We start from the raw sequence: 57,671 nt of genomic DNA, 5'->3' as shown, positions 1-57,671 counted from the left end.
TCGCCGTGTGCACGGCACCGCGGTGGTCTTTCAGCTTGCGGGTCATCAGGCCGGTGCCGACATCCCACAGGCGCACCGAGCCGTCCCAGCTGGCGCTGAGCAGCGTTTTGCGGTCAGCGCTGATCTGAATCGAGCCTACAATATCCGTGTGGCCAACAAAATTGCGTACTTCTTTCTTCGTATCGATCTCCCACATCTGTATGGCGTTGTCCAGACGGGCCGTGATGACGTAGAGGTCGTCGGGATAAAGCAGGTTATAGACCGAGTAGCTCTGAAAATCGAAGTAGGTTTGCATTGTGCCGGTGGCCAGGTCGTGGATCTTCATGGTAGCGTCCCAGCTGCAGGAGATCACACCGGTCTCGGCGGCGTTGAAGTGTATATCGAAGATCGGCTCGCGGTACGATTGAATGACCCTGAGCGAGTCACCGGAGTTCAGGTCCCACAATACAATCTTGCCGTCGCCACCGCCCGTCAGCAGTTTGCTGCCATCCCTGGAGAGGTCGTAGCTCAGCACCCCTTTCTTGTGGCTGACATACTCCATCACGGTCTTACCGCTGGCAATGTCCCAGCGTTTTACCTTGGTGCCAAACTTACCTTTGATCAATGTCTTGCCATCGGGCGTGATGCGCAGGCTGTTTTTGAGTCGTACATATTTAGCAATTGACGACTGCCAGTAAAAGTTAGGATCGTAGTCCAGGCCGCCTTTGTCGCGTTGGCTGAGGAAGCCGGTAAAGACGCCGGTCTTTTTTTGCGACGTCGGATTCCAGGCAAAAGCTGTGTTGTTGTCGGAGGTGACGAGCAGCTCGTTGCCGCTGTTGGTAAACGTCACCCCGTGGAATTGACCTTTTTCTTCGGCCACCAGCTTGGCAAGTACTTTGCCCGAGGCTTCGTCCCATACGGTAACATCTTCTTCCGTCGCCAGCGCCAGCTTTTTACCGTCAGCGCTAATCGCGGAGCCAGTTACGTCCTCTTCGTTCTTGTCGTAGGTACGCACCAGGGCCAGGGTGGCGAGGTTAAATTTCTTAGCGATGCCGTTGTGGGGCAGGGTGTACAGGAACTTGCTGTCGGGGCTGAATTCCACGCGGGTGCCACAGCCACCGCAGCTGCCCTCGTCTTCGGCGGTAAAGTCTTTGACAAGTTTCCACTGCTGTACGTCGTACAGGCTGGTGCGGCGGTCATCCTGGCCGAGGGCCATCCAGCGGCCATCGGGGCTGATGGCGATGTCAGTGCCCGTGCCCAGCCCCTTGTCGGGATCGACGGGCAGGCGCGCCAGCACGCGGCGGGTTTTAAAGTCGTAGATCACGGCAGAATCGTAGCCCGTATTGTTTGTGCCCGTGTGTACAAAAAAACGCATCTGCGGATCGATGGCGACGTCGCCGATGAAGTCAATGGTGGTGATAGCGGCTATTTCCCGGCCGGTCTTCACTTCCCACAAGCGGATAGTCTTGTCGTAGCTACCGCTGAGGAGGTACTGGCCGTTAGGCGTAAAGGCCAGGCTGGTAACAGTGGCTTCGTGGCCCAGGAAGCTGCGCACTTCGCGGCCGGTGCTGACCTCCCACAGCTTGGCAGCCTTGTCTTTGCTGCCGGTAGCAATGTAGTTGCTGTCAGGGCTGACAGCGACGGTCATGACCGCCAGCTCGTGGCCCTTTTGAATAATCGTTTCAATGGATTGCGCGAAAGAGCTGCTGGTGAGCAGCACAAAGAGGAAGGTCAGTCTCATGCCGGCGGCAAATTAGATGCCGGACAAAAATAGTAAGTTTTTACGCTTTTACGGATGGCGTTTCGGCGGATGCCTCGGCTTCGTGCTCGTGTACCTCTTCCCAGTTGCCAGATTCGCTGTTATGCAGGTAATCCAGAATCTTTTGCTCGATCTGTTTCAGTTTCAGGGCGCGTAGATATTTACCGTTCCGGGCTAGCACCAGGCGGCCTGTTTCTTCCGATACCGCCAGCACGAGCGTGTCCGTGCTTTCGGACATGCCCACGGCCGCACGGTGGCGCAGCCCAAAGTTGGGGGGAAGGTGGTCGTTCTCACTGACCGGCAATACGCAGCGTGCCGCCCGAATACGGCCTTTATAAATAATGACAGCCCCATCGTGCAGGGGAGAATTTTTGTTGAAGATTGATAGAAGCAGGCGCTTGTTTACTTCAGCATCCAGGGCGTCGCCGGTCTGCGCATAGAACTTCAGCTCGGTGTCGCGCGAGAAAACCATGAGCGCACCGGTCTTTGAAGCCTTGAGGGTCTTAACCGCTTCGATCACCTGGCCTATATCAAAGTCATCATGGTATTCGTGGCGCCAGTTGGAAATGGTCTTGAAGATATTTTCGCGGAACTCCGTACCGCGGCCGATCACGAGCAGGAACTTCCGGATTTCGGGTTGGAAGAGAATGATCATGGCCAGTACACCGACGCCCATAAACTGTCCCAGGATCATCGTCAGCAGCTCCATCTGGGCGGCACGCACGATGAGGTATACCAGGTACAGGGCGAGAATACCCAGGAAGATATTCACGGCAATACTGCCGCGAATAAGCTTATACACCTGGTATAATAAGACACTGACCAGGCCAATATCAATGACATCGACCCAGCTAACTTCCAGGAATCCGATTTTGAACAGGAAGATCATGTCTTACAAATGTAACCGATCAGGCATAGAAGCCCAATTTAAACAACAGACTTCTGTGCAGAAGAACGTGTCGTAAGCATGACCAGCTTGACAGCCTCCACGGCCTCGCGCACATCGTGCACCCGCAGAATGCCGGCGCCTTTCATCAGGGCAATGGTATTCAACACGGTGGTGCCATTCAGCGCATCTTCCGGTCGTTGCTCCAGCGTGCGCCAGATCATCGACTTGCGCGACAGGCCCGCCAGCACGGGACAGCCTAACACGCGAAAGTGCTCGAAGTGTTGCAGCAGCTCGAAATTCTGTGTGGGTGTTTTAGCAAAGCCAAAGCCCGGATCGATGATGATATCTTTCACCCCACGTTGCCGCAGGGCGTGTAGCGCCGCGTGTAGAAAGTCGAGAACTTCCTTCAACAGGTCGGTATAGTTCGTTTGCGTCGCCATGGTTTGGGGAGTGCCGCGCATGTGCATCAGAACATAGGGTACTTGCAGACGAGCAACCGTATCAAACATGGCCGGGTCCAGCGTGCCGCCCGATACGTCGTTTATGAGGTGGGCACCGGCCGCTACGGCTTCGGACGCCACCTCGCTGCGAAAGGTATCGACGGAAATCAAAGCACCGGGGAAGGCCGTGAGGATGGCTTGTATCGCGGGCACGACGCGTTGTATCTCCTCCGCTATGGTAATGTCAGCCGCACCCGGCCGTGTGGAATAACCACCGATGTCGAGAAATGTTGCGCCGGCTTCCAACATATGGCCTGCCTGTGCCTGTACCTGGTCCAGCGACGAGTAGCGGCTGCCTTCGAAGAAGCTGTCCGGCGTAACGTTCAGGATGCCCATGACGCGGGGCGTCTGCAGGTCGATAAGCCGCCCACCGCAATGCAGGGTACGGTTTGTAGAAAAAAAATCATTTTCAAACACGGATTTCATGGCCAGGCGCTGGAATTCTCATTCAAATTAAGAAGTTTGCGGGCTAAAGTTTATTCCCTTGGTTGAAAAAACATCTCAGGAGTACAAGGCGGTAATCGCCCAGTGCCGCGCGCTGTTTGAGAAAAAAACACGCGATTATGGCACCGCCTGGCGCATTTTGCGACTGCCTTCCATCACCGACCAGATCTTTATCAAGGCCCAACGCATTCGCAGCATTCAAGATAAGGGCATACAGCTGGTGGACGACCCCATCCGCGACGAGTTCATCGGCATCATCAACTACAGCATCATTGCGCTGATCCAGCTGCAGCTCGACGAGCACGCCAGCCTCGACCTGCCGTTTGAAGAACTAGCGCCGCTGTACGACAACGCGGCCCACGAGACCTTCACGCTGCTTCAGCAAAAGAACCACGACTATGGCGAAGCCTGGCGTGCCATGCGTGTCTCCTCCATCACCGACATCATTCTCATGAAGTTGCTGCGGGTAAAACAAATCGAAGACAATCAAGGCAAGACCCTGGTGAGCGAGGGTGTAAAAGCCAACTACCAGGATATGATTAACTACGCTGTATTTGCCATGATCATGAGTGGCGAAGCCAGATAAAGACTGCCTGCGCAGAAAAGTTGTTATTTAATAGTTAAAATAAGGTGTGCAATGGCTTTTGAAAGGCGGAAGTGGGAAGTTTGGTGATAGTAGCCGCCCCGTGCATAGCAGCAGGGATGTGAACCGAGCATAATTATCAAGAACGATGATCAAGATAGTCGACAAATTCTCACGCTTCTTTGTAGGAGCCTTATTCATTTTCTCCGGACTGATCAAGTTGAACGACCCGATCGGCACCGAGATAAAAATGGAAGAATACTTCGAGGTCTTTGCCAATGACTTTGGCTCTTTCTTCCTGGTGTTTAAAGATTGGGCGCTGGAGATTGGTTTGATTCTGATCGTGCTGGAAGTCGTGCTCGGCATCGCCGTGCTGCTGTTCTACCGCATGAACCTCACCGCCAAGGTGCTGCTGGGATTGATCATCTTCTTTACATTCCTCACATTCTACTCGGCTTATTTCAACAAGGTAACCGATTGTGGCTGCTTTGGCGACGCCATCAAGCTCACCCCCTGGGAGTCGTTTACAAAAGATGTTATCCTGGTCGTGTTTATTCTGCACCTGTTCTGGTATCGCAAGCGTTACACGCCGGCGCTGCCCGACCAGGTGGGTCATATCATTATAGCTTCTTCAACGATCATCAGCTTTGCACTGGGCATCTACGCCTTGTTGCACCTGCCCTTTATCGACTTCCGCGCGTATAAGATCGGCAACAATATACCGCAGCAAATGCAGCCCGAAGAGCAACCGCGCTTCGAGTATGTATTTAAAAAGAAAGACAGCGGCGAAGAGATTGCTTCAGAAAAATACCTGGGCGACACCACGGTGTATCAGTATATCAGTGTACGCCAGACAAACGAAGATAAAACCAAAGCGAAGATTACGGACTACTCTGTCTTTACCGATCAGGGTGAAGACATTACCCAAAACACCTTCGAAGGCAACAAGCTCTTGCTGATCTTCTACGACGTCTCGAAAGCCTCGGCCAAAAACATCGACAAAGTTCGCGCGCTGGTAAAAGCGCTGGAGGGCAGCAAGGTGGAGGTTATGGCGCTGACGGCTTCCAGCGCCGGCGAATTTGAAGCCTTCCGTCACAAACACCAACTGCCAGTGGCGTATTACTTTGTTGATGCAACCGTACTAAAGACCATCATTCGCTCGAATCCCGGCATTACGCTGTGGAAAGATGGCACGGTAAAAGGCATGTGGCATCACAACGACACACCGGACGCTGCAACGGTGTTGAACACCCTGGGCGAGTGAGCGACTACCTCAAGATATTCCTGGTCGGCATGCCGGGCTCCGGTAAAAGCACGCTGGGGCGACCCCTGGCAGAGACGTTATTATTGCCATTTGTAGACCAGGACAAAGAAATTGAACGTCGCGCCGGAAAGACGGTGCAAGCTATTTTTGCCGAAGACGGCGAAGCATACTTTCGCCTGCTGGAATCAGAAGTGTTAAAGCACTGGGCCGCAACCGACATGAACTTCGTGATGGCCACCGGCGGGGGGGCGCCCTGCTTCCACGACGGCATGACCGTCATCAACGTAGCCGGTATAAGCGTGTTCCTCGATGTGCCGGTAGAAGAGCTGCTCAGCAGAACGGCTACCGACAAGGGACGGCCGCTGCTACAAGCCGAAGACCTGGCGGAAAAGAAAACAAAGTTGACAGCATTATACGATCGCCGACAGACCTGCTATGCACAGGCGCAAATCGCGTTGAAAGAACCCACCTTGCCGGCGTTGCAGCATGCCATCGACGCCAGGCTTAGAAAGTAAAGCCCAGCGTGAGGAGGTAATTCATATTCTTTACGTCTTGTATGGCACGCGGCTCGGGGATTCCGTCCACGGAATACGGCACGCGTACATTCTCCGTTTTGCTGGAAACAACAGCCAGATCGGTATAGAACTTTTTCACCCGCACACCAACGCCTCCCGAGATAGATTGGATCTTGCGGTCTACGCCAGCGCTGACGCGATAGGGATCGGCCATTAAGTTGTAGCCAAGACGGGCGCGGAAGATTTGATATCGATATTCTGCCCCCACGCGATAATTCACCACCGAAGTATACGTAGACTTGATGCTCCTGTTGTCGGAGTCGTACCAGTCGGAATTACTGGTATTGTCCTTGTACTTGGAGTTGCCATAGTTCACGAACTCTACATCGGCGCTGATAAAGCCAAACTTGGCAATGAATGTCGCACCGGCACTTACCTTCATAGGTGTACGTAGCGAGTATTCAGACAGTGTAGGTGAATCGAATTGCGAAACAATGTTCCTCAGGTCGTCACTGGTATTCGTGGGCGTATCATAGTAGTCAAAGTTATTCCAATCGGCTTCCTGACTGGCCGTATAGTTGTCGGTCAGGCTGTACCAGGTAGGGGTCGCCAACGAAACGCCTAACTGTACAAAGCTTACCGGCTTGTAAATAGCGCCAATGGTAAAGTTCGCGCCGCTTCCCTCGATGTCGATGTTCTCGGTCGTGGAGTGGTAGTTAAGCGGATTATAATCGACGGCATCCTCGCCGCGGTTATACCGGAAGTTTGATTCCCGGAAATTCAACTCCAGGGAGTAGCGCAGTGTCGTCAGACCCAGGCTGGCGCCGAGATAAAACTTATCAGAGAAATTGGCGCCATACGCAAAGGACCATTGATATTGGCGTCCGCTACGACGGAAGGACTCCACCTGATCAATCGTACGGACTTCGTCTGGCTGACCCTCGATGGGTATGTCCGTATCGAGCACCGAGCCGTATCTATTCAGAAAATTACCCTCGTCGTCGTAGATCGCATCGACCAGGAAGTTATTATACGCCAGGCCTGATAACGTGTAGTACCCATTGTTGCCCGCCTCGAGGTAGGAAGGATCGTCGGGAGCCTGGAAGTAAGCATCATCCACAAAAAAGTCGATGATCGATGACTCGCTGTTCGTACCGCTGTAGCGATACGAGTTGTTCAGGTCATTAATGCGGGTGAAGGTAATGCCAAAGCTACCGCCGAGAAATCCCGTCTCGCGACCGTTGCCGTAATGCAGCACCAGGCTGAGTGAAGGAATGTTAAATTTTGTATTCTGATCGCTGGAGGTCGTTCCATAATAGCGAGTACTGATATCTTCACCGGCTACGCCCAACCCCAGGGTAAATTCTGATTTAGTATAGAAACCCAATCCGGCAGGGTTTGACGCCGCCGAGCTGAAGTCACCCCCCAGGGATGTCTGGGTACCACCCAGTGCCTGGATGCGTGCGCTACCGGCCGGCTTCGTCCGGCTAAACAGCAGTGCGTTGCCGGTGAAGCTTTGCCCCAGCACCGGAAGGGTGGGGGAAATCATGAACAATAGAATCGCTGCCGTGAGGGTAATCCTCACCACCTTCATCACCTTCATAGTGTACTGTACGAGAAATTAAGAATTAGTTGCCTCTGCCACCGCGGGATCGACCACCGCCGGAGTTGCCTCCAGAGTAGCCACCACTGCTACGTCCACCGCCGCCGCTGTTACTATTACCGAACGAAGAGTTTGAACGGTCGTTGTTATTGTTGCTGCTTCTGGACGGTGTATACGAGCGGTCGCTGTTACTGTTGCCATTGTTCCAGTTTGAATTGCTGTTGGATGTACGGCCGTTGGAGCTGTTACCCGAATTTGAATTCGAATTGCTATTGTTGGCGTTCGAAGGCTCCTGGGTCACGCGACGCCATGTGCGGTTGTAGTACTCGCTGCCTTGTTGACGCGACCTGCCATTGGTGGTATTCGCCGGTGTAACAGCGTTGTTATTCAGGTTAGACGTACGTCCAGCCGTAGCTTGCCGTTGCGAGCGGTTGTTGCTGCCAAAAGCATCCGACACCTGTGTGCGGGTACTCGTATTGGGGCGCGTAGTGTTGACGACCTCATTGCCGCGGCTGCCACGTTTGGCGTAGCGCGGGCCGTAAGTGCCTTCGCCGTTGTTAATAATGATCACGCTGCCCGGGTAGCCATACCAGCCCGGATAACCGGAGTTGTAGCCATAACCAAATCCCCAGGAAGAAGCGTAACCGCAATACGGACGGTTCCAATAGTTGTAGTTACCGCCCCAGCCGTAGCCATAGTTACCATAGTTATTATAGGAGTTACCCCAATAGTAGCTGAAAGAGGCAGACCAGCCGTTGTTGTTCCAATACGGGTTGTACCAGGGGCTGTAGTAGGGGTCGGCATATCCATAGTACGGGCTGTTCCAGGAATTGATAGGTGCATTGTAATAGTTTGCACTATACCAGGGGTTGCCGTACCACGAATTAAAATTGTTATTCCAGTTGTTCATGTTGCTGGAAGTGGAATACTGATAGTTGTTCACGAAATAATCCTGGTCGTCCGACTGCGAAAGTTTTGCGGTGGAACGAGCTTCATACTCCGGATTGACGTTGCGGGCCGAGTAGCTGTCGGTTGGGTTGAGCGCCTCTACACTTTCGACACTTCCTTCCTCTTCCTCCGTCGCGGGCTCTTCACGCATTTTCTTAGCCTTCTTCACGCTGGCTTCATAGGCTATTTGGTCCTGCCGCTCTTTCGATTGAAGCTTAGCGCGATCCGTGGCGTTGAAATACATGTCATCGTCCTCCTGGGCGAAGGCGCCGATGTTTATGATGAAAGCTGCCAGTAACAGCAACAATGCCTTGGTTTTCATAGCGTGGTGTGTTTTATATCTTTCGTGGTGGCTCTACACAACCTAACGAGTGTAATGCCGTAAAAGTGTCGATAAAGCTACAAAATTTAGCCAGTATTTGACCCGCTTAATTTACATTTGCCTTTTCGACATCGATTACATATAACAATAATTATACCAGTATGGCCAAAGAGTTACCCACCCGCAAAGAAGATTATTCTTTGTGGTACAACGAATTAGTGAAGAAGGCAGATCTTGCCGAACATTCAGACGTGCGGGGGTGTATGGTCATCAAGCCCTATGGGTACTCCATTTGGGAAAAAATGCAGCAGGCACTGGACAAAATGTTTAAGGATACAGGCCACAGCAACGCCTATTTCCCGCTTTTTGTGCCGAAAAGCCTGTTTGAAGCAGAAGAAAAAAACGCCGAAGGGTTTGCGAAGGAGTGTGCCATTGTGACGCACTACCGCCTGAAAACCGACCCACAAAATAAAGGCAAGCTGATCGTCGACCCCGAAGCCAAGCTCGACGAAGAGCTGGTGGTACGGCCTACCAGCGAGGCCATCATCTGGAGCACCTACAAAAAATGGATTCAGTCGTACCGCGACCTGCCCATCCTCGTAAACCAATGGGCCAATGTGGTACGCTGGGAAATGCGTACGCGCCTTTTTTTACGGACGGCAGAATTCTTATGGCAAGAAGGCCACACGGCGCATGCCACTGCCGACGAAGCCGTACGGGAAACCGTACAAATGCTTGACGTCTACGCCGACTTTGCTGAAAACTTCATGGCACTGCCGGTTGTAAAAGGAAGAAAGTCGGAAGGCGAGCGTTTCCCGGGCGCGGTCGACACCTATTGTATCGAAGCGATGATGCAAGATGGCAAAGCACTGCAGGCAGGGACGTCGCACTTCCTCGGCCAAAACTTTGCGAAGGCGTTTGATGTGCAGTTCACAAACAAAGAAGGCAAGCTTGGCTACGTATGGGGCACCTCATGGGGCGTGAGCACGCGCCTGATGGGTGCGTTGATCATGGCCCACTCCGACGACGACGGCCTGGTGCTGCCGCCGAAGCTGGCGCCCATCCACGTGGTAATCGTGCCGATTTTCCGTACCGACGAGGAGCTGGCCAGGATCTCCGAGAAAGCACAGGAAATCGCCGCTGCCCTGCGCAAGCAAGGATTTGCGGTGAAATTCGATAACCGTGATACCCACAAGCCAGGCTTTAAGTTTGCCGAGTGGGAGCTGAAAGGTGTACCCGTGCGCCTGGCCATTGGCCCCCGCGACATGGAGGCTGGCACCGTAGAAGTGGCGCGCCGCGACACCAAAGAAAAGCAGGTCATGAAACTGGACGAAGTGGTAGAAAAGATCCCCGCCCTGCTCGACGACATCCAGACAACGATCTACGCCCGCGCCAGGACATTCCGCAGCGAGGTTACCACCGAGGTTAACGCGTATGAAGAGTTCAAGAAGGTGCTGAACGAAAAAGGTGGCTTCCTCGCCGCGCACTGGGACGGAACGCCCGAAACAGAAGCAGCTATTAAAGAGGAAACAAAGGCCACCATCCGTTGCATTCCGTTGGATGCGAAGGAAGAAGCCGGCGTGTGTATCTACTCCGGCAAGCCTTCGACCCGGCGGGTACTGTTTGCCCGGGCGTACTAATCGCACAAATAACTTCGATCGGCCATGATCATGTGGATAATCATCTTTTCTTTGCTTCTCATCGGCCTGGCGCTGATCGTGATTGAATTGGTATTCATTCCCGGCACTACAGTAGTGGGCTTGCTGGGATTCATCTTTGCCGGCGCCGGCGTGATGATTGGCTACCAGCATTTTGGCAGTGATACCGGTTTATACATATTAATAGGTACCTTGGTGGCTACGTTGGGCGCACTCTTCTACAGCTTCCGGTCGGGTGCGTGGTCGCGGTTCTCCAACAAGTCTTCTAACGACGGGAAAGTGAACGAAGGTATCACCGGTGGCCTAAGCATCGGCGACGAAGGTGTTACCCTGTCAACGCTCCGGCCCATTGGCAAAGCGGAGTTTAATAGCAAAACGTTTGAAGTAAAAACGCAGGGGCAGTACGTGGAAACTGGCCAGCATGTCCGCATAATCCAAATTCGTCTGAATGACATTGTCGTAGAACCTTTTTAACTAACCATAGAAAAATTATCATGGATCCTGTTTACTATCTTGTTATTGTGTTGGGGGGGATTATTCTGTTCCTGCTCTTTTTATACTTTGTACCCATCAACCTGTGGATCACCGCCATCTTCTCCAACGTGAAGGTGGGGCTGCTCGAGCTGGTGTTTATGCGCATCCGGAAGGTGCCACCACGCATTGTCGTAGATTCGTTGATCACGGCTACTAAAGCCGGCTTGCAAATCTCCTCTAACGAATTGGAGACACACTACCTGGCCGGTGGCAATGTGCCAAATGTTATTCGTGCACTGATCTCGGCTGACAAAGCTAATATCAGCCTGAGTTTCAAACAGGCCACCGCTATCGACCTCGCCGGTCGTGACGTGTTCCAGGCGGTTCAGATTTCGGTTAATCCCAAAGTGATCACTACCCCCAAGGTAGCGGCGGTAGCGGCAGATGGTATTCAGCTGATCGCAGTGGCCCGCGTGACGGTACGTGCCAGCATCGCCCAACTGGTGGGTGGCGCCGGTGAAGACACCATCCTGGCCCGTGTGGGCGAAGGTATTGTATCGTCTATCGGTTCAGCCAAATCACACAAAGAAGTACTGGAAAGCCCGGATAAAATTTCCAAGCTGGTACTCTCGCGCGGTCTGGATGCCGGTACAGCGTTTGAGATCTTGTCAATTGATATTGCCGATGTAGATGTAGGGGCCAACATTGGCGCCAAGCTGCAGATCGATCAGGCTACAGCCGATTTGAAAGTGGCCGAAGCAAAAGCAGAAGAACGCCGTGCCATGGCCGTAGCGTTGGACCAGGAAATGAAAGCCAAAGCAACAGAAGCTCGCGCGAAAGTAATTGAGGCAGAGGCTGAAATTCCGAGAGCCATTGCTGCGGCATTTACGAATGGCAACCTGGGTGTAATGGACTACTATAAAATGCAGAACGTACAAGCGGACACCGACATGCGGCAGGCAATCTCCGGATCGGGCGCCAAAGGACAAGGACAGTCGTCTACGCCGAAACAATAACAGCGAGACAGCATAGTATATACCGCGAGTGCTGCCCATCAGGCGGCACTCGTTTTCTTTACAGCATTAGAGTTAATTTGCGGAATGATGCTGTGCCAGCGGCAAATGAATGGTAAAAGTAGTGCCTATCCCATAATCACTCATCAACGTGATCGTCCCCTTCAATTTGTGAATAGCCTTATTCACAAGATAAAGCCCCAGGCCGTTGCCTTTAGAAGCTTGCGAGGCCCGAAAGTACAGATCGAATAGACGCGCCTGGTATTTCTCTTCCACCCCCATGCCGTTATCGGCGACGTGAATCTCGACATGATCGCCTATCCGCGTAATGTTTACATCGATAAAAGGAGTAACGCCGGGTTGTGTCTTGCGGAAGAGTACGGCGTTTTCAATCAGGTTGCGGAAGATGATGCGCAGCAAGCCCACGTTAGACAAGATGGTGATGTCGGCATGTACAGAGAGGTGACTGGTGATGCCAAACCGACGGAAGTCGTTTTGGAAATATTGCACGGCTTCTTCCACCAGCGGGTTGAGGTGTATAGGCTCCAGCGGCAGGTCGGGTTTGTTGAGCTCATACATCATCTGCATTTTAAACAGCATGCTGTCCATGTTCCGCGCCGTCTCCACCACTTTGTCAAAGAGCATATTCGCCTGCGGGTCGTTCACAATGTGGCGTGCGACCTGGTCCAGGCCTAATAGCGTAGTGATGGGGCGGCGTATATCGTGCGACGACCGGTATAGAAACGTGTCCAGCTCCTGGTTGGAGAGCGCCAGCTGGCGCGTGCGCTCGACTACCTTCATTTCCAGCTGTGTGTTCAGCGTCTGGATATACTGGTTATTTTCCTGTAACATGGCACTTTGCGCCTCCAGCTCGGAGTTTTTAATCTCGATCTCGTCGCGCTGCTGGCGTATAAGCCGGGAGATATTTCGCTGCCGGCGGAAGTTGTTAACGAGCAGCATCACCAACACCACCAGGAGGATCAGACCCATGAGCGTCACGATAAAAAGAATATTCTGACCGCGGATGCGCTCTTCCTGGATCTCGTTATTCTTGGTGAGCAGCGCAATTTCCGTTTGCTTGCGGTCGAGGTCAAACGCAACCTTCACCTTGGCCAGGTTTAATGCCTCTTGCTCGTGGGAAAGTGAGTCGCGGAGCTTTACATGTTTTAAGAGTCCATCATAGGCTGGCCCATAGGCGCCTTGCACAGACTTGAGGCGCGACCACGACAACCAGTACGACGCCATATTTTTTCGGGAGGTAATGACGTCATGCTCACGGCTAAACATGATATGGGCGGAGTCGAGGTAGGTGTTTGCCAGGGGGTAGTTGCCCTGCGTCAGATAAATGTCACTCATGGTGAGGCAAGCCATGCCGGCGCTGCTCCACATGCTGAACTTCTGGCTCACCTTGTAGTCGGCCAGTACGCCTGTCTTCGCTTCCTCCGTGCGGCCCATGTCGCGCAGCACCACTGCTTTGTTACCATTGATGAGGCCGATCCAAAACTCATCGTTGATCTTCCGCGCCAGGGCCTCTGCCTGGTCGAAATAGCGCAACGCCCCAGCGTACTGCTTCATCTGGCGGTGCGCCAGCGCAATGGTGTTACACGTGCTCATCTTCTGAAAGTCGGCCGCGCGGCTGCTTTCGGTTTTGCTCAGTCGGTCGTGATATTGAAGCAAGCGGTATCCTTCGTCAATGCATTGCTGGTAGTTGTGCGCCGAGTAGCTGATCATGCAGCTCTCGTAGTGGCACAAAATCACATAGTTATAGAGTTGTAACGACTCAAAGATCTTGGAAGCGTCAAGAATGTGTTGAAGCCCCTCCGCCAGCAGGCCTTGCTGGGACAAAAACTGGCCCAGGTGAAAATAGGCCAGGCCAAGACCCATTTCCTCGCCTTGATTCTCTTTAGCCGTGGCCAGTGCCCGTTGAAAGTGGCGCAAGGCTTCTTCCTTAAAGCCAAATTTCCCATAAATAAAGGCCATGTTTCGGTTGGCCAGCACGCGGCTGAGGGGAGAGCTCTTCTCGGTCTGCTTCAAACCCTGTCGCGCAAAGCGAATGGCCCGCTCCTGATCCAGTGCCAGGTAGCGCTCTTGTAAAGCATCAAAGACGTCCACCATCTCGCGGGGCGAGCTCATCTGTACACGTTTGTAAAGGCTATCAAGGTCGGTAGTATCCTGTGCGCGGGTACTACCTGGTAACAAGAGCAGGGTGGTTACCAGGAGGAAAAAAAAGCACGGATTTTTATGGCTCATGCAGTTAAGATGACACTAAAAATAGTAAAATTCGCAGCGATTTACAGCAGCCAATGAAGGTAGAAAAGCAGCAGCCCATCGGCGTATTCGACAGCGGCATCGGCGGATTGACCGTAGCCCACGCCATTAAAAAATTATTGCCGAACGAAAGCATGATCTATTTCGGCGACACCGCGCACCTGCCGTATGGCGAAAAGTCTGAAGCTGCCATTCAGGCGTACTCCATTCGCATTGCCGATGTGCTCGTGAAAAAAGGCTGCAAGGTGATCGTGATCGCTTGTAACTCTGCCTCTTCCGCCGCCTATGCGCTCCTGAAAGAATACGTGCGCAAGGACATTCACATCATCAACGTCATCGACCCCATGGTCTCGTTGGTGTTGGATAAATTCCCGGGGGCACAGGTGGGGTTGATCGGCACCAAACGTACAGTACAGTCGGGCGTCTATCATCGTAAGATTGAAGAGGCGAACAAAGGCACAACGGTGCACTCCCTGGCCGCACCGTTGTTAGTGCCCATGATCGAAGAGGGATTCTTTAACAACCAGATCAGCCACGAAATCATCGCGCAATACCTCGCCGACCCGTCCCTTCAAAACATTGCCGCCCTCATCCTGGGCTGTACACACTACCCCCTTATAAAAAGGGAGATCGGCGATTTTTACAAAGGACAGCTCGCCATTCTCGATTCCTCCGAGGTCGTGGCCCAAGCCCTGCAGCGCTACCTGCAGCAGGAGGGACTCCTCAATGACACGGGAGCCGATCCGTATTATCATTTCCTTGTATCGGACTACACCGAATCATTTGAGGCATCGGCCCGCCTGTTTTTCCATGAAACGGTCCACCTCGACCGTCACGCGTTGTGGGAATAGGGCGTCGGCCCCGCGGCTGGTGTACTGTTTTTTCAGAAATGATAGAAAACCACCGTAATAAATTCCGCATCTTTGACGCCATTTTAACCCAATTTTCTGAGCACACTCCTGTTCATATTACCCTTCCTGCTGCTGTATACCATCATGGCCATATACGCAGAACGGAAGATCTCGGCGTTTATCCAGGATAGGTTGGGCCCTATGGAAGCCGGTCCCTATGGCCTGCTGCAAAGCGTTGCCGACCTGGTGAAGCTCATTCAGAAAGAAGACATCATACCCGCGGGCGCCGACAAATTCCTGTTCCGGGTGGCGCCCATTGTCATTTTTACAGCTGTATTTGTTGGTTTTTCAGTATTGCCGTTAACCCCCGCGTGGACCGGCGCGCCCATTTCCTCTGCCGTCTTTTTCCTGCTGGCCATCACGTCGCTGGATGTGCTGGGCATCCTGGTGGCGGGCTGGAGCTCGAATAATAAATACAGTGTGTTGGGTACCATGCGCTCTGCCGCCCAGATCATATCGTACGAAGTGCCGCTGGGCCTGTCCGTATTAAGTGTCTGCATGGTGTGCGAAACGCTCGACCTGCAAGCCATCTCGTATCAGCAAAGCGCGCTCAACGACGAGCACCAATATCTTTTTGGCATTCGTGCCTGGGGTATAGATGTGACGGCGATCGGCGGCTTCCTGGCGTGGAACGTCGTGCGTATGCCCCTGCTCTTTTTGGCGTGGGTGATCTTTTTTATAGCCTCCCTGGCCGAAAGCAATCGCGCACCGTTCGACCTGCCAGAAGCGGAGTCCGAGCTGGTAGCAGGCTTTCAAACCGAATACTCCGGCTTCCGCTGGGCGGTAATCATGCTGGGTGAATATGGAATGATGCTTTTAGTGAGTATATTAGGGTCGGTGTTATTTTTTGGAAGCTGGAGTACGCCCCTGCCTAATATCGCATCGATGCGGTTAGCGGAATGGACAAGCGGTACACCGGGCACTGTGGCTTCGACCCTCTGGGGAATTTTTTGGTTGCTGAGCAAAGCGTTGTTGTTCGTAGCGATTCAAATGTGGGTCCGCTGGACCTACCCTCGCCTCAGGGTTGATCAATTAATGAATTTATCGTGGAAATATTTAACACCAATAGCACTAGCATTGGTTATTCTATGCGGATTTTGGAAAGTACTATGTATATGAGCAGGATGCTGTCTTTACGCCTTATTTTAACGATTATGGTGCTGACAACGTGCGGCCTGTCGCAAGCACAGACACCCGCGGGCGTTGACAGCCTCGAGAACGTAGTCAAATCGTCTAACCTGCCCGACAGTGCGCGCCTCGACGCCCTCACGCGGTTGTCGGGCCTGTACCAGTTCGTAGACTTCGCCCGCAGCGTGAAGTATAGCGAAGAGGCCATTGCCCTGGCCGCCAACACCGATTTGCCCCTGCACAAGATCAAAGCCTATCGCAACGCCGCCCTGCTGTATACCATCAGCGGCGACTATAGCTCCGCCCTGCGCTACGACAACCTGGCCCTCGAGCTTGACATGATCGTGAAAGACAGCGCCGGCATTGCACAGGAATATAACGCCATCGGCAACGACTACTACGACCTCGGCGAATACGACGACGCCTACTTCTACTTCACGCAATCACACCGCATGGCCAGCGCCGCCCGCGACACCCTGCGCATGCTCATTGCCCTGCACAATGTAGGCCGGGTATTCAAAGAGCTGGGTCAGTTCGATCAGGCCCTCGACCACCTGCAGCTTTCTAAAAAACTGAGCGAGACGCAGAACGATCGGGAAGGTATACCCTACGGTCTTTACGAAATTGGCGACGTATTGCTGCGCAAGCATGAATACGACTCCGCACTGGCCACCCTGCGCGAGGCACTGGCATTGGTGCGTACCCTGCACGTCGACATAATCGAGCCCAAGGTACTCTCCACCATGGCGACCGCCTACCTGCAGCAGAACGATTACAAAAATGCGCTGGCATTTTACGACTCGGCCTATGCCTTGCACCAGAAGACCACCAACCGCTACGGCATGGCAGAAGCCAACCTGGGTCGGGGCATCGTACTGACGAAAGAAGGAAACTTCGATCAGGCCCTGGAGAAATTCGAAGCCAGCCTTTCCGTAGCGCGCCCCCTCAATGCCCGCGTACTGGAGATAAAAGCCTTCAACGAGCTCTCGGCACTGTGGGAACAGAAAGGCGACTTTAAAAAAGCATTGTACTACTACAAACAATACAAGCAATTAGAGGATACCCTCTTCAGCCAGGAGACACAAGGCAAGCTACTGCGCGACCAGATCCGTTTCGAAACGGAATCGCGCGATACGCAGATCGCTGCGCTCAGCCAGCTGCAAGTCATGCAGCACGGTGAGCTGAAGAAACAGGAGTTTGTACGCAACATCCTGGTCGTGGTCATGGCCCTGAGCGCCATCTTGCTCGTGACAGTATACCGCAGCGGACAGCGCCGCCGGAAGATCAACACGCTGCTGCTACAGCACCAGGATGATATGGAAAAGCGCAGCGAAGAGCTGGAGCGCCTCAACCAGGTAAAAGACAAATTCTTCTCCATTATCTCGCACGACTTGCGGTCACCCATCAACGCCCTGGCGGGTCTGCTCGACCTTATCGACAAAGGAGCCATCGAGCCGGCGGAAATGCACAAACATACCCAGGAGCTCAAAGTGCGGTTTAACCATACCCGTACGCTGTTAAACAACCTGCTCGACTGGACACTGCTGCAAATGGACAAACTGAGCCTGCAGGCAGCCCGCATCAACCTGCGCAAGATCGTAGACGAAAACATTCAGCTGCTCATCTCGGTGCAGAACAAACAGATCAATATGATCAACAACGTGCCGACAGACGCTATTGGCTATGCCGACTCCAACACCATCAACCTGGTGATCCGGAACCTGATGATGAACGCCATTAAGTTCACCAACGATGGAGGCAAGGTGACTATCGACGCCAAGCCGCAGCCATCGGAATGGTTGTTCTCCGTGAAAGATAACGGCGTAGGCATGAAGCCCGAAGTGCTCAATATGCTTTTTGACAAGACTGCCCCGTATACTACTCGCGGTACCGCCAACGAAAAAGGTACAGGCCTGGGGCTGATCCTGTGCAAGGAATTTATTGAGAAGAACGGCGGCCGCATCTGGGTTGAAAGCGAAGAAGGACAAGGCAGTACGTTTTTCTTTACGTTGCCCAAGGCAGACTAACGAACGCTCTTCGACAGCAAAGGGGCTACCCGGTACCGGGTAGTACCCCTAAATTCATCTTTTAAATTCCTTTTTAACATCTTTTAACCTTCTATTTTTGTTCCACAGAAATGGAAGGAACCCCGCTTACATATTTCGGCGCGATTGGCAGCACGGTACGTTCTCTGTGGACTGGCCTCAGGATTACGTTCAACCATTTGCTGAAAGCGCGCCACAGCCGCCTGCCGGTAATCATCAGCGACAAAAACTACTTTAACGACACCGAGGGCATCAACACCATTGCGTACCCACACGCCATGCAGCCCGTGCCGGACAACGGTCGCTATCGCCTGCACAACGAGATTGACGACTGCATTGTATGCGACAAGTGCGCCAAGGTATGCCCCGTCGATTGCATCACCATCGAGCCGATCAAAGCCATCGAAGAGATCGGCAAGACCTCCGATGGTACCTCCAAACGCATTTACGCCGCCAAGTTCGACATCGACATGGGCAAGTGCTGCTTCTGCGGACTTTGCACCACCGTGTGCCCGACAGAATGCCTGACCATGACCAAAGTCTACGACTTTAGCGTGTTGGATATACGCGACCACAACTTTGTCTTTGGCGAAATGACCGAAGCAGAGATTGCCGAGAAAAAGCAAGTCTACGAAGTATACCAGCAAAACAAGGCGACGCAACCCAAAGCACCCGCTGCTACCCCCGCAGCGCCGGGTACACCGGCCGTGGCGACACCGCCTGCTGCCGGTGCGAAGCCTGTATTCAAACCGAAGATTAAACCGGCGGGGCCTCCGTCTGCAAGCTGATGGAACCGGCGACAATTATGTTCTACTTCTTTGAAGGAGCCGCAGCCCTGTCGGCCGCCTCCCTGATCTTTATCCGTCAGGTCTTTTACGGCGCCTTATTGCTTATCGTCTGCCTGTTGTCACTGGCTGCGATTTATATACTGGCCTTTGCGGAATTTGTAGCGGTCACACAGATCCTGGTGTATGCCGGTGGCATCGTCGTCGTGATTCTCTTTGGTGTCATGCTTACCGCGAAGATTGGTGAAAAGCCTTTGGTGGTACAACACGGCAATGTGTTCGGCGGCATCCTGGCAGCCGCGTCGCTGTTGGCCGTGCTGCTGTATGGATTGGCAGGGCATGACTTTACATCCGCCACAGCGGCGACAACCATGGCAACGCAAAATGCGGTACAGGAAACGGGCTTCGTGATGATGCGCGACTTCGTATTGCCCTTTGAGCTTGCCGGTATGCTATTGTTGATGGCGCTGGTAGGCGCGGCGGTAATTGCTGCCCGTACAAAAAATAACCGAGCCTCATGATGTTCCCGTTACAACACTTCCTGATCCTAAGCGCTATTCTCTTTTCGGTGGGGCTACTGCTCGTGGTGATCAAACGCCACGCTATCATGATGCTGATCGGCATTGAGCTTATGCTGAATGCCGCGAACCTCAACCTTGTTGCATTTAACCAATTATACCCCAACCACCGCGACGGCCAGATGTTTGCGCTGTTCGTGATCATCGTCGCCGTATGCGAAACCGCTGTGGGGCTGGCTATCATCTTGCGTACCTATCATTTCTACCAGACATCCGTGCCGGATGCGGTGGCTGAACTTAGCGACAAACCCTGATCCCGATGGTACTACTACGCCAGGTAGCAATTGAGCTTACATCATCCTTTCCAGTAGTCTTGTTGATTATAGGGATGCCGTTGCTATCGGCTTTAGTATGTAGATTGTTGCCCGCGCGCCGCCAGAAGACCATCACCGTGTTGTCATCACTGCTACTATTCATCGGCCTGCTGGGCGCAGCGAATATGCTGGAGATGTCAGGTATTCATCCTGCTATGAATTCCATATCCTGGTTTCATCTCGGCGACCTGTCTTTTTCTCTGGGATATTTCATTGACAAGACCTCCGCCCTCATGCTGGTACTGGTCCTGCTCATATCCTTTTTGGTGCATGTATATTCTGCCGCCTACATGGCCGGCGATGCTGCCCTGCCGCGTTACTACGCCATGTTGGGATTCTTTACCTTCTCGATGTTGGGCATTGTGCTGGCGGATAACCTGCTCATGATGTTTGTATTTTGGGAGCTGGTAGGCTTTTCATCCTATATGCTCATCGGTCACTGGCAGCACCTGCCCTCAGCGGCGACTGCGGCCAAGAAAGCATTTGTCATGAATCGCATCGGCGATGCGGGTTTTATCATTGGCCTCATGATCTTCTGGACGCAGGCGGGCACGTTTGACATCGCCACGCTGATGAGCACGGATACATTGTCAGCGTTGTCGCCTACCTGGCAAACCGCGGGTGCCCTGTGCCTGTTCTGTGGCGTGATTGGCAAGTCGGCACAATTTCCCCTGTTTACATGGTTGCCCGATGCCATGGAAGGGCCGACACCCGTCTCGGCCTTGATCCATGCGGCCACCATGGTGGCCGCCGGTGTGTTTCTCCTCGTACGCCTGCATGTATTGTTTACCCCCGCATCCCTTGATGTGGTAGCACTCACTGGGCTGATCACGGCATTGCTTGCCGCGCTTGCCGCACTCGCACAAAACGATCTCAAAAAGGTATTGGCATACTCCACCATCTCGCAACTGGGTTTCATGGTCATGGCGGTAGGAGCGGGGGCACCCGACGCTGCATACCTACACCTCTTTACACACGCATTTTTCAAAGCCTGTCTCTTCCTCTGTGCAGGCTCCGTCATCCATGCGCTGCACGAAGCACAGCGCGGTACCCATGCCCACTTCGATGTACAAGACATTCGCAACCTCGGCGGCCTGCGCCATAAGCTTCCCTTTACCTTTGCCGCTTTTGTGATCAGTGGCGCCGCCCTGGCGGGAATTCCCTTCTTCTCGGGCTTCTTGTCAAAGGATGCAATCCTGACGGTCCTGTTATACTGGAAGGGCGAGACAATCACCTGGCGGTGGGGTGTGTTTGGAGGCGCATTCCTGGTGTCATTCTTAACAGCTCTATATACCATTCGCCTCATCGCAAAAGTTTTTCTCGGCGACGAGCGCGAAACCGCCAGCCTTACCGTGCACGAGCCTTCGTGGCGCATGCGTGGTCCCGTAGCCTTGCTGGCGCTTGGGTCATTTTGGTTCTTTGTGTCCTGGAATCCGCTCAACTACCATGGATGGTTGTACCAGCCGTGGAAGGCCGACGAGAACTTTCACTCGGCGTTATTGGTCTTTATCTCGGCCGCGTGGGTGTTGATCGCGTGCGCTGTGGCCTACTATATATTCCGTCAGCCCCGCACAGCCCAGGCGCCGTTGTTACTCAACAGCTTCTACGTCGACAGGTTCTACACACAGACCCTTGCCACACGCACGTATGCGCTGGCCCTGCTGACCGAGAAATTAGACCGGCGCTGGATCGATGGCTTTCTGCACTTCGTCGCCTACGGACAAGTCACGCTGGCGTACCTGATGGGCTGGTTCGACCGCGTCATCATCGACGGTACCGTAAACGGCATGGCCACGCTTATTCGTACCATCGGCAGTTTTACACGCTCATTCCAGGGAGGCAAAATCCAGCTTTATATCTTCTGGTCCGTTCTGGCAATCATTATTTTTCTAATTTGGACACTATTTTAGAATGCAGCCATACCTTCTCTCATTCCTGATCTTCACACCGCTCGCAGCCGCGCTGGCCGCGGTGTTTATCCCCGCCGGGGCCGTGAAGTCGTTCCGGTGGCTGGCGTTGCTGATCAGTGTGCTGCAAGTGTTTGTTCTGCTCCAATTGCTGGTCGCCTATAACCCCGCCGGCGGACTGCAACATGTCGAGCAACAACCCTGGATCGTCATCAGCCTGGGCGCGTGGGGCGTATTTCGCGCCGAATACTTTGTCGGCGTAGACGGACTCAGCCTGCCCCTGGTAGCCCTGTCGGTTTTTATACTGCTCATCGCCACCATCTCTTCGTGGCAAACCATCCGCCAGGCAAAAGGCTACTACATTTTATTACTGGTGCTCAACGCCGCCATCATTGGCAGTTTCGTCGCACTCGACTTCCTGTTATTCTACCTCTTCTTCGAGTTTATGCTGCTGCCCATGTTCTTTCTCATCGCCATCTGGGGCGGGCCGAGAAGAGAATATGCCTCCATTAAATTTTTCTTATACACGCTGCTCGGGTCCGTTCTCATTCTGATCGTGATGATCGGTCTATACATCAGCGTACACGATCCGTCTTCGCCCGGTGGGCTGGTGCACACCTTCAACCTGCTGCACATGGCCGACCCGTCTAACATTGTGTCGCACGCTATATTCGATCCCCACAATGTGTGGAGGCTCGGCCCGCTCGATGCGCGCCAATGGGCGTTCCTGCTGCTCTTCTTCGGGTTTGCCATCAAGTTGCCCATGGTACCGCTGCACACCTGGCTGCCCGATGCACACGTAGAAGCGCCGACGCCGATGTCAGTGCTCCTGGCGGCGTTGCTGTTGAAGATCGGTGGCTACGGCCTCGCACGCATCGCGCTGCCCATCTTCCCCGATGCAGCACTATACTTCAGTAGCTTCGTAGGCATCATGGGCGTGATCTCTATTGTCTACGGCAGCTTCAACGCCATGGCAAGCAAAGACCTCAAGCGACTCATCGCGTACTCCTCGGTGGCACACATGGGATTTGTACTGTTGGGCCTGGCCGCCGTGACGCCGGAAGGTGTAAGCGGCGCGATGTACCAAATGTTCAGCCACGGCATCATCTCGGCCATGCTCTTCGTCATAGCCGGCGTCGTATACGATCGTACACACGACCGCACCATTTCACACTACTCCGGATTGTCGTCGCGGATGCCTGCCTATACCGCCATGGTGTTGGTGTCATTCTTTGCCTCTATGGGCTTGCCGGGCTTCTCGGGCTTCATTGCGGAAATATTGATATTCCTCGGCGCCTTTAAATCGGCCAGCACCAACGGACTGCTACACGAAAGCCTGGCCATCATTGCCACGTCTGGCCTGGTGTTCGGCGCGGCCTACTATCTGTGGACGCTGCAACGCATGTTCTTTGGTCCGTTTGATCTGAAAGGGGGCATACAGCCGGCGCAGATCACCGACCTCACCCTGCGGGAATATATACAGCTCGTGCCCCTGGCGCTGGCGGCGCTCGCGTTTGGTGTATGGCCGCAGCCCGTGCTGAGCATCATCGATCCGTTCGCGCAGCAATTTTGTGAGCACGTGCTCACCGTCGGCAAAAGCGTAACCTTTAAACTATAAGCCAGTGGAACGCGGCCTGTCAGAAACGATCGCCCTGGTTCGGAATAGCCTGCATGCCTTTGTGCCCGAGCTCATCCTGTCGCTGGGCATCCTCCTCGTCTTGCTGGCGGGCCTGCTCAACCGCCGCCGCGGAAGGTTGTCACTCATGGTCTTTGGTGTCATGCTGCTCAGCTTTGTAAGCCTGCCGTATCACGCCGAACCCTTCGCCCATACATTGTTTGGCGGCATGGTCCGCAGCGACAACTTCTCCGCCTACCTACGCGCCCTGATCGACATCGGCGGTGTATTGACACTTGTCATGGCCTGGCGCAACAAGCGCGCCGACGAGCGACTTTCCGAATATTATTCGCTCCTGCTCTCCATCATACTCGGTGCACACCTGCTCGTCATGAGCCAAAACCTGCTCATGACATTCCTGTCGCTGGAAATCATGTCGTTGTGCTCGTACGTGCTCGCCGGATTTTCTTTTACGCGTCAGGGCGCGGAAGGAAGCTTGAAATATTTTCTGTTCGGTGCGGTAGCATCCGCCGTCATGCTGTACGGGTTGTCGCTGCTGTACGGATTCACCGGCACACTGGACTTTTCTTCCGAAACATTTTCGGCCGCCTTGCAACAGCAGCAAACACCCCTCGTATTTGTGGCCGGCCTGATGGTACTCGCCGGATTCTTATACAAACTGGCTGCCGCCCCCGTGCACCCCTGGGCGCCGGACGTGTACGAAGGCGCGCCGATGCCCGTCGTAGCATTTTTCTCCGTGGTGCCCAAACTTGCCGCCGTGGGCGCATTGCTAAAATTTGTGCTCGTGCTGAACGCATACGGACACTCCGCCTTCGACTGGCAGGGCGTACTGGCGGTAGTGGCGATCATCACCCTCACCGTCGGAAATTTTTCGGCACTGTGGCAAAAAAATCCAAAACGCCTCATGGCGTATTCCTCCATTGCACAGTCTGGTTTTTTACTCGTGGGTGTTGTGGCCTTCCTGCCACAAGGCATGCAGTTTATGCTGTTCTACGCCACGGTGTATGTCATCATGAATTTCCTGGTCTTTATATACCTGCAAAGCTTTGAAAATATAGGATTGGAAACGATTGCATCGTATCAGGGGCTCGGTCGCCAGCGGGTGTGGCCCATGGTGTTCCTGCTGGTGGGCATGGTGGCGCTGACGGGATTGCCTCCTACGGCGGGTTTTACAGGCAAACTTTTTATTTTTTCTGCATTGTGGGAGGCTTACGCGCAGTCGGGCAAGCCTGTGCTGTTGTGGCTACTCGTCATTGGTTTGCTGAATACGGTGGTTTCGCTCTTTTATTATCTGCGCATACCCTATTTCGCCTTTATAAAAAATGGCGAATCGCCCACTTCCACAAATAACCTCACATTCGAAAATCTTTTTGGCCTGTTGTTGGTTTTACTGCTACTCATCCTCTTCTTCAGTCCCGGATTGTTGATGGGATGGATTAATAAAATTACCTTTGTGATCCGTTAACGGTTATTCGTTGTCCGTGTGCTGCAGGCGAATTGCCGGGTGTGCAAAAACGGTTACAACGAACGGCCAACAACGGGTCTAACGAGACTAACGGACCACCAAACATGAGTGACCAAATCCTGCACGAGTGCGGCATTGCAATGATCCGCCTGCGTAAGCCCCTTTCGTACTACATTGAAAAGTACGGACCAACTTACGCGATGAACAAGATGTATATCCTAATGGAGAAGCAGCACAATCGCGGACAGGATGGCGCAGGGATCGCCAACATCAAACTAGACATCGAACCCGGACACCGTTACATTAGCCGCTATCGTTCCATCAAAGCCCAACCCGTAGCCCACCTCTTCAAAAAGATCAGCAAAAAATACAAGCGCGCACAGAAAGAAGGCAAAGGACGTTTCCGCGACGAGCAATGGCTCAAGGAGAACGTAGCCTTCACCGGCGAGCTGTGGCTGGGCCACTTACGCTACGGTACGCACGGCATGAACAGCATTGAAAACGTGCACCCGTTCCTGCGTCAAAACAACTGGCGCAGCCGTAACCTGGTCATGGCGGGTAACTTTAACATGACCAACGTAGAGGAGCTCTTCGACCTGCTCGTCGGCCTTGGCCAGCACCCGAAAGAAAAAGTAGACACCGTTACCGTCATGGAAAAGATCGGCCACTTCCTCGACGAAGAAGTGCAGACGCTTTTCGAAAGATATAAAGACAAATTCTCCAACCGCGAAGTATCCGATATCATCGAGAATGAGCTCGACCTGCACCGCGTCCTGAAACGCGCCTGCAAAGATTTCGACGGTGGTTATACCATGGCCGGTGTAACCGGCTCCGGCTCGGCATTCGTAACACGCGATCCCAACGGTATACGCCCGGCATACTATTATGCAGACGACGAAGTAGTGGTAGTAGCGTCTGAAAAGCCGGCTATTAAAACCGCCTTCAACGTAGACTACAGTCAGATCGAAGAAATAAAGCCGGGTCACGCGCTCATTGTCAATAAGAGCGGCGAGTACGGCCAGTATCAGATTACCCAGCCCGGCGAGAAAACAGCGTGCAGCTTTGAACGCATCTACTTTTCACGCGGCAACGACCCGGATATCTATCGCGAACGCAAACAGCTTGGCCGCCTGCTCGTGCCGCAGGTGCTGAAGGCGATCAACTCCGACTTGCGCAACACCGTATTCTCCTATATTCCGAACACGGCCGAGACCGCATTCTTCGGCATGATGGAAGGCATTGAAGAATACCTCATCAACAAACAGAAAGACATCATCATCGACGGCAAACCCTCCGTCGACTCCCTGGAAGATATACTCTCGCTGCGTCCCCGCGTGGAAAAGCTCGTGCTGAAAGACGTGAAGCTGCGCACATTCATTACCGACGACGAACACCGCGACGAAATGGTGTCGCACGTATACGACACTACCTACGAGGTGATTCGCAAGGGCATCGACACGGTGGTGGTAATCGACGACTCGATCGTGCGCGGTACGACACTGGAGAAAAGCATTTTGAAAATGCTCGATCGTCTCGGTCCGAAAAAGATCGTGGTCGTGTCATCGGCACCGCAGATCCGCTTCCCCGACTGCTACGGCATCGACATGAGCAAGATGGGTGAATTCGTTGCGTTCCGCGCCATGCGTGCGTTACTGAAAGATCAAGGCAAAGACTACCTGCTCGGCGAAGTATACGAGCGTTGTACCCGCGCCCGCGGCCACGAGCGTCAGCAGAACTACGTCAAGCAGCTGTACGAACAATTTACCCACGACGAGATTTCGGCAAAGGTCACGGAAATCTGTCGCCCCGCCGATATGAATGCGGAACTGGAAATTATCTTCCAGACGGTAGATAATTTACATAAAGCCATCCCTCTTCACAGCGGCGACTGGTATTTCACAGGCGATTATCCTACCCCCGGTGGTATGAAAGTGGTGAACCGCTCCTACGTAAATTACATGGAAGGCAAGCTCGTTCGCGCCTACTAAGCACGCAACACACGCACATAAAAAAAGCCACGCATGCATTGCATGTGTGGCTTTTGCTTTATAGAGCAAAATTATATACCGGTATATGCGCGAGGCGCAAAATAAAAGAGCCCCCGGGAACCACCCCGGGGGCTAAACCAAACCCCTCTAACCAACTTCACATCCCGACCGTAGTCGGGATCACCAATCCTTAAACCTGTCTATATAACGATGTTGCTATGTTCTTTAGTTCCCGGTCTGCATTAATTTATAGCAGGCATCAGCTCGCCGTTCTCAAACACAAACTCTACGCCGTTCTTCAGGTCGATGAAAATCACCGAGTCCTTCTGAACTTTACCGGCAAGAATCTGTTTGGAGAGCTCGTTCAACAGCTCACGCTGCAACACGCGCTTCAGCGGGCGTGCACCGTACTGCGGATCGAAGCCCAGGTACGCGAGGCGATCGCGTGCCGCATCCGAAACTTCGATGCGTACACCGGCTTCTTCCAGGCGCTTGCGCACGATGTCCACCTGTATGTCCACAATCTTGCGAATGTCTTGCTGGCTCAACGGACGGAACATAATGATCTCATCGATGCGGTTCACAAACTCCGGCCGCACAGACTTCTTCAACAGGCTCAACACCTCTTCTTTCGTCTCTTCCAGCACATCGAAGAAGTTCGTATCGTTGATCTTCTCGAAGTTCTCCTGAATGATCTGCGAGCCGATGTTGGTTGTCATGATAATGATCGTGTTCTTAAAGTTCGCCACGCGTCCTTTGTTATCGGTCAGACGGCCTTCATCGAGCACTTGCAGCAAGATGTTAAAAACATCCGGGTGTGCCTTCTCGATCTCGTCCAGCAGAATGACCGAGTACGGCTTTCTGCGCACGGACTCTGTCAGCTGACCACCTTCATCGTAACCTACGTAGCCCGGAGGCGCGCCGATCAAACGGCTTACGCTGTGACGCTCCTGGTACTCGCTCATGTCGATCCGCACCATCGCGTTCTCGTCGTTGAAGAGATAATCGGCCAGCGCCTTCGAAAGCTCCGTCTTGCCGACCCCCGTTGTACCCATAAAGATAAACGAGCCAATGGGCCGCTTCGGATCTTGCAGACCGGCGCGACTTCTACGCACCGCGTCGCTCAACGCACGAATCGCTTCCTCCTGCCCGGCGACACGCCGGCTTAACTCCTCTTCCAGTTGCAGCAATTTTTCGCGGTCGCTCTGCAACATCTTGGATACCGGTATACCCGTCCACTTCGCTACAACTTCGGCAATATCCTCGCTGTCTACTTCTTCTTTCAACAGCGACTTCTCGCCTTGCATGTCCTTCATCTTCTGCTGGTACTCGTTCAGGCGTTTTTCCGCCTCGGTAATTTTACCGTAACGGATCTCAGCCACCTTACCATAATCACCAGCCTTCTCAGCCTGCTCGGCTTCGAACTTCAGCTTGTCAATATCTTCTTTCGCTTTCTGAATGCCATGCACCACCTCTTTTTCACTTTCCCACTTCGCCTTGAGCGAATTACGTTGCTCCGAAAGCTCCGCAATGTCCTTGCTCAGCACAGCCTCTTTTTCTTTATCTTTTTCACGACGGATCGCTTCACGCTCGATCTCGAGCTGCATGATCTTACGATTCAATTCGTCGAGCTCTTCCGGCAGCGAGTCCATTTCCAGGCGCAGCTTGGCAGCCGCTTCGTCCATCAAGTCAATGGCCTTGTCGGGCAGGAAGCGGTCGCTGATATAGCGGCTCGACAATTCGACCGAAGCAATGACCGCGTCGTCTTTGATCCGCACCCCGTGGTGCAGCTCATATTTATCTTTTATACCACGCAGAATCGAGATCGAATCTTCTACCGAAGGCTCGTCTACCATAACAGACTGGAAGCGACGTTCCAGCGCCTTGTCCTTCTCGATATACTTCTGATACTCCTTTAATGTAGTGGCACCGATCGCATGCAGTTCGCCGCGGGCCAACGCAGGCTTAAGCAAGTTGGCGGCATCCATGGCACCTTCGCCACCACCCCCTGCACCGATCAAGGTGTGGATCTCGTCAATAAAAAGAATAATCTGACCGTTGGAGTCGGTCACCTCTTTAATGACCGCCTTCAGGCGTTCTTCAAACTCGCCTTTATACTTCGCGCCTGCCACCAACAAGCCCATGTCCAACGACACCAGAATTTTCTCGCGCAGGTTCTCCGGCACATCGCCGTCAACAATACGCTGCGCCATGCCTTCCACAATCGCCGTCTTACCGACACCAGGCTCACCTAACAAAATGGGGTTATTCTTGGTACGACGTGACAGAATCTGCAACACACGGCGAATCTCTTCGTCGCGGCCAATGACCGGATCGATCTTACCACGCTTGGCAAGCTCGTTCAGGTTCTTTGAATAGCGCTCCAGTGATTTATACTTCGCTTCCGCGTTTTGATCGGTAACCGTGTTGCCACCGCGCAATTCCTTGATCGCCTTGATCAATCCGCTCCGCTCGAAGCCAGTATCCTTCATCACCGTCGACACCTTGTCCTTTGTGTCCAGCAATGCCAGCAACAAGTGCTCGACGGCTACATATTCGTCTTTAAATTCGCGCAGCTCTTTCTGTGCGTTCTGCAACACCGTGTTGGTGCCCGATGACAGATACGGCTGCTGACCCGTCACGCGGGGGTAGCCCTGGATGATCTCCTCCAGACGGTTTTCCAGGATCGTACTATTAATGTTGAGCTTCTTAAACAAGTAGCCCGAAACGTTCTCGTCCGTCTCGAGGATCGCCTTCAGCACGTGGCCCGGCTCGATCGCTTGCTGCTGGTTGCCCATGGCAAGCTCGGCTGACTTCTGCAGTGCCTCTTGAGATTTTATGGTGAATTTATCAAAGTTCATAATGCTACTATTTTCCTCCGAAGAGGGTAATCAAATCACACTCCACTTCAAATTTGAATGGAATTCATGCACTTATGGCAGAAAAGTCAGCCTAAAGGGGAAGAAAAAGGACAGAATGACCGATGTGCAGCCATTCTTTATTTGCACACTTTTATCGGCGTAGCGTCTTCCAACGCACCGAACCACACCAGACCATACTCTTTATAGAGGCCGATGCCGATTCCCTTCCAGGTCAGCTGACTCCAGGTGTCGCTGTTGATGATCAGCGGGTTGTGACCGGGGCTTTTTTTCCAGCCTTCCAGCGCTTCCTCGGCTTTGGAACCGGCTGACCCGTAGTAGGCAATTTCGTAGCCTTCCGACTCGTAGCCGGCAATCTCCTTGGGTTTGTCCCACATACACTGCGCCTGGGCATGATCGCTGGTGTAGCAGCACGAGCTCCAGGCGCCCTTTTTCGACCAGCTGTGCGGATTACATTTATTAGTGGGGTTGAACGTGTAGTTCTCCGACAGGTCGCGGGCGTGGGTTTGGGCTACCTGGGTGAGCTTGGCCGACAGCGGAATCGGTGGCAATCCCTTTGTCTTCCGGTAGGCCATGATCAGGTCGTACAATTTCTTTTCTTCGCCCGAAAGGCAGATTTCGGCTGTGGACGGGCGTTCCGCGGGTGTGTGTGCCTGAAAGAGAAAAAACAGTGGCAGAATGCAAAAAAAGGCTTTCATAGTTTACTTTCTAGAGAAACGAATGAACACAAAATATCTTCATTTCTGTACTTAATTTTTTAATTTTCCGCGCCCAAATCAAAGGCAGGTCATACGTGAGGACGTGCACACGTACACACCCAAATCACAAATACACGTAACTAATAAACAATATAGTAAAATGAGCGATCAGAAAATCAGCATCAGCAACGGCAAACTCAACGTGCCCGATAATCCGACGATTCCTTTTATCGAAGGTGACGGTACCGGCGTAGACATCTGGCCAGCATCCAAGTACGTATTCGATAAAGCAGTTGAGAAAGCCTACAACGGCAAGCGTAAAATCAACTGGAAAGAGACCCTGGCTGGTGAGAAAGCCTTTAACCAAACCGGCAACTGGCTGCCGGAAGAGACGCTGACGATTTTCCGCGAGTACCTGGTGGGTATCAAAGGCCCCCTGACCACGCCCGTAGGCGGTGGTATCCGTTCTCTGAACGTAGCCCTGCGCCAGGAGCTTGACCTGTATGCCTGCGTACGGCCAGTACGGTGGTTTAAAGGTGTACCGTCACCGGTAAAAGAGCCCCACAAAACAGACATGGTTATCTTCCGCGAAAACACAGAAGATATCTATGCCGGCATCGAATTCCAGGAAGGCAGCGAAGACGTCAAGAAATTCCTGAAGATCTTTGAAGAAAACTATTCGAAGCTGTACAAGAAGATCCGCTTCCCGCAGACATCCGGCATCGGCATCAAGCCCGTGTCAAAAGAAGGTACAGAACGCCTCGTGCGCTCGGCCATCGAGTTTGCCATTGCCCAGAAGAAGCCCAGCGTAACCCTGGTACACAAAGGCAACATCATGAAATTTACCGAAGGCGGTTTCCGCGACTGGGGATATGCCCTGGCGAAAAGCGAATTCGGTGCAAAAGACCTCGACGGCGGCCCTTGGCAAGTCATTGAAAAAGACGGTCACAAGATCGTGATCAAAGACGCCATCGCCGACGCCTTCCTGCAACAAATCTTATTACGCCCCGACGAGTATTCAGTAGTGGCCACGTTGAACCTCAATGGCGACTATATCTCTGACGCGCTCGCTGCCATCGTAGGCGGCATCGGTATCGCCCCGGGCGGTAACGTCAACTACATCACCGGCCACGCCATCTTCGAAGCAACTCACGGCACAGCACCCAAGTACGCCGGCCAGGACAAAGTAAACCCAGGCTCGGTAATCCTATCAGGTGTTATGATGCTCGAGTACATGGGCTGGCAAGAAGCTGCCGACCTGATCATCAAAGGTCTCGAAGGCGCTATCAACAGCAAAAAAGTAACGTACGACTTCCACCGTCAGATGGAAGGCGCTACACTGCTGAAGTGCTCGGAGTTTGGACAAGAAGTGGTGAAGAACTTCTAATCGCAGATTTCCAATAATAGAAAAGCCAGTGGTCTACACTGGCTTTTTTTATGACAACAGATATAGGCTGACGAGAAAAAAGGGTCGCAATGGAAATACACGAACATATTGAGGCAGCGGGTGTCTACGCATCAATTCCAATTTTTTGGCACGATGACTTTCATGTGTTTTACGAGACGACCTGAACCAATTTCAATTGCTGGTCTTTGCATTGGTTAACGTCATCGTCAATAGCTACGGTTGTCTCAAAAAACGATGCGACTGAAAAAGACAAACCAATTCAGAAGATTTACTAAAACCAAAGCGATCACCGCTACCATCATTTTGGTAAATTGTTTTCGGTCGTCGGTAATCAGTCCTTTCAAGAGAAAAAAAATGAAGGCAAACACCAAAACCCCATTGAGTATCATCACGACAATGGAAAGGATGAGGCGGATATTTACGATTACCATAACTTCAAATTTACAATCATTCTCCCCAAAAAAACAACCATCGATAACACCGTAAATATTTTGATGTCTGCATCGGGGGAGATCCACCCCGGGGCTAAAACCCTGGAGTTGGTATTTACGGAATAAATTGAGACTTTAAGGCCTGTGAGTATACTGAATAAACTTCTGATCGCCGCGATAGCATTCCTGGTGATTCAGGGAATCCTCATTGAGCTCATTCCTCAATATTCCTGCATTATGCGTGGTACAGATTATTCCGGAGTTTTTGCAACTCTCCTTGCGGTGATTATGATGTTGTTAAACGGTACCTTCATGGGAACCCCATATTTTTCCTTTGCCAAGATTGGATTGGGCGTGTTGGCGCTGGGTGTTTGCTTTAAGATTTTACATTTGACAGGAGCCGATCAGATTTTAATGCTAGCTCCGTTAATAATTTTTCTTTCCTATGGCATTCACGTTATCATGAAGCGTACCAAAACTTTGGTAGACTTCCTGAAGTTTGCAACAATGCTCGGCTTTCTGATACCCTTCCCGTTGCGATTTTTTAATGTCGCATCCGCATGGAATGACGCGCTGTTTGAAATCGGGGTTGCCGTACTCTTGTGGGGCACGTTCCTGGTGTTCCTGATTGTCGAACGGAAAAAGCTTTGGGCGAAGAGAGTTTCACCGCCCTAAGTATACTTAAAAGAAAGGCTTGAAGCTATTTACACTCAACACGTCCTTCATCGCCGCCTCTGCTTGTTTGTTTACATAGCGGTAAGCGAAAGGCCCCATGCTAATGCGTTTCAATCCCCAGGCTCCCAGCGCGTCGAACGCCGGAAGCGTAGGTAGACACATCACGCTGACGGGCAGTTTGGTCGTGCTTGTCACGGCGCGAATATCTTTCTCCTCGATCATGCAAGGGACAAACAAGCCATGCACGCCGGTTTGCTCGTAGAGCCTGGCTCGGGTAGTGGTTTCTTCCAATGCCGTTTCCAGTCCGAGGATAAAACCATCCGTACGGGTATTAATGAATAGCTTGATATTTTGCTGCGCCATTTTATTGATGATGGCCGATAATTGCTTCTGGAATTCTTCGGCCGGGCGAAGTGCCGCTGTGTTCGGCAGAGTATCTTCCAGGTTGATACCGGCCACGCCGACGTCGTGCAGCTTTTTGATATTCTCGACAATGCCGTCTGCCGTGCGTGCATAGCCGGCTTCCAGGTCCACCGTTACAGGGATCTTTACGACTTCTGCCGTACGCCGCGCCAGGCGCAGCAGGTCATCGAACGACACATTCTCGCCGTCATCATACCCTAACACCTGTGCTACCGCATGACTGGAGGTGCCCACCGCCGCATAGCCGCTTTGTTCGAATAGACGGGCGCTGTGTACGTCCCAGGCGTTGCCCAGGACAAGTGGTTTTTCGTTTTGGTGTAGTTGGCGGAAGGTTTCAAAAGCGCTCATAGGATGGGTTGTTTTTGTTTCGTAAACCAGTATACACGCAAAGGAAAAAGCAAACGTTGCATTTGAATTGTAAAAATGCGAACAACCCGATTTTTTATTGTCTTTCGTCGTATACGTATAGGCTCGAACGTCGACTTTGTCCACGTTCTTTTCTTTCGTCGTGTAGACATACGTCACCTCGGGCGCCTGATATGACTTCTCCTCATGCGCAGCAACGGCAGGCTCCTCTGGTAAATCGGGCTCTATCGGTTCTTTTGCGGGTGCCTCGTCCGAGTCGTGGATTCCTTCGTTCGGCAAATCATCATTATCCGATCCATTCCTTCCGCGCAACGCCAGGATCTTCGCGGCCCCATAACGCGCTACCTCTTTTATCTTTCCGTTCTCTCGAAATGCGCCATACTCCACGCCGACCGATAACATCAATGTCCATTGGTCGTCCGGTGGCAGGGCATCTGTTGCTATCGTCAGCGTTGTCGCCGGCATACCTTCGAGAGAAGGATACCACTCCGTCGAGACCTCGCGTGAGTAAAATTTTGCCGAATACCAGGCTGGCGGCAAATACTCTTTCTTCTGTATATTAAACGCCATATCAGGTACAATGCCGAGCGTCACGACAATGCGAAACATGGCGTGGTTGTTCTGAGGAAAATAATTAATGCTTCGCTTTAATTCGGGTATATCCAACTGCGCGGTACGTGTAGCACGATCCATCGTGTAGTATATGGGATTTCGAATAACCGAATCGAACGTCGGATTGGTTTCGTTCATCGGAAAACCTTCCAGGATGCGGGCGTGGTCGGAGAGTATAATGTTGCGTTTCCCCCAGTCGCCGGTACCGTCTTGCAGCTGTACCTGGCGCATCAGGCTGTTGATGTCGCTGCCGAAGTTATAGTCGGACAGGTGGCGAAGCTGAAGCAACGCCAGGCGTACATGCCTGCCCATTCGCGAGCAGCCGCCAAATTCGGACATCGTCCGACGAACGTTAGCGAAATTTTCGCCTTTGTGAATGTGTTCAGGCTTGGGGCCACCTTTGCGGCGTACGATAATCTTGTCAAAACCGCGCATGCGGTAGGCGCTCAAGTCCGCTAGTTTTCCAGTAAAGGTAATTCCTTCGAGAAAGGGCATAACACTATAGATTTAGTAAAACGTATGATTTAACCTACAACAGCCGCCGGGTCATAACGGGTGTATAAAGCGAATATAGCAAAAGGAGGTTATGGGTCTATCTTATGAATAAATTAATTTTCTTTAAAAAAGATATTATAGACAGGTATTCAATACCTTATATAGTATTGAATATCTATTGATAATAATTTAATAAACTATTCAATATCTATTAAATATCCTGACTGTTGATAAGCTCATGCCGGAGTTGTCCAGTACCCATATGTTACACGACTATCGGCTTAACACCCGCAGTGAATTTACGGCAAAGATGCGTTGGTGTTCAAAAAAAGATGTGCATGAAATGTGGACAACTTTACGCCAGGTAGATTTCTTTTAATGACAGCCCGGTTCAGTGCCGTTGGCAAATACCGGAATTATCCGGTATTCGTTTGCTGGTGTTCGGGAGATTCCACTTGTGCCTATGAATGTAAGGTGAGGTGCATGTCACCTGGAGAACGTCACGCTGCGGTATGCCCCCCGCTTTTTAAAGACAAGGTTACGGTGGCGGCCAGCTGGGGTGTGCAGCGCGATGACCTGGATCATAACAAGGAGCAGTCGTCGAAGCGGTTTGTGAGCTCGGCCAATATCAGCTATACCCCGAGCGACCGGTTCAATACATCGCTGTCGTATTCAAGCTTTCAGACGTATATGATCATCCGTTCGCAGTTTGACTATATCAAGGGGCAGACGCCATACGACAACCTGGATACGCTGGATTTTACGCAGCTGTCGCAGAACATGTCGCTGAGTATGACGTATGACTTTAGCCACAATGAGAACCGGCGTCAGAATATCAATACAAACCTGAGCTTTCAGGAGGCTGCCGACAAGCAGGGTGATGTGATTCGACCGGGGGCGTTGTCGCGGTTCTACAATCTCAGTACGGCGTATGGGCTGTTGTTTGTGCCGGAGGCTATTCAACTGAATGCGGCCGTGAACACAACGTTCAACCACGTGGGGGGTGATGAGTTCCTGATCATCGGGCCTACGGTAGGTGCCCGGGCAAAGGTATTCAGTAAGGCCGTGACGATGGGGTTGTCGGTGTCATACAACGTGAGCTATACATCGGGCGTGTCGCAGGGTGATGTGACGAATGTGCGGTATAATGTGGCGTATATGCTCTTAAAGAAACACAACCTCAATGCCAATGCAATCTGGCAGCGGCGGGATATGGCCGAGCGTGCCGCCACGCGGTCAGTGACGGCTACGATCGGATATGCTTATAGCCTTTAGAAATTCAGCATCTTGATGGCTGTTAGAGCCGCCTCTTCGCCTTTGTTGCCGTGTTTGCCACCGGCGCGGTCGAAGGCTTGTTGTTTGTCGAGGGTTGTCAATACGCCGAAGATGACGGGCTTGCGGGTCTTGATATTTACTTCAGTGATGCCGTAGGCTACGGCCTGGCAGATGTAGTCGAAGTGTGGGGTCTCGCCCTGGATGACGCAGCCCAGGCAGAGTACGGCGTCGATGTTCTTTTCTTCGGCTTGCCAGAGGGCGCCGAGAGTGAGCTCGAAGGTGCCGGGTACGTTCTTGCGAATGATGTCTTTTTTCCTGACACCGTGTTTGAGCAACGACTCTACGGCGCCACTATAAAGCGCTTCCGTAATTTCAGGATTCCATTCCGCCACGACGATGGCGAATCTCTTTTTGGAGAGGTCTACACTGCTTTCTACATCTCCTGATGTTAATGAACCGGCCATCTGTAGGGTGGGGGTTTAGGGTATAAATAAAAAAAGGATAGAAAAATCTATCCTTTCAAAAGTACTGTAAAATACCTTAGGAATTGGGCTCCAGTCTCGCGCGGAATTTGCGGGCATTCTGGAACTCGGATGACTCCCAGTATTGATTAATGATCTTGTCATATACCTCCCGGGCCTTGTCGTTTTGGTTCAGCTTCTCGTAGGCGAGAGCTTCCTTCATCAGGTAGGTGGGAGAGAAGTATTTGTTCTCTTTGTAGTTGGCGGCCTTGTTGTAGAACTTGGCAGCGTCCTCATATTTTTCTTCTTCTATGTATGTATCGCCAATGAGGCTATACGCACGCGCCTGTACCAGCAGGTCGTTGGAGCTGAAGGCTTCCAGGTGTATGCGCGACAGTTCGAATTTGCCTTGTTTCAGGTATGCTACGCCGGCATAGAAGTTGGCTAGTTTGGCAGCATCGGTCATGCCGTAGTCGTCGGCGATGGCTCTAAAGCCCATGGCGTTACCGTCACCGTTCAGGGCCAGGTTGAGGCTGTCCTGCTCGAAGTAGTACACGGCCTGGAACATTTCGCGTTGGGCTTCTTCTTCCTGTCCGTTTTTCCAGTTTTGGAAGACGAAGTATCCACCCACTGCCAGGAGCAGCACGCCGGCGATTCCGATAAAAAGTTTAGAATTATTCTCAACCCAACTTTCGGCCCCCACCAATGTTTCCCGGATTACTTCCGGATTTTCCAACAGTTCGTGCTTGTGTTCTTGTTTCTTAGCCATTGTATTCTATATAAAAGCCCTCCTGGGGTCAGGAGGGCTGCAAAACTACGAATTAGATCATATTAAACAAAAGGCCGGACTTAGTCCATTACAAACGGGTAGTCCTGTTGTACGTAAACGTCGGTCAATGCTTCAGAAGGATCGGGGAAGTTCGATTCTTCCGCAAATTTCACGCTTTCTTCGACCGTTTGGACGATTTTGTTGTCGATGTCCTCCAGCTCTTTTTCGGTCGCCAGTTTCTTTTCCAGGATGGTGTTTCGTACTGCTTCAACCGGATCGCGCTGTTTGTATTGCTCTACCTCTTCTTTGCTGCGGTATTTCTGCGGGTCGGACATCGAGTGTCCTTTGTAGCGGTAGGTTCTGAATTCCAGCAGGGTAGGGCCTTCACCCGCGCGGGCGCGCTCGGCGGCGTTGGCTACTGCCACGTGTACGGCTTCTACGTCCATGGCATTGACCGGCTCGGCGGGCATGTCATAGGCTTCGGCCAGGGTATAGAGCTCGTGTACGTTGGAGGTACGCTCTACGGAAGTACCCATGGCGTAACCATTGTTTTCGATCACAAAAATGACGGGCAGTTTCCAGAGCATGGCCAGGTTGAGGGCCTCGTGGAAGGCACCCTGACGCACGGCGCCGTCGCCCATGTAGGTAATACACAGGTTGCCAGTCTTATTATATTTTTCGGCGAAGGCGATGCCGGCGCCCATGGGCACTTGCGCACCTACGATGCCGTGGCCGCCGATGAAACCAACAGATTTATCAAAAATGTGCATGGAACCGCCTTTACCTTTGGTTGTGCCGGTTTCCTTGCCATAAAGCTCGGCCATGATGGCCTTCGGTGCGGTGCCCAGCGCCAGGGGGTGGCCGTGGTCGCGGTAGGCGGTGATCCACTTATCGCCTTTTCTCAGCGCCGACGCGGCACCGGAGGCACAAGCTTCCTGACCAATATATAAGTGGCAAAATCCTTTGATCTTCTGCATGCCGTACAGCTGTCCTGCTTTCTCCTCGAACTTGCGCATGAGCTGCATGCTCTCATACCAGTACATGTAGGTCTCTTTCGAGAATTCTGTCTTTCCGCCCTTTTTTGCCGCGGCAGGCTCGCTTTTCGCTTTTGTTGTCGTAGCCATATCCCTATTTTTGATCCGAGTTGCGAAATTAACCCCCCAACGAACATTCGCCAAACTTTCCCGGCAATTCCTGATGTACCTCGCGAAACTTCATGTGCTGAATTTTAAGAATTACCCGGAATGCAACCTGGATTTTTCGCCCGCGGTGAATGTTTTTGTGGGCAAGAACGGCAGCGGCAAGACCAACCTGCTGGACGCCATTTACTCGCTTGCGTTTACCAAAAGTGCCTTTGCATCCTCTGACCAGCAGTGTATCCGTGCCGGGCAGGGCGCCTTTATGATAAAAGGTTTTTTTGAGAAGGAGGGCCGCGAGTACGAGCTGGTGAGCGCGGTGCAGGTGGGGGCCAAAAAGGTCTTTCGCGAGGACCAGCAGGACTACACCAGGCTGAGCGACCACATCGGCAAATATCCCGTTATTTTACTGGCACCCGACGACGTAGAACTGGTGCGGGAGAGCAGCGAAGAGCGGCGTAAGTTTTTTGATGGAATTATCGCGCAATTGGACAAGCGTTACCTGGAGGCATTGATGCAATACAACCAGGCGCTGAAACAACGCAACAGTTTGCTGCGCATGTTCCAGGAGCGCGGTACGGCAGACTGGGTGATGCTCGAATCGTACGACTATGTATTATTGCAGGCCGGACACGTGATCTTTACACAACGCGAAGCTTTTGCGGCCGAGTTCCTGCCGGTGTTTCAGAAGTATTACCGGTTTATTGTAGACGCCGTGGAGGAAACCGACCTGCAGTATGTGTCGAAACTGCACGAGACGGACTTCGCCAGTGGGCTGATGAAGAACCGGCAAAAAGATCTGGCGTTACAGCGTACCAGCTTTGGTATACATCGCGACGATTATCAGTTTACGCTGGGTGGCGGCGACTTGAAACGGTTGGGCTCGCAGGGGCAGCAAAAGTCGTTTGTCATCGCGTTGAAGCTGGCGCAGTACGAGGTCATGCTGCAGCACAAGGGATTTAAGCCTATATTATTATTGGATGATATTTTTGACAAGCTGGATGATTACCGGATCGCGCGGTTGTTGGAATTGGTAAAGGGCGATTTGGGGCAGTTGTTTATTACGGATGCGCGGCCCGACCGAACGGACGCGTTACTCAAGTCGATCGACATGGCGGCGCGGGTGTTTACGGTAGACCGTGGGGAGATCCGCTAACTTCTTTTACCTTTGTGGCATGTCAAAACGGCGAAAAGACGGCAAGGACGATATTCAATCGGTGGGCGAGGCCATCCGGAGTATGTTGAATTCGTACCAGCTGACGACCAAGTATGACGAGGCCACGCTGATTGACTCGTGGGAGCGGGTGGCGGGGCGGCCGATCGCGCGGCGCACGAAGAAACTGTACATTCGCAATAAAGTGTTGTTTGTAGAATTCGACTCGCCGACGATGCGTCATGATTTTTCGCTTTACCGTGAACAAGTGCTGGACATGTTCAAAAAAGAATTTGGTCCGGGGGTGATTACGGAGATTGTAGCCATGTAAACGTGTGGAACGGACAGGATGGGGCGGAAAAAATGATAAAGATTTGAGGAAATTTCTCGCAGAAGTTTTGAAAAAGTGTAAAAGCGTATAATTTTGCACTCCTGTTTTTGAAGGCCTCCTAAAAAGGACAAAAAAACAGGAATCGTTCTTATTGTTTATTGAAAGATTGGGGGAATACCAAAGCGGCCAACTGGGACAGACTGTAAATCTGTTGTCTTATGACTTCATAGGTTCGAATCCTATTTCCCCCACAGCGCCTACTTATGCTTTTCAGGTTAGGCAAAATAAGCCGATAGCAAAGCCTGCCGGCAGGCGGGGTGCTGGCGAGGACAACGGGAAGCATACCCGCCTTCGCTGAACATGTTCGGCGAAAGAATGCGGGAGTAGCTCAGTTGGTAGAGCGATAGCCTTCCAAGCTATAGGTCGCGGGTTCGAGCCTCGTCTCCCGCTCTTCGGAGCTGTTGTCCGTTAGACGTTTGCTGCAAGTTTTGCAGTTGACGGATAGCGTGTGACGGCTGTAATGCTGTTGTAGCTCAGTGGTAGAGCACTTCCTTGGTAAGGAAGAGGTCGTGAGTTCAATCCTCATCAACAGCTCTCTGGAAAGTGTTGATTTGTTCATTCGTTAATTAGTTGATTTGTTACGGAATCACTGAGTTAACCGATAGCCGATCAACGAATTGACATAGAACAGAACTTTAATAACTAACACTATTTACTTTAAAACTTTAACTGGGATTTTCAAATATGGCTAAAGAAACATTTGATCGTTCGAAACCCCACGTAAACGTGGGTACTATCGGTCACGTTGACCACGGTAAAACCACGCTGACAGCAGCAATTACAAAAGTGCTTGCGTCTAAAGGACTAGCTTCTATGCGTGACTTCTCTTCTATCGACAACGCTCCGGAAGAAAAAGAACGTGGTATCACTATCAATACTTCGCACGTGGAATATGCCACAGCGAACAGACACTACGCGCACGTTGATTGCCCTGGTCACGCCGACTATGTGAAGAACATGGTTACCGGTGCTGCTCAGATGGACGGTGCTATCCTCGTGGTGGCTGCTACAGACGGCCCTATGCCCCAGACTCGTGAGCACATCCTCCTGGCCCGTCAGGTAGGTGTACCTGCCCTGGTTGTATTCATGAACAAAGTCGATCTTGTTGACGACGAAGAATTGTTGGATCTGGTAGAGATGGAAGTTCGCGAACTGATGTCTGCTTACAGCTTCCCTGGCGATACAATGCCTGTAATCCGTGGCTCAGCATTGGGCGCGTTGAACGGCGAACCGAAATGGGTTGAGAAAGTTGAAGAGCTGATGAAGGCTGTGGATGAGCATATTCCCCTGCCTGTTCGTCTGATCGACAAAGACTTCCTGATGCCTGTAGAAGACGTGTTCTCGATCACTGGTCGTGGTACTGTTGCTACTGGTCGTATCGAGCGTGGTGTTATCAACACTGGTGACCCGGTTGAAATCCTGGGTATGGGTGCTGAAAACCTGAAATCTACGATCACAGGTGTGGAAATGTTCCGCAAGATCCTCGACAGAGGTGAAGCTGGTGACAACGTAGGTCTGCTGCTCCGCGGTATTGAAAAAGAGCAAATCCGTCGTGGTATGGTTATCTGTAAGCCTGGTTCGGTTAAGCCGCACGCTAAGTTCAAGGCTGAAGTGTACGTACTGTCGAAAGAAGAAGGTGGTCGTCACACACCATTCTTCAACAAATACCGTCCTCAGTTCTATTTCCGTACAACCGACGTTACAGGCGAGTGTAAGCTTCCTGCCGGTGTTGAAATGGTTATGCCTGGCGACAACATCTCGATTGAAGTTGAGCTGATCAACAAAATCGCGATGGAGAAAGGTCTCCGTTTCGCTATCCGTGAAGGTGGCCGTACGGTAGGATCCGGTCAGGTAACTGAGATCATCGACTAATCGTCTGATTATCAATAAGAAAGCGTTCTTGGAATAATTTTCAAGAACGCTTTTATTTTCCTGCCAATTCTTCTATTTTTGCAGTCCCTTTTTGGGCCGAGTGACATCGGTGTGGGGATCAGGTTGTTGGAGCAAGGGATTTAAATAAACGGGTGTAGCTCAATTGGTAGAGTAGTGGTCTCCAAAACCATTGGCTGGGAGTTCGAGTCTCTCCACCCGTGCTAGAATCGAGGTTTACAAGGGAAAAGCGGAAGCTTTTTCAGATACAAACGACAGAATCACATGGACAAGTTAAAAACCTATTTCGCAGAATCCTGGGACGAGATCAAGAACAAAGTAACTTGGTCGAAGTACAGTGAATTGCAAAGCAGTGCAATCCTGGTGCTGGTGGCATCGACACTTTTTGCACTGGTGATTGGTGCGATCGACTGGGTTTTCAAGACCGGTCTTCAGATCTATTACAAAGGCGAATTTTAAACAGAAACAATGGGCGAGCTGAAATGGTATGTTCTCAGGGTCGTCAGTGGCCAGGAAAAGAAGGTTAAATCTTACCTGGAGACTGAGATCGAGCGTTCCAAGCTGGCGGACTTTGTCCCCCAGGTGCTGATCCCTTCTGAAAAAGTATATGAAATGAGAAACGGAAAGAAGCGTGTTCGTGAGCGCAACTTTTTTCCGGGTTACGTGCTCGTTTCAGCAGATCTCTCGAATGGGGAGGCATATCACGCGGTGAACACAATTCCCGGTGTGATCGGTTTCCTCGGCAACAACGGCACCGGGGCTTCCAAGGATCCAGTATCTCTTCGTCAATCAGAGGTTAACCGGATTCTCGGTAAAGTTGAAGAGATTGACGAACTCGATGAAAAACTCGAGACACCATTTATCAAAGGTGAGTCCGTGAAAGTAATGGATGGTCCATTCAGCGGATTTACCGGGACAGTTGAGGAGATTTTTGAAGACAAGAAGAAGCTCAATGTAATGGTGAAAATTTTTGGCCGGAATACTCCGGTGGAATTAAGTTACATGCAGGTAGAAAAGCTAGAATAAGATAACATGGCAAAAGAGATTATTGGTTATCTGAAATTACAGGTAAAGGGCGGGGCAGCAAACCCGGCACCTCCGATTGGTCCTGCGTTGGGTTCCAAAGGTCTGAACATCATGGACTTTTGTAAGCAATTCAATGCTCGTACGCAAGACAAACCCGGACAAGTGCTTCCTGTTTTGATCAGCATTTACAACGACAAGTCGTTTGATTTTGTGATCAAGACTCCCCCCGCAGCGAACCTGATTTTGGACGCCGCAAAGAAGCAAAAAGGCTCTGCTGAGCCGAACCGCAACAAGGTGGGCTCTATTACCTGGGAACAGGTAAAGGCCATCGCAGAAACCAAAATGCCTGATCTCAATGCCTTCAAGGTTGAGTCGGCCATGAAAATGGTGGCAGGTACTGCTAGAAGCTTAGGTATTACGGTATCAGGAACTCCCCCGTGGGATAAATAATTAGGGCAATGGCGAAGATTTCAAAGAACAGAAAAGCAGTCCTTGCTAAAGTAGACCGGGAGAAGGAATTCTCTTTGGAAGATGCAGCAAAAGTTTTGAAGGAAATCACCTTTACAAAATTTGATGCGTCGGTTGATCTTGACATTCGCTTGGGTGTAGACCCGAAGAAGTCGGATCAAATGGTACGTGGCGTGGTGGCATTGCCCCACGGCATTGGTAAAGATGTTCGTGTATTGGTGCTTTGCACACCTGACAAAGTTCAGGATGCAAAAGACTCCGGCGCGGATCACGTAGGTCTGGATGACTATATCCAGAAGATTGAAGGTGGCTGGACAGATATCGATGTGATCATCTGTACTCCTACTGTCATGGCAAAGGTTGGTAAGCTGGGTAAAATACTCGGTCCAAGAGGCCTCATGCCAAATCCTAAATCAGGAACTGTTACGCTCGAAGTCGGGAAAGCCGTGAAAGAAGTAAAAGCGGGTAAGATCGACTTCAAAATTGATAAGCAAGGCATCATCCACGTCGGCATTGGCAGAGCTTCCTTCTCGGCGGATAAAATCCGGGACAATGCTGTGGAGATGATCAATGTTGTTGCCAAACTGAAACCGTCCTCTGCGAAAGGTGAGTACTTCAAAAGCATCACTATTTCGACTACTATGAGTCCGGGTCTGACGGTTGACAAAAACTCTATTGCTGGCATTTAAGCATCCAACGACATGACGAGAGAAGAAAAATCACAGATTATCGAGGAGCTTTCAGAGAAGTTTGCCAACAATGCCCACTTCTATATTACTGATGCAGGTGGTTTCACTGTCGCACAGATCAATAATTTTAGAAGACTGTGTTTCAAAAGCGGTATCGAATACAAAGTGTATAAAAACACGTTGATTCAGAAAGCGCTGGAGAAGCAAGAAGGCACTGACTACTCGCCCTTGTTCGGCGCACTCGCAGGTTTCTCAGGAGTAATGTTCTCCAAAGAAATCGGCAACCTGCCGGCCAAGATTATTAAAGAGTTTCGTCAGAAAATGGAAGGCAAGCCTGTTTTGAAAGCGGCTTCCATCAACTCCGACCTGTTTATCGGGGACGAGAACCTTACTACGCTAGTCGAATTGAAGTCGAAGAACGAGCTTATTGGCGACGTTATTGCAGCCCTGCAAGCACCTGCCAAGAACGTTATTTCGGCTCTTCAAAATGGCAGCAAGAACACCGTGGCCGGCCTGGTAAAAGCGCTGGAAGAACGCGGGAACAAATAATTTATTAACTCACTAGAATTCTTAAAACTTACAAAAATGGCTGATATTAAAGCAATCGGAGATCAACTCGTTGACCTCACCGTTAAAGAAGTTACCGAACTGGCTTCTTACCTGAAAGAAACCTATGGTATTGAACCTGCCGCTGCAGCTGTTGTAGCAGGTCCTGCTGCTGGTGGTGGTGGTGCCGCTGCTGCTGCTGAAAAAACTAACTTTGACGTGGTACTGAAGGCTGCTGGCCCTAACAAGCTTCAAATCGTGAAATTGGTGAAAGACCTGACGGGTCTTGGCCTGAAAGAAGCTAAAGACATGGTAGACGGCGCTCCGAAAACTATCAAAGAAGGCTTACCGAAGGACGAAGCAGAGAACCTGAAGAAGCAACTCGTTGAGGCTGGTGCCGAAGTTGAGCTGAAGTAATTCTTCTGCAGACGAAGAGTACCGTCTGAAAGCTTCGGTTAGACCCTGTGTCTTTCCCGACTCCGATAAAATCGGGGTCGGGATGGACAGGGTCTATTCCTGTTTGTACTCATTATTTCTTACTGTTCTCCGTCCGGGATCAAAGAACTTAAACGTTAAATCACCTTGGCAAAGAAGACAATTAACGGTAGAATCGACTTCTCAGGCATTGAGAAGATCCTCGAATACCCCGATTTTCTGGACCTTCAACTCCAGTCTTTCAAAGATTTCTTACAGATTGAAACGCCAGCCGAAAAAAGACAGAACGAAGGTCTTTATAAGGTTTTTGCAGAAAATTTCCCGATCAGCGATTCGCGTGAAAACTTCGTGCTGGAGTTTGTAGACTATACGATTGATCCGCCGAAGTACTCGGTTGACGAGTGCATTGACCGCGGATTGACATTCTCCGTACCCCTGAAGGCCAAGCTTCGCCTGACCTGTAACGACGAGGATAACGAAGATTTTGAAACCATTGAGCAAGAAGTGTTTCTCGGCAATATCCCGTATATGACCGAGAAGGGCTCGTTTGTGATCAATGGCGCCGAGCGTGTTATTGTATCGCAGCTGCACCGTTCACCCGGTGTATTCTTTGCGATGAGCAAGCACACGAACGGTACGAAACTGTACTCTGCCCGGATCATTCCGTTCAAAGGCTCGTGGATCGAGTTTGCGACCGACGTGAACGCGGTGATGTACGCATACATTGACCGGAAGAAAAAATTCCCAGTAACTACCCTGCTCCGCGCGATCGGGTATGGTTCGGATAAAGATATCCTCGACCTCTTCGGCCTGTCTGAAGAAGTGGAGGCCAACAAAAACACGCTGAAGAAAATTGTCGGCCGCAAGCTGGCAGCCCGGGTGCTGAAAACCTGGACGGAAGACTTCGTGGACGAAGATACCGGTGAAGTGGTGTCGATCGACCGTAACGAAGTGTTGCTGGAGCGTGACCATAGCATTGAGGCGGAAGATGTAGAGATCATCGTAGAGTCAGGCGTGAAATCGATCATCCTGCACCGCGACGATATCAACATCGCCGACTATAACATCATCTTCAACACGCTGGCAAAAGATACTTCCAACTCTGAGAAAGAGGCTGTGGAGTATATCTACCGCCAGTTGCGGAATACAGAAGCTCCGGATGAGCAAACTGCCCGTGATATCATCAACAGCTTGTTCTTTAGCGAGAAGCGTTATGACCTGGGTGAAGTAGGCCGTTACCGGATCAACAAAAAGCTTGGCCTGGACATCAGCTCTGACCAGCGCGTACTGACGAAAGAGGATATTATCCTGATCGTGAAGTACCTGATCGGTCTGATCAACTCCAAGGCGCTGATCGACGACATTGACCACTTGAGCAACCGCCGCGTACGTACAGTAGGCGAGCAGTTGTACTCACAGTTCGGTGTAGGTCTGGCGCGTATGGCCCGTACGATCAAAGAAAGAATGAACGTACGCGACAACGAAGACTTCAAACCGGTAGACCTGATCAACGCCCGTACACTGTCGTCGGTGATCAACTCGTTCTTCGGTACGAACCAGCTGTCGCAGTTCATGGACCAAACCAACCCGCTCGCCGAGATCACGCACAAGCGTCGGATGTCGGCACTCGGTCCCGGTGGTCTGTCGCGCGAACGCGCAGGCTTCGAAGTTCGAGACGTACACTATACGCACTATGGCCGTCTGTGTACGATCGAAACGCCGGAAGGTCCGAACATCGGTCTGATCTCGTCACTCTGCGTTCACGCCAAGGTGAACAAGATGGGCTTTATCGAGACCCCGTACCGCCGCGTAGAGGATGGTAAAGTAAAAGTAAAAGAGCCGGTTGTGTTCCTGACAGCCGAGGAAGAAGATACAAACTACATCGCCCAGGCGAAGATGCAACTGAAGCCGAACGGCGAGTTTGTAGACGAGAAGATGAAGGCGCGTTTCGAGGGTGACTTCCCGGTGATCGAGCCGAAGGAGCTGAAGTATATGGACATTGCGCCGAACCAGATTGTGTCGGTGGCGGCGTCGATGATTCCGTTCCTGGAGCACGACGATGCGAACCGTGCGCTGATGGGCTCGAACATGCAACGCCAGGCGGTGCCGCTGATGCGGCCGCAGGCGCCGATCGTGGGTACTGGTCTGGAAGGCCGTGTAGCCCTGGATTCGCGCGCGCTGGTATTGGCAGAAGGCGACGGCGTGGTGGACTTCGTCGATGCGAAGAAGATCACGATCAAATACGAAATTACCGAGGAGCAACGCCTGGTAAGCTTCGACAACGAATACCGCACGTACAACCTGATCAAGTTCAGAAGAACCAACCAGGATACGTGTATCAACCTGACCCCGCTGGTGTTCAAAGGCCAGAAGGTGGTAAAAGGCCAGCCGCTGTGCCAGGGATATGCTACCCAGAATGGCGAGCTTGCCCTGGGCCGCAACCTGCTGGTGGCGTACATGCCGTGGCAAGGTTACAACTTCGAGGATGCGATCGTAATCTCTGAGAAGGTGGTACAAGACGACGTGTATACGTCGATCCACATCGAAGAATTCGAGCTCGAAGTACGCGACACGAAGCGTGGTGAAGAAGAACTTACTTCTGAAATCCCGAACGTGAGCGAAGAAGCCGTGAAGAACCTCGACGAGAACGGTATCATCCGTATCGGTGCGGAAGTTCGCGAAGGCGACATCCTGATCGGTAAGATCACACCGAAAGGTGAGACCGACCCGACGCCGGAAGAAAAACTGCTCCGTGCGATCTTCGGTGACAAAGCCGGTGATGTGAAAGATGCTTCGATGAAGGCACCGCCGTCACTGAAGGGTGTTGTTATCGACACCAAACTCTTCTCTCGTCCGAAGCGCGACAAAGATGTACGCACGAAGTCGAAGAAGGAGCTGGATGCGCTGAAGAACAAATACAGCAAGCAGCTGGCTGATCTCCGCGAGGAAATGATCAAGAAGCTGTCGATACTGCTGAACGCTAAGACCAGCAACGGTGTGAAGCACAAGTTCGGTGATGAGTTGGTGAGCAAGGGTGTGAAATTCTCGACCAAGGTGATCGAGAACAACCTGTTTCCCGACAAGAACATCTACCGTGACGAAAGCAACTACAACGTTCCGGAAGAAGTGAACCTGATCTCTGACGTAAGCCTGGAGAACTGGACAAGCGAAGAGCACACCAACGAGCTGATCGGCCAGATGGTGAAGTTCTATATCATCAAGCGTAACACCTTCGCCGGCGAGTTTAAGCGCGAGCGCTTTACGCTGGAAGTGGGTGACGAGCTGCCGACGGGTATCGTACAACTTGCGAAAGTATACATTGCCAAGAAGCGTAAGCTGAAGGTAGGTGATAAGATGGCAGGTCGCCACGGTAACAAGGGTGTTGTGGCGCGTATCGTACGCGAGGAAGACATGCCGTTCCTGGAAGACGGTACACCGGTAGACATCTGTTTGAACCCGCTGGGCGTACCTTCGCGTATGAACCTGGGTCAGATCTACGAAACTGTACTGGCGTGGGCCGGTCTGAAGTTGGGCCGCAAGTATGCGACGCCGATTTTCGACGGTGCTTCGTTGGACGAGGTTCAAGCCGAGCTGAAAGAAGCGGGTCTGCCGCCATACGGTCGTACATACCTGTACGATGGTCTGACAGGCGACAAGTTCGACCAGCCGGTAACGGTAGGGGTGGCGTACATGCTGAAACTCGGTCACTTGGTGGACGATAAGATGCACGCACGTTCCATCGGGCCTTACTCGCTCATCACGCAGCAACCGCTGGGTGGTAAGGCGCAGTTCGGTGGCCAGCGTTTCGGGGAGATGGAAGTATGGGCGATCGAGGCCTTTGGTGCTTCGAACATCCTGCAGGAGATCCTGACCATCAAGTCCGACGACGTGATCGGCCGTGCGAAGGCGTACGAAGCGATTGTGAAGGGCGAGAACATGCGCAAACCCAATATTCCTGAGTCGTTCAACGTGTTGGTGCACGAGCTCAGAGGTTTGGCGCTTGAGATCACCATGGACTAATTAGGGTATATATTATAACTGAAAACTTACACTATGTCTTTCAGAAAGAATAAAAAGATCAACAACGACTTCTCCAAGATCACCATCAGCCTGGCGTCTCCGGAATCTATTCTGGAGAGCTCACATGGCGAGGTTACGCAACCGGAGACGATTAACTACCGGACCTACAAGCCCGAAATGGGCGGGTTGTTCTGCGAGCGGATCTTCGGCCCTGTAAAAGACTGGGAGTGTCATTGCGGAAAATATAAGCGTATACGCTATAAAGGCATCATTTGCGACCGTTGCGGTGTAGAAGTTACCGAGAAGAAGGTTCGTCGCGAGCGCATGGGCCATATCGAGTTGGTTGTACCGGTGGCACACATCTGGTATTTCCGCTCCCTGCCGAACAAGATCGGCTACCTGCTCGGCCTTCCTACAAAGAAGCTCGACCAGATCATTTACTACGAGCGTTACGTGGTGATCCAACCCGGTACCAAAGAAGAAGACGGTGTGAACCGCCTCGACTTCCTGACCGAAGAGGAGTACCTGGACATTATCGACAAACTGCCCCGCGAGAACCAACTGCTGGACGACAACGATCCGAAGAAGTTCATCGCGAGAATGGGTGCCGACGCGCTGGAAATGCTGCTGTCGCGTACACAACTGGACACGCTGTCGTACGACTTGCGCCACCAGGCTGCTACTGATACATCGCAGCAGCGTAAAGCTGAAGCGCTGAAGCGCCTCAAGGTGGTTGAAGCGTTCCGTGACGCGAAGACTCGTATTGAGAACAAGCCCGAGTGGATGGTGATTAAGATGGTGCCGGTGATTCCGCCGGAACTGCGTCCGCTCGTACCGCTGGATGGTGGCCGTTTTGCTACCTCCGATTTGAACGACCTGTATCGCCGTGTGATTATCCGGAACAACCGTCTGAAGCGTCTGATCGACATCAAGGCGCCGGAAGTGATCCTGCGTAACGAGAAGCGTATGTTGCAGGAGGCTGTCGACTCTCTGTTCGACAACTCACGCAAAGTAAACGCGGTGCGTTCAGATGGTAACCGTGCCCTGAAATCCCTCAGCGATATGCTGAAAGGTAAGCAAGGCCGTTTCCGTCAGAACTTGCTCGGTAAGCGTGTTGACTACTCGGGTCGTTCGGTTATCGTCGTAGGTCCTGAGCTGAAGCTGCACGAGTGCGGTCTGCCGAAGGATATGGCGGCGGAATTGTTCAAGCCATTTATCATTCGCAAGCTGATCGAAAGAGGTATTGTGAAGACGGTAAAGTCGGCCAAGAAGATCGTTGACCGCAAGGACCCGGTAATTTGGGATATCCTGGAAAACGTACTGAAGGGTCACCCCGTACTGCTGAACCGTGCCCCTACGCTGCACAGACTGGGTATCCAGGCCTTCCAGCCGAAGCTGATCGAAGGTAAGGCTATTCAGCTGCACCCGCTGGTGTGTACGGCCTTTAACGCCGACTTTGACGGTGACCAGATGGCGGTACACGTACCGCTTGGCCAGGAGGCTATCCTGGAAGCGTCGCTGCTTATGCTGTCGTCACACAACATTCTGAACCCTGCCAACGGCGCCCCTATTACGGTACCGTCGCAGGACATGGTGTTGGGTCTGTACTACCTGACCAAAGGTCGCAAGACCACGCCGGAGTATCCGATCAGAGGCGAAGGCAAACGTTACTACTCGGCTGCCGAAGTGGTGATTGCTTTCAACGAAGGTAAATTGTCGAAGCACGCCCTGATCAAGGTTCGTGCGACCGTAAAAGATAAGAAGACCGGTGAGCTGGAATACAAGATGATCGACACTGTCGCAGGACGGGTGATCTTCAACCAGTTCGTACCGGAGGAAGTTGGTTTCGTAGACGAGCTGCTGACGAAGAAAAAGCTGCAGACGATCATCTCCGACATCTACAAATACGCTGGCCAGTCGAAGACTGCGAAATTCCTGGATGATATCAAGGAACTCGGATTCCAGATGGCGTACAAAGGCGGTCTGTCGATGGGTCTGAACGACGTAAACGTACCGGCTGAGAAAGAAGTAATGGTGGCCAATGCCCAGGAAGAAGTTGATGCCGTATGGAACAACTACATGATGGGTCTGATCACTGACAACGAGCGTTACAACCAGGTAATCGATATCTGGACCCGTACAAACACGATGTTGACCAGCACGCTGATGAAGCAGCTGGAGGAAGATCAGCAAGGGTTCAACTCGATTTACATGATGATGCACTCCGGCGCACGGGGTTCACGCGAGCAGATCCGTCAGTTGGGCGGGATGCGCGGTCTGATGGCGAAGCCACAGAAGAACCTGGCTGGTTCCGTAGGCTCGATCATCGAGAACCCGATCCTTTCGAACTTCAAAGAAGGTCTGGACGTATTGGAGTACTTTATCTCGACGCACGGTGCGCGGAAAGGTCTGGCCGATACGGCGTTGAAGACGGCCGATGCCGGTTATCTGACACGTCGTCTCGTAGACGTAGCGCAAGATCTCGTAGTCTCTGAAGTAGACTGCGGTACACTGCGCGGTCTGAAAGTGACGGCACTGAAAGACAACGAAGATATCGTGGAGCCGCTGTCAGAGCGTATCCTGGGTCGTGTAACAGTACACGACATTTATGATCCGCTGACGGACGAGCTTGTATGCGGTGCGAACGAGGAGATCACCGACGAGATCGCCAAGCTGATTGAAGATACAAATATTGAAGAAGTTGAAATCCGCTCGCTGCTGACGTGCGAGTCGAAAGTGGGTGGCTGTGCGAAATGCTACGGCCGTAACCTGGCGACTGGTAAGATGGTACAAGCAGGTGAAGCTGTGGGTGTAATTGCTGCACAGTCCATCGGTGAGCCGGGTACTCAGCTGACACTGCGTACGTTCCACGTGGGTGGTACTGCGTCGAACATCGCTGTTGAAGCAAACATCAAGGCGAAGTTTACCGGTATCCTCGAGTTCGAAGGTGTGCGGGTGATCGATACTACCGACAACGACAACAACCCTGTGCAAGTGGTGATGGGCCGTACCGGTGAGATCCGGATCGTGGACAACGAGCGGACCCGTGTACTGATCACGAACCACGTGCCGTACGGTGCGTTCCTGAAAGTGAAAGACGGCCAGAAAGTTGAGAAGGGCGAGGAGCTTTGCTTCTGGGATCCTTACAACGCCGTGATCCTTTCGGAGTTCGACGGTATCATTGAATACGAATCCATCATTGAAGGCGTGACCTTCAAAGAGGAATCGGATGAGCAGACTGGTCACCGTGAGAAGGTAATTACCGAAACACGGGATAAGACCAAGAACCCTGCGGTCATGGTAAAAGGTAAAGCCGATACGAAGGGGTATAATATTCCAGTAGGCGCTCACTTAGCGGTAGACGCAGGTGAGAAGATCAAGGCTGGTACGGTACTGGCGAAGATCCCGCGTACGATGGGTAAATCGCGCGACATCACGGGTGGTCTGCCCCGCGTAACAGAATTGTTCGAAGCTCGTAACCCGTCGAACCCGGCGGTTGTGAGCGAGATCGACGGTGTTGTTACGTACGGTGGCATCAAGCGTGGTAACCGCGAGATCTTTATCGAGTCGCGTGATGGTGTTCAGAAGCGCTACCTGGTGCCGCTGTCGAAGCACATCCTGGTTCAGGACAATGACTTCGTGAAAGCTGGCCAACCGCTGTCTGACGGTTCTATTACGCCTTCGGACATCCTGTCGATCAAAGGTCCTACCGCGGTACAAGAGTACCTGGTGAACGAGATCCAGGAAGTATATCGTCTGCAAGGTGTGAAGATCAACGATAAGCACATCGAGGCGATTGTGAGCCAGATGATGCAGAAAGTGGAAATCCTCGATCCGGGTGATACTAACTTCCTGCCAGGCGAGTACGTTGACAAGCTGCAGTTCCGTGAAGACAACGACACGATTCTGGATAAGAAGGTGGTCGTGGATGCAGGTGATTCACCTACCATGAGACCAGGCCAGATCGTTACGGGACGTGAATTCCGCGACGAGAACTCGGTGCTGCGCCGTAAAGACCTGAAGCTGGTAGAAGTACGCGACGCTCTGGCGGCCGTATCAAGACCGACGCTGCAAGGTATTACTCAGGCGTCTTTGAAAACTGAAAGCTGGCTATCGGCGGCATCCTTCCAGGAAACGACGAAGGTGTTGAGCGAAGCAGCGATCCGTGGCAAGACCGACTGGTTGAACGGTTTGAAAGAGAACGTTATCGTAGGGCACCTGATCCCTGCCGGTACGGGTCAACGCAAGTTCCTCGACATGATCGTTACCCACAAAGACGAGTACGATTCATCCGCGTTGAATGCGCCGGAGCGTACAACTCGGGACCGCGAAAAGGAGCTTCAGGACTAATTACGATGTATTAAAATGACTATAAATCGTGCGGATGTGCAGCCTTCGGGTGCCATCCGCACTTTTTTTACTTGTGAGCATTTATGGCAGAAGACAAGAACAAACAGCAGCCGGGGCAACAGCAAGGTCAGATCAACATTGAGCTGACGGAGGAGATCGCGGAGGGAATTTATTCGAACCTGGCAATGATTGCGCACTCGAACAGCGAGTTCGTGATCGATTTTATCCGGTTGATGCCGGGGGTGCCGAAAGCGAAGGTGAAGTCACGGATCGTGATCACACCGGAGCATGCCAAGCGTCTGTTACAGGCGTTAAACGACAACATAGACAAGTACGAAGCGAGCTTCGGACCGATTAAGCGTACGGATGATATGCCCAAGTTTCCCATGAATTTTGGGGGTGCAGTGGGTGAAGCCTGAGAAATCGGGGGTCTTAGTACGTTAAGAATTCTTTAAATCGGCTGTTGGGATACGTATTTGTCTCATTATTAGGCCATCTTGCGCAAAAATATTGCGATGGGGCTTTGCAAGGAATCTTTGTTTAGGTACCTTTGCAGTCCAAAATTTTGAAAGGTTTCTAAAAAGAAATATAAATGCCTACCATTCAACAACTTGTAAGAAAAGGACGTAAGACACTGGAATTCAAGTCCAAGTCGCCTGCCCTTGACTCTTGCCCTCAAAAAAGAGGCGTATGTACACGTGTGTACACAACAACTCCTAAAAAGCCTAATTCCGCGATGCGTAAGGTTGCCCGGGTTCGCCTGGTGAGCGGCAAAGAGGTAAATGCTTACATTATGGGTGAAGGCCACAACCTCCAGGAGCACTCGATCGTGCTGATCCGTGGTGGTCGTGTGAAAGATCTTCCCGGTGTTCGTTACCACATCGTTCGTGGTGCATTGGATACTGCGGGTGTAAACGGCCGTAAGCAGAGCCGTTCGAAATACGGAGCAAAACGTCCTAAGCCAGGAGCAGCAGCGCCTGCCGGAAAAGGTGCACCAGCAGCAAAGGGTAAGAAAAAATAATCGGATTTAAGCCATGAGAAAGTCAAAACCTAAAAAGAGATATCTTCTGCCCGATCCTAAGTTCAGCGATCCGCTGGTAACTAAGTTCGTGAACTACCTGATGGAGCAAGGCAAGAAAAGCACAGCATACACCATCTTCTACGATGCCGTAGCACAAGTTGAGAAGAAAACCAACGAAGCTGGTATCGAAGTATGGAAACGTGCGATGAACAACCTGATGCCAGGTGTTGAGGTAAAGAGCCGCCGTGTAGGGGGTGCTACCTTCCAGGTACCGGTTGAGATTCGTCCTGAGCGTAAGATCAACCTGAGCATTAAATGGCTGATCGACTACTCACGTATGCGTGGTGAGAAGACCATGATGGATAAGCTGGCGGCTGAGATCATTGCGGCTTCCAAAGGTGAAGGTGCTGCTATGAAGAAGAAGGACGACACGCACCGCATGGCTGAAGCCAACAAGGCATTTTCACATTTCAGATTCTAATTTAGAGGAACCAGGTAATGTCTAGAGACTTAAAATATACCAGAAACATTGGTATCGCGGCACACATCGATGCAGGTAAGACTACCACGACGGAGCGTATTCTGTACTATGCCGGTGTGAACCACAAGATCGGCGAAGTGCACGAAGGTGCTGCGACGATGGACTGGATGGCGCAGGAGCAGGAGAGAGGGATTACCATTACATCTGCCGCCACTACCGTATTCTGGGATTACAGAAGTAACAAATACAACGTTAACATCATCGATACACCAGGTCACGTGGACTTTACCGTAGAGGTAAACCGTTCCCTGCGCGTATTGGATGGTCTGGTGTTTTTGTTTAGCGCGGTGGATGGTGTAGAGCCTCAATCCGAGACTAACTGGCGCCTGGCTGATAACTATAAAGTAGCGCGTATCGGTTTCGTCAATAAGATGGACCGTGCCGGCTCTGACTTCCTGGGCGTTTGCAAGCAAGTAAAAGAGAAACTGGGAAGCAATGCAGTGGCCCTGCAGTTGCCGATCGGTGCTGAAGAGAACTTCCGCGGTGTTGTTGATTTGATCAACAACCGTGGTATCGTTTGGAATGAGTCGGACAAAGGTATGACGTACCAAGTCGTACCGATTCCTGACGACATGAAAGATGAGGTTCTCGAATATCGTGAGAAGCTCCTGGAAGCTGTCGCCGACTTCGACGAGACGCTGATGGAGAAATTCTTCGAAAACCCTGATTCAATTTCTGAAGCCGAAATTCTGACGGCCCTTCGCAAGGCTACGATCGCGATGAAAGTCGTGCCGATGGTATGCGGATCGTCTTTCAAGAACAAAGGCGTTCAGACTATGCTGGATTATGTGATGGAACTTCTTCCTTCTCCGATGGATAAGGACGATATCATCGCCCACAATCCTGATACGGATCAAGAAGTTATTATCCGCCCGGATGCCAACGAGCCTTTCGCTGCGCTTGCATTCAAAATCGCTACTGACCCATTCGTAGGACGTCTTTGCTTCGTACGCGCTTACTCTGGCGTACTGGAGTCCGGCTCTTACGTATACAATACACGTTCTGAAAGCAAAGAGCGTATCTCCCGCGTATTCCAGATGCACGCTAACAAGCAAAATCAGATCGAACGTCTGGTAGCTGGTGACATCGGTGCGGTAGTAGGCTTTAAAGATATTAAGACTGGTGATACGCTTTGCGACGAAAAACGCAAAGTAGTGCTTGAATCAATGGTGTTCCCTGAGCCTGTAATCGGCTACGCGATCGAACCGAAGAAACAAGCTGACGTAGACAAGCTGGGTATGGCGATTGCCAAACTGGTGGAAGAAGATCCTACGTTGCGTGTTAACACCGACCAGGAGACAGGCCAAACCATCCTTCGCGGTATGGGTGAGCTTCACCTGGAAATTATCATCGACCGTCTGCGTCGCGAATTCAAAGTAGAGATCAACCAGGGTGCTCCCCAGGTGGCCTACAAAGAAGCGCTTACCAAGTCGATCGAACACAAGGAAGTTTACAAGAAGCAGACCGGTGGTCGTGGTAAGTTTGCCGATATCGTATTCGAGATCGGGCCCCGCGTACTCGAGGAAGGCGACAAGGAAGGACTGGAGTTTGTGAACGATATCGTAGGTGGTGTGATCCCCCGCGAATTCATTCAGCCGGTTCAGAAAGGTTTTGAAAGTGCGATGTCTAACGGGCCTCTTGCCGGATACCCTATCGATTCCATGAAGGTGCGTCTGTTCCACGGTTCATACCATGACGTTGACTCCGACTCACTGTCGTTCGAGCTTGCTGCTCGTATTGGCTTCAAAGAAGCGGCTGCAAAATGCGGTCCTCAACTGCTCGAGCCGATCATGTCGGTAGAAGTACTGAGCCCGGATGAATACACTGGTTCTGTGACAGGTGACTTGAACAGAAGACGCGGTGTGATGAAGGGTATGGACAGCCGTGGTGGCGCCCAGGTTATCAAGGCTGATGTGCCTTTGAAAGAGCTCTTCGGTTATATTACCGACCTGCGCACACTGACATCAGGCCGTGCATCAGCTTCGCTGACATTTGCACACTATGCTCCTGTTCCGAAGAACCTTGCAGACAAAGTAATTGAAGAATTGAAAGGCGTTAAAGCCGGTAAATAATCAACATCTAAAAGGCGTTTAGATAAACCTATGAATCAAAAAATTAGAATTAAACTGAAGTCTTACGATCACAATCTCGTGGACAAGTCTTCCGAGAAAATCGTAAGAGCTGTTAAGGCAACCGGTGCTGTGGTGAGCGGTCCTATTCCGCTGCCGACTGAAAAAGAGAAGTTTACCGTATTGCGCTCTCCTCACGTTAACAAGAAGTCTCGTGAGCAGTTCCAACTGTGTACTTACAAGCGCCTGGTGGATATCTATTCCAACAGTGCCAAGACAGTAGACGCTCTGATGAAGCTTGAGCTTCCCAGCGGTGTTGATGTTGAGATCAAGGTGTAGTTATTTGCTACAAGCGATATTGAAAGAGCCATCCTTTACGGGATGGCTTTTTTTTGTGTGCGCCCGGCATGGGCGCGAACTCTAGGGTGTAAGTCCCGAACGCACCTTGATAGTGGGAAGCGTTAACCT

47 protein-coding genes and 4 tRNA genes (1 of these 51 running past the window's edge) are annotated in these 57,671 nt (G+C 51.8%); 39 read left to right on the top strand and 12 right to left on the bottom strand.

Annotated features, from left to right (window positions below):
• The 3 genes in view from KK062_RS19350 to folP are tightly spaced (at most 40 nt apart) and all read right to left on the bottom strand, a layout consistent with a single transcriptional unit that may run on beyond the window.
• Positions 1-1,720, bottom strand: the 5' portion of a protein-coding gene (locus tag KK062_RS19350; protein ID WP_254085990.1) for a caspase family protein. 1,511 nt of this gene lie to the left of the window's left edge; the window shows 1,720 of its 3,231 coding nt (coding positions 1-1,720); the start codon lies at positions 1,718-1,720; the stop codon falls past the left edge of the window.
• A gap of 40 nt (positions 1,721-1,760) precedes the next feature.
• On the bottom strand, positions 1,761-2,627 hold the full coding sequence (cdaA, locus tag KK062_RS19345) for a diadenylate cyclase CdaA (RefSeq protein ID WP_254085989.1): 867 nt from the start codon (positions 2,625-2,627) through the stop codon (positions 1,761-1,763).
• A gap of 38 nt (positions 2,628-2,665) precedes the next feature.
• On the bottom strand, positions 2,666-3,553 hold the full coding sequence (gene folP / locus KK062_RS19340) for a dihydropteroate synthase (protein ID WP_254085988.1): 888 nt from the start codon (positions 3,551-3,553) through the stop codon (positions 2,666-2,668).
• Between the two features lie 58 nt (positions 3,554-3,611).
• Here folP and KK062_RS19335 point away from each other — a divergent pair, with 58 nt between their 5' ends.
• The 3 genes from KK062_RS19335 (at position 3,612) to KK062_RS19325 (ending at position 5,933) form a co-directional block, all read left to right on the top strand.
• Positions 3,612-4,157: a DUF1599 domain-containing protein gene (locus tag KK062_RS19335; protein WP_254085987.1), complete on the top strand. Its 546-nt coding sequence runs from the start codon at positions 3,612-3,614 to the stop codon at positions 4,155-4,157.
• A 145-nt stretch (positions 4,158-4,302) separates the two neighbouring features.
• Positions 4,303-5,418: a BT_3928 family protein gene (locus KK062_RS19330; protein WP_254085986.1), complete on the top strand. Its 1,116-nt coding sequence runs from the start codon at positions 4,303-4,305 to the stop codon at positions 5,416-5,418.
• Positions 5,415-5,933 carry a shikimate kinase gene (locus KK062_RS19325; RefSeq protein ID WP_254085985.1) on the top strand — a complete coding sequence of 173 codons (519 nt, stop codon included), beginning with the start codon at positions 5,415-5,417 and terminating at the stop codon, positions 5,931-5,933. The genes KK062_RS19330 and KK062_RS19325 overlap by 4 nt, the downstream gene beginning before the upstream one ends.
• Here KK062_RS19325 and KK062_RS19320 read toward each other — a convergent pair.
• Entirely contained in the window at positions 5,923-7,536 is a 1,614-nt protein-coding gene (locus KK062_RS19320; protein WP_254085984.1) for a hypothetical protein, read from the bottom strand. The two genes, KK062_RS19325 and KK062_RS19320, sit on opposite strands and share 11 nt — an antisense overlap.
• A gap of 25 nt (positions 7,537-7,561) precedes the next feature.
• Positions 7,562-8,806: a hypothetical protein gene (locus tag KK062_RS19315; protein WP_254085983.1), complete on the bottom strand. Its 1,245-nt coding sequence runs from the start codon at positions 8,804-8,806 to the stop codon at positions 7,562-7,564.
• 161 nt (positions 8,807-8,967) lie between these two features.
• Between KK062_RS19315 and proS the strand changes: the two genes are divergently transcribed.
• From proS to floA, 3 genes are read left to right on the top strand one after another with little or no spacing between them, the layout of a single operon-like run.
• Entirely contained in the window at positions 8,968-10,446 is a 1,479-nt protein-coding gene (gene proS, locus KK062_RS19310) for a proline--tRNA ligase (protein ID WP_254085982.1), read from the top strand.
• Between the two features lie 24 nt (positions 10,447-10,470).
• A complete protein-coding gene (locus KK062_RS19305) occupies positions 10,471-10,938 on the top strand; it encodes an NfeD family protein (protein ID WP_254085981.1) in 468 nt (155 codons plus the stop codon).
• A gap of 20 nt (positions 10,939-10,958) precedes the next feature.
• On the top strand, positions 10,959-11,954 hold the full coding sequence (floA, locus tag KK062_RS19300) for a flotillin-like protein FloA (RefSeq protein WP_254085980.1): 996 nt from the start codon (positions 10,959-10,961) through the stop codon (positions 11,952-11,954).
• Between the two features lie 72 nt (positions 11,955-12,026).
• Here floA and KK062_RS19295 read toward each other — a convergent pair whose 3' ends face one another.
• Complete coding sequence (locus tag KK062_RS19295) at positions 12,027-14,201, bottom strand: ATP-binding protein (protein ID WP_254085979.1); 2,175 nt, start codon at positions 14,199-14,201, stop codon at positions 12,027-12,029.
• 53 nt (positions 14,202-14,254) lie between these two features.
• On the opposite strand from KK062_RS19295, the gene murI reads away from it, so the two are divergent.
• The 10 genes from murI to KK062_RS19245 all read left to right on the top strand — a co-directional run bounded on the left by murI (position 14,255) and on the right by KK062_RS19245 (position 26,976).
• Positions 14,255-15,070, top strand: coding sequence for a glutamate racemase (murI, locus tag KK062_RS19290; protein ID WP_254085978.1), 816 nt, complete (start codon positions 14,255-14,257; stop codon positions 15,068-15,070).
• A 96-nt stretch (positions 15,071-15,166) separates the two neighbouring features.
• Complete coding sequence (gene nuoH / locus KK062_RS19285) at positions 15,167-16,249, top strand: NADH-quinone oxidoreductase subunit NuoH (protein WP_262899265.1); 1,083 nt, start codon at positions 15,167-15,169, stop codon at positions 16,247-16,249.
• Positions 16,246-18,285, top strand: coding sequence for an ATP-binding protein (locus tag KK062_RS19280; protein ID WP_254085976.1), 2,040 nt, complete (start codon positions 16,246-16,248; stop codon positions 18,283-18,285). The genes nuoH and KK062_RS19280 overlap by 4 nt, the downstream gene beginning before the upstream one ends.
• Before the next feature lie 110 nt (positions 18,286-18,395).
• Positions 18,396-19,091: a 4Fe-4S binding protein gene (locus KK062_RS19275; protein ID WP_254085975.1), complete on the top strand. Its 696-nt coding sequence runs from the start codon at positions 18,396-18,398 to the stop codon at positions 19,089-19,091.
• A 17-nt stretch (positions 19,092-19,108) separates the two neighbouring features.
• Positions 19,109-19,609 carry an NADH-quinone oxidoreductase subunit J family protein gene (locus tag KK062_RS19270; RefSeq protein WP_254085974.1) on the top strand — a complete coding sequence of 167 codons (501 nt, stop codon included), beginning with the start codon at positions 19,109-19,111 and terminating at the stop codon, positions 19,607-19,609.
• Positions 19,606-19,920 (top strand): NADH-quinone oxidoreductase subunit NuoK, encoded by a 315-nt coding sequence (nuoK, locus tag KK062_RS19265; protein WP_317195795.1) that lies wholly within the window; start codon positions 19,606-19,608, stop codon positions 19,918-19,920. Before KK062_RS19270 ends, nuoK begins: the two co-directional genes overlap by 4 nt.
• A gap of 5 nt (positions 19,921-19,925) precedes the next feature.
• Positions 19,926-21,890 carry an NADH-quinone oxidoreductase subunit 5 family protein gene (locus KK062_RS19260; RefSeq protein ID WP_254085973.1) on the top strand — a complete coding sequence of 655 codons (1,965 nt, stop codon included), beginning with the start codon at positions 19,926-19,928 and terminating at the stop codon, positions 21,888-21,890.
• A gap of 1 nt (position 21,891) precedes the next feature.
• Positions 21,892-23,505, top strand: coding sequence for a complex I subunit 4 family protein (locus KK062_RS19255; RefSeq protein WP_254085972.1), 1,614 nt, complete (start codon positions 21,892-21,894; stop codon positions 23,503-23,505).
• Between the two features lie 4 nt (positions 23,506-23,509).
• The gene (locus tag KK062_RS19250; protein ID WP_254085971.1) at positions 23,510-24,988 is read left to right on the top strand and encodes an NADH-quinone oxidoreductase subunit N; all 1,479 of its coding nucleotides are present in this window, start codon (positions 23,510-23,512) and stop codon (positions 24,986-24,988) included.
• A 104-nt stretch (positions 24,989-25,092) separates the two neighbouring features.
• Positions 25,093-26,976: an amidophosphoribosyltransferase gene (locus KK062_RS19245; protein ID WP_254085970.1), complete on the top strand. Its 1,884-nt coding sequence runs from the start codon at positions 25,093-25,095 to the stop codon at positions 26,974-26,976.
• A 242-nt stretch (positions 26,977-27,218) separates the two neighbouring features.
• Here KK062_RS19245 and clpB read toward each other — a convergent pair whose 3' ends face one another.
• Entirely contained in the window at positions 27,219-29,837 is a 2,619-nt protein-coding gene (gene clpB / locus KK062_RS19240; RefSeq protein WP_254085969.1) for an ATP-dependent chaperone ClpB, read from the bottom strand.
• A gap of 137 nt (positions 29,838-29,974) precedes the next feature.
• A complete protein-coding gene (locus tag KK062_RS19235) occupies positions 29,975-30,553 on the bottom strand; it encodes a CAP domain-containing protein (protein WP_254085968.1) in 579 nt (192 codons plus the stop codon).
• Between the two features lie 160 nt (positions 30,554-30,713).
• Between KK062_RS19235 and icd the strand changes: the two genes are divergently transcribed.
• Both icd and KK062_RS19225 read left to right on the top strand, forming a co-directional pair.
• The gene (gene icd / locus KK062_RS19230; RefSeq protein ID WP_254085967.1) at positions 30,714-31,940 is read left to right on the top strand and encodes an NADP-dependent isocitrate dehydrogenase; all 1,227 of its coding nucleotides are present in this window, start codon (positions 30,714-30,716) and stop codon (positions 31,938-31,940) included.
• A gap of 596 nt (positions 31,941-32,536) precedes the next feature.
• Complete coding sequence (locus tag KK062_RS19225; RefSeq protein ID WP_254085966.1) at positions 32,537-33,067, top strand: hypothetical protein; 531 nt, start codon at positions 32,537-32,539, stop codon at positions 33,065-33,067.
• 6 nt (positions 33,068-33,073) lie between these two features.
• Here KK062_RS19225 and KK062_RS19220 read toward each other — a convergent pair whose 3' ends face one another.
• Positions 33,074-34,963 (bottom strand): isocitrate lyase/PEP mutase family protein, encoded by a 1,890-nt coding sequence (locus KK062_RS19220; RefSeq protein ID WP_254085965.1) that lies wholly within the window; start codon positions 34,961-34,963, stop codon positions 33,074-33,076.
• Positions 34,964-35,446: 483 nt separating this feature from the next.
• Here KK062_RS19220 and KK062_RS19215 point away from each other — a divergent pair, with 483 nt between their 5' ends.
• Positions 35,447-36,238: a hypothetical protein gene (locus KK062_RS19215; RefSeq protein WP_254085964.1), complete on the top strand. Its 792-nt coding sequence runs from the start codon at positions 35,447-35,449 to the stop codon at positions 36,236-36,238.
• Here the strand turns inward: KK062_RS19215 and ribH are convergent.
• The 3 genes from ribH to pdhA form a co-directional block, all read right to left on the bottom strand.
• Positions 36,235-36,702: a 6,7-dimethyl-8-ribityllumazine synthase gene (gene ribH / locus KK062_RS19210; protein ID WP_254085963.1), complete on the bottom strand. Its 468-nt coding sequence runs from the start codon at positions 36,700-36,702 to the stop codon at positions 36,235-36,237. The two genes, KK062_RS19215 and ribH, sit on opposite strands and share 4 nt — an antisense overlap.
• A 76-nt stretch (positions 36,703-36,778) precedes the next feature.
• Entirely contained in the window at positions 36,779-37,468 is a 690-nt protein-coding gene (locus KK062_RS19205; RefSeq protein WP_254085962.1) for a tetratricopeptide repeat protein, read from the bottom strand.
• Between the two features lie 80 nt (positions 37,469-37,548).
• Entirely contained in the window at positions 37,549-38,592 is a 1,044-nt protein-coding gene (pdhA, locus tag KK062_RS19200; protein ID WP_254085961.1) for a pyruvate dehydrogenase (acetyl-transferring) E1 component subunit alpha, read from the bottom strand.
• Between the two features lie 73 nt (positions 38,593-38,665).
• Between pdhA and recF the strand changes: the two genes are divergently transcribed.
• The 20 genes from recF to rpsJ all read left to right on the top strand — a co-directional run bounded on the left by recF (position 38,666) and on the right by rpsJ (position 57,542).
• A complete protein-coding gene (gene recF, locus KK062_RS19195; protein WP_254085960.1) occupies positions 38,666-39,760 on the top strand; it encodes a DNA replication/repair protein RecF in 1,095 nt (364 codons plus the stop codon).
• A gap of 19 nt (positions 39,761-39,779) precedes the next feature.
• Complete coding sequence (locus KK062_RS19190; RefSeq protein WP_254085959.1) at positions 39,780-40,088, top strand: DciA family protein; 309 nt, start codon at positions 39,780-39,782, stop codon at positions 40,086-40,088.
• A 168-nt stretch (positions 40,089-40,256) separates the two neighbouring features.
• Positions 40,257-40,339: transfer RNA gene (locus KK062_RS19185), tRNA-Tyr, on the top strand.
• A gap of 126 nt (positions 40,340-40,465) precedes the next feature.
• Positions 40,466-40,538: transfer RNA gene (locus tag KK062_RS19180), tRNA-Gly, on the top strand.
• 72 nt (positions 40,539-40,610) lie between these two features.
• A tRNA-Thr gene (locus KK062_RS19175) sits at positions 40,611-40,682 on the top strand.
• A gap of 150 nt (positions 40,683-40,832) precedes the next feature.
• A complete protein-coding gene (gene tuf / locus KK062_RS19170; RefSeq protein ID WP_254085958.1) occupies positions 40,833-42,020 on the top strand; it encodes an elongation factor Tu in 1,188 nt (395 codons plus the stop codon).
• A 148-nt stretch (positions 42,021-42,168) separates the two neighbouring features.
• Positions 42,169-42,241: transfer RNA gene (locus KK062_RS19165), tRNA-Trp, on the top strand.
• 61 nt (positions 42,242-42,302) lie between these two features.
• Entirely contained in the window at positions 42,303-42,497 is a 195-nt protein-coding gene (secE, locus tag KK062_RS19160) for a preprotein translocase subunit SecE (RefSeq protein ID WP_254085957.1), read from the top strand.
• Positions 42,498-42,506: 9 nt separating this feature from the next.
• On the top strand, positions 42,507-43,064 hold the full coding sequence (nusG, locus tag KK062_RS19155; RefSeq protein WP_254085956.1) for a transcription termination/antitermination protein NusG: 558 nt from the start codon (positions 42,507-42,509) through the stop codon (positions 43,062-43,064).
• A gap of 6 nt (positions 43,065-43,070) precedes the next feature.
• The gene (gene rplK / locus KK062_RS19150; RefSeq protein ID WP_254085955.1) at positions 43,071-43,514 is read left to right on the top strand and encodes a 50S ribosomal protein L11; all 444 of its coding nucleotides are present in this window, start codon (positions 43,071-43,073) and stop codon (positions 43,512-43,514) included.
• 8 nt (positions 43,515-43,522) lie between these two features.
• Complete coding sequence (gene rplA / locus KK062_RS19145; RefSeq protein WP_254085954.1) at positions 43,523-44,221, top strand: 50S ribosomal protein L1; 699 nt, start codon at positions 43,523-43,525, stop codon at positions 44,219-44,221.
• A gap of 12 nt (positions 44,222-44,233) precedes the next feature.
• Positions 44,234-44,770 (top strand): 50S ribosomal protein L10, encoded by a 537-nt coding sequence (gene rplJ, locus KK062_RS19140; RefSeq protein ID WP_254085953.1) that lies wholly within the window; start codon positions 44,234-44,236, stop codon positions 44,768-44,770.
• Positions 44,771-44,806: 36 nt separating this feature from the next.
• Positions 44,807-45,184: a 50S ribosomal protein L7/L12 gene (gene rplL / locus KK062_RS19135; protein ID WP_254085952.1), complete on the top strand. Its 378-nt coding sequence runs from the start codon at positions 44,807-44,809 to the stop codon at positions 45,182-45,184.
• A gap of 165 nt (positions 45,185-45,349) precedes the next feature.
• Positions 45,350-49,222: a DNA-directed RNA polymerase subunit beta gene (gene rpoB / locus KK062_RS19130; RefSeq protein WP_254085951.1), complete on the top strand. Its 3,873-nt coding sequence runs from the start codon at positions 45,350-45,352 to the stop codon at positions 49,220-49,222.
• A gap of 33 nt (positions 49,223-49,255) precedes the next feature.
• Positions 49,256-53,572, top strand: a complete 4,317-nt coding sequence (gene rpoC / locus KK062_RS19125; RefSeq protein WP_254085950.1) for a DNA-directed RNA polymerase subunit beta' — start codon at positions 49,256-49,258, stop codon at positions 53,570-53,572.
• 83 nt (positions 53,573-53,655) lie between these two features.
• Positions 53,656-53,991 carry a DUF3467 domain-containing protein gene (locus KK062_RS19120; RefSeq protein WP_254085949.1) on the top strand — a complete coding sequence of 112 codons (336 nt, stop codon included), beginning with the start codon at positions 53,656-53,658 and terminating at the stop codon, positions 53,989-53,991.
• A gap of 173 nt (positions 53,992-54,164) precedes the next feature.
• Positions 54,165-54,593: a 30S ribosomal protein S12 gene (gene rpsL / locus KK062_RS19115; protein WP_254085948.1), complete on the top strand. Its 429-nt coding sequence runs from the start codon at positions 54,165-54,167 to the stop codon at positions 54,591-54,593.
• Between the two features lie 13 nt (positions 54,594-54,606).
• Entirely contained in the window at positions 54,607-55,074 is a 468-nt protein-coding gene (gene rpsG / locus KK062_RS19110) for a 30S ribosomal protein S7 (protein ID WP_254085947.1), read from the top strand.
• Between the two features lie 17 nt (positions 55,075-55,091).
• A complete protein-coding gene (fusA, locus tag KK062_RS19105) occupies positions 55,092-57,206 on the top strand; it encodes an elongation factor G (protein WP_254085946.1) in 2,115 nt (704 codons plus the stop codon).
• A gap of 30 nt (positions 57,207-57,236) precedes the next feature.
• Positions 57,237-57,542 (top strand): 30S ribosomal protein S10, encoded by a 306-nt coding sequence (gene rpsJ, locus KK062_RS19100; protein WP_079688288.1) that lies wholly within the window; start codon positions 57,237-57,239, stop codon positions 57,540-57,542.
• Positions 57,543-57,671 lie beyond the last annotated feature (129 nt).

Origin of the sequence: Dawidia cretensis (assembly GCF_018598175.1) — a bacterium.
Classification (GTDB): domain Bacteria; phylum Bacteroidota; class Bacteroidia; order Cytophagales; family Cyclobacteriaceae; genus Ohtaekwangia; species Ohtaekwangia cretensis.
The sequence above is the reverse complement of the archived record's forward strand: the minus strand, read 5'-3'. Positions and strand labels throughout refer to the sequence as shown.

Coding starts and splice junctions, on each gene's coding strand:
- rpoC (WP_254085950.1), top strand. CDS start 49,256: ATGTCTTTCAGAAAGAATAAAAAGATCAACAACGACTTCTCCAAGATC.
- rpsL (WP_254085948.1), top strand. CDS start 54,165: ATGCCTACCATTCAACAACTTGTAAGAAAAGGACGTAAGACACTGGAA.
- rplJ (WP_254085953.1), top strand. CDS start 44,234: ATGACGAGAGAAGAAAAATCACAGATTATCGAGGAGCTTTCAGAGAAG.
- KK062_RS19280 (WP_254085976.1), top strand. CDS start 16,246: ATGAGCAGGATGCTGTCTTTACGCCTTATTTTAACGATTATGGTGCTG.
- ribH (WP_254085963.1), bottom strand. CDS start 36,702: ATGGCCGGTTCATTAACATCAGGAGATGTAGAAAGCAGTGTAGACCTC.
- KK062_RS19330 (WP_254085986.1), top strand. CDS start 4,303: ATGATCAAGATAGTCGACAAATTCTCACGCTTCTTTGTAGGAGCCTTA.
- rplA (WP_254085954.1), top strand. CDS start 43,523: ATGGCGAAGATTTCAAAGAACAGAAAAGCAGTCCTTGCTAAAGTAGAC.
- murI (WP_254085978.1), top strand. CDS start 14,255: ATGAAGGTAGAAAAGCAGCAGCCCATCGGCGTATTCGACAGCGGCATC.
- proS (WP_254085982.1), top strand. CDS start 8,968: ATGGCCAAAGAGTTACCCACCCGCAAAGAAGATTATTCTTTGTGGTAC.
- tuf (WP_254085958.1), top strand. CDS start 40,833: ATGGCTAAAGAAACATTTGATCGTTCGAAACCCCACGTAAACGTGGGT.
- secE (WP_254085957.1), top strand. CDS start 42,303: ATGGACAAGTTAAAAACCTATTTCGCAGAATCCTGGGACGAGATCAAG.
- KK062_RS19205 (WP_254085962.1), bottom strand. CDS start 37,468: ATGGCTAAGAAACAAGAACACAAGCACGAACTGTTGGAAAATCCGGAA.
- KK062_RS19190 (WP_254085959.1), top strand. CDS start 39,780: ATGTCAAAACGGCGAAAAGACGGCAAGGACGATATTCAATCGGTGGGC.
- clpB (WP_254085969.1), bottom strand. CDS start 29,837: ATGAACTTTGATAAATTCACCATAAAATCTCAAGAGGCACTGCAGAAG.
- KK062_RS19295 (WP_254085979.1), bottom strand. CDS start 14,201: ATGAGCCATAAAAATCCGTGCTTTTTTTTCCTCCTGGTAACCACCCTG.
- KK062_RS19255 (WP_254085972.1), top strand. CDS start 21,892: ATGCAGCCATACCTTCTCTCATTCCTGATCTTCACACCGCTCGCAGCC.
- recF (WP_254085960.1), top strand. CDS start 38,666: ATGTACCTCGCGAAACTTCATGTGCTGAATTTTAAGAATTACCCGGAA.
- KK062_RS19245 (WP_254085970.1), top strand. CDS start 25,093: ATGAGTGACCAAATCCTGCACGAGTGCGGCATTGCAATGATCCGCCTG.
- rplK (WP_254085955.1), top strand. CDS start 43,071: ATGGCAAAAGAGATTATTGGTTATCTGAAATTACAGGTAAAGGGCGGG.
- rpsJ (WP_079688288.1), top strand. CDS start 57,237: ATGAATCAAAAAATTAGAATTAAACTGAAGTCTTACGATCACAATCTC.
- KK062_RS19120 (WP_254085949.1), top strand. CDS start 53,656: ATGGCAGAAGACAAGAACAAACAGCAGCCGGGGCAACAGCAAGGTCAG.
- fusA (WP_254085946.1), top strand. CDS start 55,092: ATGTCTAGAGACTTAAAATATACCAGAAACATTGGTATCGCGGCACAC.
- KK062_RS19320 (WP_254085984.1), bottom strand. CDS start 7,536: ATGAAGGTGATGAAGGTGGTGAGGATTACCCTCACGGCAGCGATTCTA.
- rplL (WP_254085952.1), top strand. CDS start 44,807: ATGGCTGATATTAAAGCAATCGGAGATCAACTCGTTGACCTCACCGTT.
- KK062_RS19220 (WP_254085965.1), bottom strand. CDS start 34,963: ATGCCCTTTCTCGAAGGAATTACCTTTACTGGAAAACTAGCGGACTTG.
- rpsG (WP_254085947.1), top strand. CDS start 54,607: ATGAGAAAGTCAAAACCTAAAAAGAGATATCTTCTGCCCGATCCTAAG.
- KK062_RS19305 (WP_254085981.1), top strand. CDS start 10,471: ATGATCATGTGGATAATCATCTTTTCTTTGCTTCTCATCGGCCTGGCG.
- KK062_RS19235 (WP_254085968.1), bottom strand. CDS start 30,553: ATGAAAGCCTTTTTTTGCATTCTGCCACTGTTTTTTCTCTTTCAGGCA.
- KK062_RS19315 (WP_254085983.1), bottom strand. CDS start 8,806: ATGAAAACCAAGGCATTGTTGCTGTTACTGGCAGCTTTCATCATAAAC.
- pdhA (WP_254085961.1), bottom strand. CDS start 38,592: ATGGCTACGACAACAAAAGCGAAAAGCGAGCCTGCCGCGGCAAAAAAG.
- KK062_RS19270 (WP_254085974.1), top strand. CDS start 19,109: ATGTTCTACTTCTTTGAAGGAGCCGCAGCCCTGTCGGCCGCCTCCCTG.
- nusG (WP_254085956.1), top strand. CDS start 42,507: ATGGGCGAGCTGAAATGGTATGTTCTCAGGGTCGTCAGTGGCCAGGAA.
- floA (WP_254085980.1), top strand. CDS start 10,959: ATGGATCCTGTTTACTATCTTGTTATTGTGTTGGGGGGGATTATTCTG.
- KK062_RS19260 (WP_254085973.1), top strand. CDS start 19,926: ATGGTACTACTACGCCAGGTAGCAATTGAGCTTACATCATCCTTTCCA.
- cdaA (WP_254085989.1), bottom strand. CDS start 2,627: ATGATCTTCCTGTTCAAAATCGGATTCCTGGAAGTTAGCTGGGTCGAT.
- KK062_RS19215 (WP_254085964.1), top strand. CDS start 35,447: ATGTCACCTGGAGAACGTCACGCTGCGGTATGCCCCCCGCTTTTTAAA.
- nuoK (WP_317195795.1), top strand. CDS start 19,606: ATGATGTTCCCGTTACAACACTTCCTGATCCTAAGCGCTATTCTCTTT.
- icd (WP_254085967.1), top strand. CDS start 30,714: ATGAGCGATCAGAAAATCAGCATCAGCAACGGCAAACTCAACGTGCCC.
- KK062_RS19275 (WP_254085975.1), top strand. CDS start 18,396: ATGGAAGGAACCCCGCTTACATATTTCGGCGCGATTGGCAGCACGGTA.
- folP (WP_254085988.1), bottom strand. CDS start 3,553: ATGAAATCCGTGTTTGAAAATGATTTTTTTTCTACAAACCGTACCCTG.